This window comes from Streptomyces sp. NPDC091377 (genome assembly GCF_044757045.1).
Lineage (GTDB): Bacteria > Actinomycetota > Actinomycetes > Streptomycetales > Streptomycetaceae > Streptomyces.
Genome location: NZ_JBIVUE010000003.1, coordinates 320,551 through 376,765, shown reverse-complemented (window position 1 = coordinate 376,765; position 56,215 = coordinate 320,551). Strand labels below are relative to the sequence as shown.

Genomic DNA, 56,215 nt, shown 5'->3' with positions numbered 1-56,215 from the left:
ACCCGTGAGGAATGGCGGCTGCGGGGACCAGCGAACGCCGTCGGGCGGCGGGAAGGTCGGAAACGCTCATGACCGGCCGTACGACCGTCTACGGGGAGGGACGTACGAGCGGGTCCACCAGGAGCATCGCCATGGCTACGCTAGAAGTAACTACTCTATGAGGTCAAGGAAATGCAGGTAGTTACATCCCTAAGGATGAGGCTGGTCCGCAGAGGGAGAGACCGCAGAGGGCGAGTCCGGGCAGCACGGCGCCCAGGCGCCCAGGCGCCCAGGCGCCCACAAGAGGGTTACGCGGCGCCGGTGCCGGGTTCCGTCGCGGCCTTCGCGTCGCCGCCGGACCCGTCCGCAGTCACCGGCGCCGGAAGCACGAAGGCCAGGGCGAGCAGCGGGAGGAGCGCCAGGACCAGGACCCCTCCGGACAGCGCCAGCAGGTCGTAGCCGTACAGGGCGGTCATCACACCCGAGGCCATGCCCCCGGTGGCCCCCGCGGCGAGGACGCCGAGATCCATCAGCCCCTGTGCCGAGGCGCGGGTCGCGGCGGGCAGCGCGTCGGTGATCAGCGCCGTACCGCTGACGAATCCGAGGTTCCAGCCGACGCCCAGCAGGATGAGCGCAAGGGACAGCGCGAGGGTGGAGTGCGGCGGCACGAGGGACGCCGCCAGGCCCGCCGCGCAGAGCGTCAGGGCGGACAACGTCGCCGTGAACAGCCGGCCGACCCGGTCGGCGAGCACACCGGACAGCGGGGACGTCAGATACATCGCACCCAGGTGCAGTCCGATGACGAGCCCGGCCGTCCGGGTGCTGTGGCCGTGGTCCGCCATGTGGACCGGCGTCATCGTCATGATCGCGATCATCACCAGCTGACCGAGGACCATCACCGCCACCCCGATGAACACCCCCCGCCGGTCGGAGACACGGGCGTCGGGGCGCACTCCCCCGGCCGTCGTCGTAGGCCCGCCGGCCGCGTCCGCCGCCCGCGACAGCAGCAGCGGGTCGGGGCGCAGGAACAGCGCCAGGAACACCGCGGCCGACCCGAACGCGGCGAAGGCCAGCAGGAAGGGTCCCGCCAGCCGGGGTATGTCCCATGCCTGGGCCAGGTCACCTGTGACGTCGGCCAGTTGGGGACCGGCGATCGCACCCAGGGCGGTGGCGACCAGCACGGTGCTCACGGCGCGGGCGCGGCGCGCGGGAGCGGCCAGATCCGCGCCGGCGTACCGGGAGAGCATGATGGTGGCTCCGCCGGCGCCGTAGAGGAGCAGAGCGGGAAACAGTACGGGAACGCTGTCGAGCACCGTCGCCCAGACGACCCCGAGGCTGCCGAGCGCGCCGACGCCGTGGCCGAGGACGAGTCCCGGTCGGCGGCCCCAGCGCTGGCAGGCGCGGCCGATCACCACCGCGCCGATCGCGCCGCCGACCAGGAACAGCGCGCTGGGCACCCCGGCCAGCCCGGTCGAGCCCAGCATCTCCTCGGCGAGCAGGGCCCCGATGGTGATCCCGGCGGCCAGCGCCGTACCGCTGAGGATCTGGGCCACCACGAGGACGGTGAGGATCCGCCGCTGCGCGGGGTGGTCCGCCACGTCCGCCGTCACCGGTACTGCGGTCCCGCTGCTCATGAACTCACTCCTCGCGTTCCCCGCGGGCTCGATGCGGTCACCCGGCCGCCGGGACTACTCCGACTCCCTCGGCTGGAGTGCCGCGATGTCCGCCAGCGGCATGTCCATGTGTTCATGGAGGAATCGGACGATGGTCCAGTGGGGGAGCGCGCCCGCGTCGAACGGACCGAATTCCCGGCAGTACAGCGGAATCCAGCGCAGCGCCTCCTCGATCGAGCGCTCGCGGCCCGGCTCCTGCTGATAGTCCTCGTAGGCGATGCTGCGGTGATGGATGAAGAACCGGCCCGGCAGCCGTTCCTCGCACAACTCCCGGTATTCCCGGGTCTGGAGGATGAGGTAGTGCCAGATCTCATCGATGTGCTGTTCCACCGGCAGGAAGAGGCCACTGAGTGCCTCGCGGTGGGCCGAGATCAGGTAGAGGTATCGGAGGCATTCGGTGATCTGGCGCTCGACGTCGTCGCGTGTACCGCCGGTCTGCGCGACGAAGTACTCCACCACTTCGGTGTGCAGGGCGTCGCCGAGCAGATTCCGAAGGTCGGTGACAGATATCGGCTGCCGCGTCGTCCCGCGTGCGTTGATGTGCGTCGTCATGGTTCTCCCAGGCCGGGGCGGTCACATTCGGCGTTCCGTCGCGAGCCAGGCGTATTTGCCGGATTTCCCGATCGGGATGTGCGTGCGGTGTTCGGTCTCGCACCGGAGGCCGGTGAGTTCTCCGACGAGCTTCTCCAGCGCCGTGTTCTCGGCGCGCTCCAGCGGTCCGCCGTCGAACGTCGTGTACCGCAGCCGGACCGGACCGCCGTCGTCGCCGGGGGCGTGCAGCCGGGTGAGGAAGACCCGCGGCGACGCGTCCCGCACCCGGTCGTCGAGGTCGCCGTGGGAGACGAGGCCGTTCGGCGTGGGCAGGAGCTCCTTCTCCCGGCCGCAGAACCGGGTGACCTTCGCGGGGTCGGGTGATCCGTCCAGGGTGCGTACGCAGTCCCCGGAGCGGTAGCGGATCAGCGGCATGTACGGGTTGCGCACGCTGGTCACGATGAGGCTGTGGACAGGGCTTCCCTGGGCGACCGGGATCAGTTCGAGGCTCATCCGGTCGAGATAGGGGTGGTACCGCCCGTCGCGGTCGCTGTAGTAGAGGTAGCCGAGTTCGGTACTGCCGAACAGATCGACCACGGGGCAGCGCAGATGCCGCTCCAGATAGTGGCGGACGTTGGCCGGCGTGTACTCGTAGGCGGTGATGACGCTCGCGGGCTGCGGGAAGTCGTCCCACAGGTCCCACTCGACCGCCTTGCGCACCAGATGCGCCAGGTGGTAGCCGGAACAGTCGAGGTGGTACCGGCCCAGCGGATGGGCGTCCTGTTCCCGACGGATCTCCGCGATCATACGTTCGACATCGGGCCGTTCCCACAGGTCCGGGTCGAGCGCGAGGTTGAGATAGACCGTACGCCCGTCGAGCCGCCGGGCCTCCATGGACGGCGCGGGGGACGGGGTCGTGCCCCGCTTCTTCGCGTTCACCCGGGCCACGTGCTCGGTCGCCAGCACGGTGGTGAGTGAGACCCGGTGGCAGCCCTGGTGCCAGGTCTCCGCGATGTCGGGGTGCTCGCTCCACAGCGCGTAGTAGGACTTGAGCAGGAAGTACGGCGGCCGGATGATCTGCATGCGGGCGTGGTTGGTGCCGGTGGAGAGAACGAACTCCGCCGCACCGTCCTCCAATGCTCTGGCCAGTCGTGGAGTCATCCAGTTGTCCGGGAATCCTCGGGCTGTTTCCGGTTTCTCCAGAATGGGGAAAAAGCCGTTCTCGATCGACGTCCGATAAAGGGGAATGTCGCGGATCTGATCGACGATGTCCGGACTGGGCTGACCGTTCACGGTGACCTCAATGGACTCAAGGGTTCAATGCGCTCGGTAGGCTGTGAAGCGGGCGGATCGGGGGATGGACGAGCACCCCGATGGCCGGGCGGCAGCCGGAGACCACCACCCGACCTGGTGCTCCGGTCAGCCGCGGGTCAGGAGATACAGCCCGACTTCGGGGCCGCGCTGACACAGCCGGACTTCGGCGCGGCACTGACGCAGCCTGACGTGGCAGCACCCTGAGCCGAGTTGACGGAGCTCCACGCCCGCCAGTTGCTTTCCTGAGCCATCTTGGCGATGAGCTTTTCCATTTCCGACCTCCAGCGATCTCAGCGGCGGCGGTGGCCGCGCTTCCGATGACTGGAAGCTAGAAGGATCACCAGAGCAAGTCAATGGATCTTGAATGAGAGTACGCTCATCGAAAACGCATGGGGCGAAAGGCTCATATGCCCATGGGGCACCTGGTATCGCCACCCGACCGATCCATGCGCCCCCGCCTGAACCTGGCTCGATTCCGCCTGGGTCTGCACCCCCTCCGCCCGCAGCCGTGCCGGCCGTGCGGATCGCGGCGGGGGTCACGCGGGCAGCCGCCTCCCACATGACCACGCACGGGCTCGACCGCGCCGCGCCTGCACGACGTGGCGGCCGACATCCGGGGCGAAGGTCACAGCAGCATCGTCATCAGGCGGTCACACGTGGGAGGATCACAGGGGATGAGGTCGGCCAAGCCCTCTCGCCTGACCACGGCCGCCCTCTGCCCCGGCCGGCCAGCACACGGGCCTGCATCGGAGCCATGCGTACTTCTTCTATGTCGGCCACGAAGGGGATTCGACGCCCGGGGCGGGGGTCTCGGCGATCGATCCGGCGACGGGGGAACTCAAGGGCACCGTCGTCCTGCAGACCCGCACGAGGGCGCTGGCCGTGGTGCCCGGGGAGAGGGAGCTGTACGCCCTGGTTGATGACTCGCCGGAGATCCAGGTGATCGACCTGAGCACGTTCACGGGCGCGGCGACCATCGAGCTCGGTGTCAACGACGTCGCCGTCAACGCCGCGTCGCTGGCGATCTCCCCGGACGGCAAGCGCCTGTACATCGGCCACCATGAGGGGGTGAGCGAAGTCGACACCGTCACCCGCACCGTGACACGTACCCTCACCTCCGGCAGCGGGTTCACCCACTCGGGCCTGGCTGCTTCTCCCGACGGACGCTTCCTGTACAGCGCGACGGGCAACGACGTGGTCAGGTTCGCACTGTCCACCGGCGAATCGAAGAGCACCAGAGTCGGCGGTGTTCACGAGGTGCACGTTTCCCCGGACGGCAGCCGCGTCTACGTCCGGGAGGACAAGAGGCTTCGCCTGCTGGACGCCGATTCGTTCGACGTCCAGCACCAACGCAACGACCTCCACAGGAACGCGAAACTGGCCGTCCACCCCGACGGAACACGCCTGTTCCTCACCCAGGGACACACCATGAACGCCACGACACTGGAGTGGAGTGACGAATTCACTCACGCCAGCCGTGTGGAGGAAGAGCCAGTTCGGATCGCCCTGTCCCCGGACGGCACGCAGAGCTGCACCTCCTCAGCCCTGAAGGCCGTGGTCACCAAGACCGAAGGTGACGATGACCCACTGGTGACCGACCTGCCCGGCAACTCCTACGCCAGTGCGATCGCCGTCGCCACCCCCATCGGCTGAGTTTCATTCGGCCGGCGGGGCCTGTGCCGGGTGCGGTGCCGCGCGGTCTGCACGACCTTGCGGGAAGCGGGCTCTGCGGGGCCGTCGACGGGATCGGTCGGCTCACCCTCGGAGCACTGTGCGGCGATGAGGACGGCTGCGGCGAGGAAGCCGGGCGCGCACCGCCACGGCCGGGCGCTCCCCTCCTTGCGAGGGCATGCCGTCACCGAGCGGCTTCCTACAGCCGGCCGCCGGTCTGAGGGATTTCGGTGACCGGTTGGCGTACTGCGGCGGGCAGCCCGAGGCGTTCACGGGCGCGGTGGACGGCGATGAGCTGGCGGTCGCCTTCCGGTCCCCAGTCGAAGAGATCCCGGATCTGTTCGGGTGTGGCCAGGAGGCGGGCGTAGGAGTGGCCGGAAGCCGGGTCGCGGCGCTCGGGGCCGATGGATGTGATCCGCCCCGCCATGCGGAGCCGGGCCCGGGGCCCGGCGGACGGCTCGCTGTCATCGCGGAGGTGGCCGAGAACGGTCAGCTCGCCGGTCTCCGCATGGGCTTCCTCGCGCGCTTCCCGGCGCAGCGCTACTGCCGGGTCGCCGACGTCGCCGGGTGCGAGGGTTCCGCCGGGGAGGCAGGCGGATCCGGTGTCGCGGCCGATGAGGACGAGGGCGCGACCGTCCGGGGCGAACAGCCAGCCCCAGCACTGGGTGAGGGGGAGCCCGGCCGGTACGGGAGTGGTGTGCCAGGGCCAGCTCTGGGGTCTGCGGGCAGTGCGGAGGACTTCCAGCCGGTCCATGACGCTGGGGGCGGTCGGACGGCCGTCCTCCAGCAGGACGGTGCCCGTGCCGTTGATCCGGGCGCGGAGGGCGGCCAGGGCCCGGCGGGCGTTGCCCGGTTCCATGTACGTGGGCAGGTCGGCGGGTTCGGCCCAGTGGACGGCGGTGATCTCACGGTCGGGCAGTCTGATCTCCTGGATACGGTGGGCGTCCCAGGTGCCGCCGTCGTAGACGTGGATGATCTCGCCGGGGAAACGGATGTCCGGGTGGAATCCGGGGGTGGTCGCCGGGACCCAGTCGACGGCGAGTCCGTGGGTGAGCAGCTGCTCGATTCCGAGTTCCTCCCAAAGCTCGCGGCCCGCCGCCGTGGTGGGAGCCTCGCCGGCGTCGATCGCTCCGCCGGGCAGCAGGCATGCGTCCCTGTAGTCGACGGACTGCAGCAGGATCCTGCCGGAGGTGTCCGTGACCAGGACGGACACGCCTGCCCACAGCGCCGCGTCCGCACGCGACGCACTGTACTGCGCGTGCGACAACCGCGCGGACACGCAGGCCCGTTCTTCTGTTGACGCCATGGCCCTTCACTCCCCGGATCCGTCCATGGCCAATCCCGGCGGTGTCGTACCCACTCGGTGTGGCCCGGTGAGGCGGCACGCGTTCGGCTCCGGTACGGCGACCGGATCATCCGGGATCTGCCGTCACCGCGGACGTTTCCGTTGGCCCCGCATAGGCCAAGCCACGCCGCCCCAAGTGACCAGGTCGGCCGACCAGGCTCCAGCCGCTGAGTGGTGTCAGTGCTGGGCGGCAGACTGCGCGCATGGATCCATGGGCGGCCCCTTGATCGTCGTTCCGGAGTCCTCGGTGGACGTCTGGGGTGGATGCACGGAGGACGGCTCCGTCCTTGGTGATGCCGATGGCCCTCGAATGTTCGCCTTGGTGGCGCGCAGGTCGCGCGGGCGAGTGATCCAGGTGGCCCGGCGGCGATGTGGGTGCGCGACCGGCTGCATGCGCTACTGCCGCTACCGAGACCAGGAAAAGGTCCACATCCAGCACGTCCTGGCCGTCATCGCCATCAACATCGTTGCGGTCGCATGCCGTAGCTCGGCGGCCGGCCCCGATGACCGGCGGTCAGAGGGAGGGTTCGGGAGGTGCTGATTCCGGGGTGTGCCTGTTCCGCACGGAGGTGGGGTGGGTCCGTGAGAAGAGCGCCGCGACTCCGGTGATGCGCAGGATGCGCTCCAGGGACGGCGGCGGGTGGTCCAGGTGGAGCCGCACGAGCCGGGTGGTGGTCTTGCGGTGGATCATCAGCAGGGCGGAGAGGCCCATGGAGTCGCAGAATTCGAGTCCGGTGCAGTCCAGGCGCAGGTTCTGAAGGTGGGGGTGGCTGGTGAGGCACCGGTCGGCGTGTTGGACCAGTTCATCGCTGGTGGCGTAGTCGAGAGAGCCGGTGAGTCGGATGCATGCGGTTCCCGAGCCGGCTTCCACGGTGAGAGTGAAGGGAGAGTGGGGCAAGGGGGTCATGCGGTGGCTCCGGTGGGTGTTCCGACTGACGGGGGTGCGCTGTTCAAGGCGGACCGCGCCCGGTCGAGCAGTCGGGTGGATCGGGGAAAGTCCTTGAGTTCGGTGGCGAGGATGGTCAGGGCGGAATGCAGGGACCGGGCGGGGACGTGGCGTGCGGTGAGGATGCCGGCGGTCCATGTGATGAACGTGGTGAACAGGTCGTCGTCGTTGGTGTAGAGGGCCGCGGCCAGGAAGTCGACGATGTGTCCGATGTCCTCGGCGGTGCGTTCGCGCTGTGGAGCTGTGTAGGCGGCCACTGCGGGGAAGCCGGCTTCGAGCTGGGTGAGGACCTGTTTGACGAGCTGGCCCTGGGCGCGGGCGACGAGGGTGTACTCCTGGTCGGCGAGATGGGGCAGGTCGTCGATCTGTTGCCGCCCGGTGGCGAGGCTGGGCTGGGGGATGCCGTCGGCGAGTTGCTGCGCTGCGGCCCGCGCGTCCGGGGCCCAGGCGTTGGCTCCGAGCATGCGGGCGTAGCGGCCGTCGGGTCCGAAGGCCGCTCCACCGACGAGGACGGGGATTCCGATGGCCTGGCAGGCGCTGATCGCGGCGTGGGCGTCGGGAAGCCGGGTGGGCAGGGAGGAGGAGAGCGCGACGGCGTCCGCGCCGTGGTGATGGAGGTGGGCGATGAGGTGGGGCGTGGGCACCTGGGCGCCCAGGAAGTCGACCCGCCAGCCGCGCAGGGTGAGGACTTCGGCGAGGAGGCGGGCCGGCAGGACATGCCATTCCTGGTTCACGCAGGCCACGGTGACGCGGCCCAGCGCGGGCGGGGTACGGACCGCCGGGTGGTGAGCGAGGGAGGCGATGACGCGCTCGGTGATCGCGCTGGCGGCATGCTCCTGAGCGACGCTGAGCCGGTTGGCCGCCCACTCGACGCCGACCTTCGCCTGCACTCTGCCGAGGAGATCGAGCAGCAGGGTCTCCGCGTCCATGCCGTCTTCCAGGGCAGTGAGGACGATGTCGGTGGCACGGTGTTCATCACGGCTGGTCACCGCCGCCCACAGCCGGTCCCGGAGAACCTCCGTGCCTTCAGCGCCGTTGGGGTTGTTACCTTTCACGCTGTGTATCTGCCCCGAGTATGGCCGTTCACCGCACTCAGGTGGGTCGTGAGGGGGGCGCTGATCGCGATGGCCGCCATGTCGTCGTGTCCGCCGCCGCGCACCCACTGCGAGGCGAGCATCTGTATCCGTTCCACGACGGCTTCCCCAGGCATGCCGGCGCACTCCGACAGGGCTCGTTTCAAGCGTTCGTCGCCGAAGAGTTCGTCGCCGACCGGGCCGCCGCGGGCCTCGGTGAATCCGTCGGTGTAGAGCACGCACGTCTCGCCCGGTTGCAGAACCGTCTCGATCGAGGTGACCTCGATGGCCGGGAGCGCTCCGATGAGAGTGCCGTGGGTGGGGATCTCCTCGACGCTGCCGTCCATGCGGACCACCAGGGGGGCGGGGTGGCCGGCCGAGGTGAGGCGCAGCCGCACCTGGTTCTCGGTGCGCTGGACCGAGGCCATCACCAGTGTGGCGAACCGGGTGTGGTGGGAGGTCAGAAGGGCTCCGTTGAGGAGTTGCAGCATGCGTTCGTGGTCGTCGGCCATCGGCATCAGCGCCTGGAGGGTGTTGCGGATCTTGCCGGTCAGGACGGCTGCGTCCAGGCCCTTGCCGCACACGTCGCCGAGGACCACCAGTGACTCGTCGTCCGCGCTGCTGCCGGGGTGGGCATCGTAGAAGTCGCCGCCGACTCGTTCGTTAACTCCGGCGGCCCGGTAGCCGCCGGCGATGTCCACGCCGTTGAGCCGCTGGAGCCGAGGCGGGAGCAGGTCGCGCATGAGGGTTCGGGTGATGGCGCTCTGCTCGCTGTAGAGGCGGGAGGCGGACAGGGCGGCGCCGGCTCTGGCGGCGAACAGCCGGGCGAAGACCTCTTCGTTCTCGCGGAACTCCGCGTGGTCGATGGTGCGCAGCAGGATCAGTGCTCCGGCGGGCACGCCGTGGCCGGGCAGGGGGGTCACGACGACGGACTGGATCGTTCCGGCGAAGCCTTCAGGGACGATCCAGTCGGGCAGGGTCGCGGGGTCGATCCATCGTGAGGGCACGGGTGGGAAGCCCTGCAGCGCCTCGCTGAGACCCGGGAGCTGGGACGGATCGGCCGCGATCAGAGCGCGGGTGACGTCCTGGCCCTCGATGCTGAGCGCGAGAGACAGCTTGCCGCCGGACGGAGGGGCGACGACGACCGCCACATCGGCGAGGTGTTCGGCGGCGAGCCGAGCGGTGGCGGCCATGCATCTGTCGGTGTTCAGCGAGGCGAGCAGGACGTTTGACGCCTCCGCGAGGAACCTGGTGCGTTCACGCTCGGTGGCGAGTGCCTCTTCGGCGATCCGCCGGTCGGTGTCGTCGACCAGCCACCACACCACACTTCCGTCCTGGCGCAGGGTGGGATACGCCTCGTAGCTGTGGGTGGCGATCCGGCCGGCCACCGAGGGGAGGAGATCCTCAGTGTGCCGGCCGTCCCGGGCGGCCGGCCCCACGCCTACGGTCGTCTCCCGGTGGGCCCGGGCCAGCCATCCCGGTACTGCATCCGACATGCTCGCCCCGGGGGCCGCGCCGGCCAGGAGGAGAGCGGCGGCGGGATTCACCTCCAGGACGGTGCCGACGGCGTCGGCCACGATCGCGGGGCAGGGGGCCGAAGCCCATAGGCCGGACGTGGAGCCTTGCTCGGGTCCCGTGACGGAGACCACCTCGGAAGAGGCCATGAAGAGGGCCCGCCCGAGGCGAACCGCACCACCTTCCCACTGGAAGAAATTACTTCACCGAAGGCAAGCATCGCTCAGGCGTGTCCTCGATGGCAAGCCACCCCCACCCACCGCCCACCTGGGAAGGCACACCACACGCACCTCCCGCGGCGAACGTCCACAGCCTTCACGGAAAGGTCATACCGCCGGTGTTGGTGGACCGGTGTCCCGGTCCGGATCGGGACGTCCGTGCCAGTCCAGACACATCACCAGCGCGTCGTCCACCGCCGGGCCCGGGCCGCGGTGTCCGAGCAGCTCCCGCAGCATCGCTCTGGGCACCTGTGAGGCGGGCAGCAAGCGCGTGGCGCTGATCGAAGCAGCCAGCGCACGGAAGCTGTACTTCTCACCGCTCGGTGAGAGCGCGTCGTAGACGCCGTCGCTGATGAAAAGCAGGCGGTCGCCCGGTTCGACCTCGAAATGCTGAGAAACGTAGGTGGTGTCCTGGAACATACCCAGGGGCATCTGCGCCTCCAGCCCGATCGCCTCGACCGCTCCCCCGCGCATCCGCCAGATGCGCGGTGAGCCTGCGTCGATGATCTCCACGTCCCCGGTCGGAAGGTGAAACCGGAGCAGTAGCGCCGACAGATAGCGGCTTCCCTGGTGCTGCCCGTAGACGGCCTGATCGGCCAGATACGCCTGATCGCTCAGGTTCAGCCCGGCGCGGCGGGCGTTGCGCAGGGCGTTGATCGTGAGGTTGGTCAGCAGGGCGGCGTCAATGCCTTCGCCCATGCCGTTGTTGACGGTCAGGTACAGGTCATCGGCTGAGGACGACCAGTCGAAGCTGTCGCCGAAAACGGCGTACGCGGGCTCCAACTGGGCGCCGAGGCTGTACTCCGGCCTGGCACAGGAACGGCCGGGCAGCAGCTGCCACTGCATCTCGGCGGCCAGTGTCAGCCGTTCCGCACGGCGCGCCTTCAGGAACAGGTCGGTGTCCCGCTCCGCGACCACCACCTCGTGCGCCAGCGCGTCCGCACATTGCTGCAGTTCCTCCAGCACGTCCGCGGCCAGTCCCTTCTCCCCGGCTTCCAAGGTGACGCTCAGGACTCCCAGCCGGTCCCCCCGTACACTGACCGGCAGGTGCGCCGTGACCGTGGCGCCCGGGCCGTCGTAGACGCAGTACGCCTCCTGGGCGCCGAACGCGCGGCCCGGTGCGCTGTCGTGCACCCACAGCGGGGGCCGGGCGCGCGGCAGGACCCCGACAGGCTGCAGCGTGGTCGTGGCATAGTCGGCCATCAAGAGTTCCACCGCACGGGCATGATGGCGGCGCTCGATCAGGGAGCGGATCACGTCGAAGATCTCATGGGGCGCGGCCTCGCGCAGAGAGCGCTCGACCGCACTGGGTCTGTCCACCGGTACCGGTCCTTCTTTCCTTCACATATCGTCATCTGTGCGACTGTCCACATCGACCAGCCGGAACGGGCACAAGGCCCACACGGGAGTGTCACATGCACGAGACCCCCACCCCTGTGCACCAGCACGATTCCCGTGCCGTGCCCGAGGTCGGCCAGCTCCTGGAACTCCTGGAGATCGCCTGGGAGCGTGGCCGCGGCGCCCTCGGCACCGCGCCGCTCTCCGCCGCCCAGACCCGTGTGATGTACATCGTCGAACGCGAACCCGGCATCAATGCGAGTGCCCTGGGCCGTCGTCTTTCCGCAGCCGCACCGTCCGTCACTCGCCTCTGCGACCGTCTTCAGGCCGCCGGATTCCTGCGCCGGACCCCGCGCCCCCAGGACCGCCGCGAAATGCAGCTGGAACTCACCGACACCGGCATCGCTCACCTGAACACGATCAGGCACCGCCGGGAACAGGCCCTCCAGCAGGCCATGAGCCGCATGTCACCCGACGCTCAGCACGCCCTTGCCACTGGACTCAGCGCACTGTGCGCCGCAGTCGGCGAACCCACCCGGCCCCTCGGCCATGAGGAAACCGCCTGAGACCGCAAGCCTCGGCCGGTCAGTTGATCAGATGGGGACTCCACCGTCCGTCCACCTCGCCGACGACGGCCGTGCACGCCCCCTGGCGCTCCGCGGAACCGCAGGCCAGACGGGCGACGCCTCGGCCTTCGAGACCATCATGACCGTCATCCGTGTTCCGCGAAGCGGACCGGGAAGGCCGAGGACACGACCCGATGCCGTCCTCGCGGACCACGTCTACGACCCGGGGGACAACGACACGGAGCGCCACGGCCCCCGGCCACCGGCCCGCTCCTCGTCCCTTCTCCTCCGGAGAGGCGGCAGCGGAAGCCAGGGCGGACGCCCGCCCGCCTTCGATCGCAACACCTACAAACGCCGCCACGTGGTGGAACGGTGCTTCAGCGGGCTGAAGCAGTGGCGCCGCTTCGCCACCCACCCACAGCTCGACCAGTCCCGCTCGTCAGCGCACCCTTCCCCGGGGCTTCAACTGGCCCGGCGGCAGCGCCGGAGCCGGTAGCGGGTCTCCGTCGTAGCCCTTCACCTCACCGAAGCGCGTGCCTTCCATCCAGTCCCGTCGCGCCTGCTCGATCTCCTCCTGGGAGCGGCCGATCCAGTTCCAGAACATGACCAGTTCCTCGTCGAACGGCTCGCCGCCCAGAAGCATCAGGGCCGCGTCCGACTCGGCCCGCAGCGGGAGTTCGGTGCGCCCGCAGCCGAGGTAGAGCATCGAGCCGGGCAGGACGGGGACGCCGTCCACGTGGGCCTCTCCGGACATGGCGAGGACGGCGTACTCGAAGTCCGGTTCCAGCGGCAGCCGTACGTCCGCGCCGCGCGCGAGGGCGAGGTCCGCGCCCACGAGCGGGGTGTACGTGGTGCCGGGCGAGGTCGTGCCGTCGAGGTCGCCCAGGATGAGGGTGGCCTTCAGACCGGGCGCGGTGACGAGCGGCAGATCCGGGTGGTGCTCGAAGTGCGGGTCGGTGTGCCGGTGGCCGTCCGGCAGGGCGACCCACAGCTGAGCGCCGTGCAGGAAGCGGGCGTGCGACCTCGGGCTCTCCTCCGAGTGACTGATCGCCCGGCCCGAGGTCATGAGCCCCAGCTCACGCGGGCGGATGGTCTGGAGGCTGCCGGTCGAGTCCCGGTGCAGCACCTCGCCCTCGTGCAGCCAGCTCACCGTCTGCAGACCCATGTGCGGGTGCGGCGGCACCTGCATCCCGGGCTCGTCCGCGATGTCGTCCGGGCCGTAGTGATCGACGAAGCACCACGCCCCGACCATGCGCCGCCCCAGGTTGGGCAGCAGCCGGCGGACCTCGGTGGACTCACCGAGCCGCACCCGGCGAGGACTCAACAGTTCACGCACCGGCTCCGCGACGACGAAGCCACGGCCTCCGCACACGGCGGGTACCGGCTCGCGATCAAGATTGCTCATAGCGGACAACCTAGTGCGATGGACGACGTCACGTCATTCCGTCGGTACGCCCATGCCGGAAAGTACTAGCCATGTAGATAGTAGCCAAGTACATACTAGCCGCGCATATAGTAGCCATGTACATTATCTGTCATGGGTTCGACTTCCGAGCGCGCCACCCCGGGCTTCCTGGTCTGGCGGCTCTCCATGAAATGGCGGGTCGCCGTCGATCGCGCGGTGGCCCCGCTGGGCCTCACTCACGCCCAGTACTCCCTGGTCGCCTCGCTCCACGGCATCCAGCGCTCCGGCCACCGCCCCAGCCAGCGGCAACTCGCCGACCACACCGGCCTCGAACCGCTCTACGTGTCGAAGCTGGCCCGCGCCCTGGAGTCCGCCGGACTCCTCGAACGCACCCGCGACCCGAAGGACCCGCGCGCCGTCCGACTGGCCCTGACGGATCGGGGCAGCGAGGTCACCCGGCAGGCGATCACCGTCGTACAAGGACTGCTGCGGCAATTGCTGGAACCGCTCGGCGGGCTCGACAGCGACCGCACCCAGGACTTCATGCGGGATCTCACGGCCCTGCTCGACACACCACTCGATCCCTCCCTCGACCCGTCGAAGCCTTGACCGACCATCAGGAGCAGCCGTGACCGTCAGCGCCTCCCCCAACACCCCTGACACCGCCGCCGACCCGCCCGCCGCCGCGGGTCCCGTGGTCGACGGACGGGTCATAGGTCTCGCCCACTACGCCGGTCGGGCCGTCGCCGAGAGCGTGCTCGCCGGGTACGGGGCCGGCTTCCAGGAGTCGGTGACACTGCGCCTGACCGCGGTGGCGGACGGGCCGGTCGAGCGGGACAGCCTCGTCGCCGAGGTCGTAGACACGCTCAAGACGGCCGAGGCGGACGCGGTCGCCACCGTCGACGCGCTGATCGGCAAGGGACTGATCGCGACCGAGGGCACGCGTGTGCGGATCACCGACGCCGGACGGAAGCTGTACGCGGACACCAGCGCCGAGACCGGGGTGATCTCGGCCCGGATCTACGCCGGGATCCCCGCCGCCGACCTGGCCACCGCGGGCCGGGTCCTCGCCCTGGTCACCGAGCGGGCCAACGCCGAACTGGCCGCGCGCAAGGGGGCATGACGAGGCCCCTCAGCCGTCGAGCAGCCGCCACGCGGTGAGGGCGAGCCCCGCTCGCATCAGGCCCGTGGGCGCGGTGAGTTCGATGTCCAGGGCCTTGCCGATCCGTTCGAGGCGGCGGGCGACGCTGCTGTGGTGCAGGTGGAGGAGGTCGGCGGCGCCGCGCAGGGAGCCGGTGGCGCAGTAGGCGTCCAGCGTCTCCAGATCCAGCTCCGGCGAACTTGCGGCGAGGCGGGCGATCGCGGCCACGTCGGCGTTGTCGCGCGCGCTGTCTTGCGGAACCTGCGCGAGCAGCGCCCACGCCCCCAGTTCGGCGTAGGGGACGGTCGGGCGGTGCGGGGTGGTGAAGCGGAGAGCGGTCCGGGCTTGCCGCCAGGACCGCTCGGGGCTTTCGGGGGCGCCGATGCCCGCGCGTACCCCGGCCGGGATCCGGGTCTGGTCCACGGTGGTCGCCAGGATGACGCCCACGTCGGCGAGCGGTGCCGCCTTGACCGCGCGGGCCGGGCAGATCAGGGCGGCGACCCGGTCGAGCGGAAGCGGGGAGCGTACGGCGACGGCGCGGACCGGCAGGTCGGCCGCGAACCCCAGGAGCCGTAGGCCCGGTTCCGGGCCGCCTCGTCGCTGTCGGCACTGATCGCCGACTCGACCAGAGCGGGGTCGGCCATGGTGGTGCGCGCCGGGCCGTACCGTTCCACGACCGCGGCGGCAGCGATGGCGAGCCGGTCCAGGAGCACCGCGTCCAGCGGAGAGGGCGGGCCGGGGCGCTCCAGCCACACCGTGCCGATCTCCTCCGCGTCGAGGGTGACCGGCGCTGCGGCGGAGGCGGGGTGCGGCGGTGCGGACGCCTGCCTGCCGTCGGGCGCGGTGCGGATCACCCGCCCCGTGCCGTGCAGCCGGATCCCGACCACACAGGCGGCGAGGCCCGCCGAGGCCCGGGCGAGGGCCGGGAGGTCGACCCTCCTGCAGATCAACGTGTCGTAGAACGCGATGACGCGCAGCGCGCCTTGGGCGTGCGGGTCCAGGTGCGACAGCCGTTCGGCGAGGGCCTCCATGGCGCAAGGATGGGGGCGCCCCGTGCGCCGTTCTCCGCGTGATGCGATCCGCATACGCGACGATCGGCGGATGAACCCACGGGGGTCGACGGTGAGGATGGTCGTCATGGATCCCGAACTCGAAGCGTTCGTCCCCCTGCTGGTGAAAGCGGACCTGACCGATCCGGTCGCTGACCGCGAGAACTACGCCGAGCGTGCCGCCGCGGCGCCCGCGCCTGACACGACCGGCATGGAGATCGAAGACCGCACCGTGCCCGCCGACCCCGACGTGCCGGTGCGGATCTACCGTCCGAGCGGGGCGCGGGGCGCCGTCGTCTGGCTGCACGGCGGCGGATGGGTGATGGGGGATCTGGACTCCGATCAGCACTTCGCCGCCCGGATCGCGGCCGGTGCCGACACGGTGGTGATCTCGGTGGGTTACCGCCGGTCTCCCGAGCACCGGTTCCCGGCCGCCCTGGACGACACGTACGCCGTACTGACCTGGGCGGCCGAACACGCCGCCGAGCTGGGCGTCGACCCGGACGAGATCGCCGTCGGAGGACACAGCGCCGGCGCGGGGCTCGCGGCCGGGGTGGCGTTGCGGGCGCGTGATCAGCGGGGGCCCGCGATCCGCTTCCAGCTGCTCCATCAGCCTCTGCTCGACGACCGCCAGGAGACCTGGTCACAGCGGAACTTCACGGATACGCCGCTGTTCGATCGGGACATCATCACGGCGGTGTGGCGGCACTACCTCGGCTCCCGACCCGCCACACCGTACGCGGCCCCGGCCCGGGCCGAGGACCTGTCCGGGCTCCCCGCCGCCTATGTGGGCACCGCGGAGGCGGACCCGCTCCGCGACGAAGGCATCACCTATGCGCTACGGCTGCTGCAGGCGGGCGTCCCGGTCGAGCTGCACCAGTGGCCGGGCACCTTCCACGGATCGCTGGCGGTCCCGTCCGCGGACGTGTCGCAGCGGCAGTTGGCCGAACTCTGCGCGGCCCTGCGCCACGCCCTGTCCCGACCCCGGGGACAAGCCGCACACCGCTGACGCACCTCGCTGATGCACCTCTCTGACGCAAACCGCGGAGACGTACCGCTGACGCACACCGCGGAGACGTACCGCTGACGCACACCGCGGAGACGTACCGCTGACGCAGACCGCGGAGACGTACCGCTGACGCAGACCGCGGAGACGAACCGCTGAGACGAACCGCTGAGGCGTCCGTGAGGACAACCGTGGAGACGACCGCAGAATGGATGTGCCGGCATGACCGTTGCCCCGATCGATCTTTTCGCCTCCTTCGTCCGCCTGGACCGCACCGGCCAGGTGCGTGCCGAGCAACCCGTATTCGACCCCGAGTGGGCCGGTTGGCAGGTGATGACCTTCCATGGGGAGACCGACGCCGACGTCCACGCCGACCACTGGGAGGTCCACTCCGCCGCGGACGAGGTCGTGTCCTGCCTCAGCGGCGGGATACGGGTCCGCTTCCGCCCGGAGCGGCCGGACGGGCGGGAGGAGGAGGTCAAGCTCGCGGCGGGAACGGCGGTCATCGTCCCGCGCGGGCGATGGCACCGCATCACCCTGGACGGCCCCAGCGACATCATGTCCATCACCTTCCCGCGCGGCAGTCGCCTGGAGAAGCGGAGCGAAGCGTAGGGCCCTTCCGGGGCCGCCGAGCAGCACCTCCGGGGTCGTGGAATATTCAACCAACCTTCGTCGGTTGTGGAGGACAGCGAAGGAGGTCACCAGTGGACACGACGACCACGTACTACGACCGTGGTACTCCGGCGGAGCGCTGGGAGCGCGCCCTGAAGTACTTCGACGCCAAGGACTACGCCGGCTCGGCGCGCGTTCTCGGCAAGCTGGTCGAGGAGGTGCCCGAGCAGACCGGGCCCCGGCTGCTGCTGGCCCGTGCCTACTACCACTCCGCCCAGCTGCGGCGCGCCGAGGACGAGCTGCGGGTGATCGTGGAGCGCGACCCGGTCGAGCACTACGCCCGGCTGATGCTGGGCCGTGTGCTGGAGCGTCAGGGCCGCGCCGACGAGGCGGAGCCGCATCTGCGGCTGGCCTCCGCGCTCTCGGGCGAGTTCACGGAGCGCTGACCTGGGCACAGCCAGGCGCCCACGCACAGGACGGGCCCGGCCCCTCCCCCACCGGGAGGAGCCGGGCCCGTCGCCGTGCCGGCGGCGCCGAGGCCGGTACCGGCGGCGCGTCTTCCTACGCCCGCTACGACGCCTGTGCGCCTGACGTCCGCCGTTCCCGCCGGTGCGCGATCGCGCCCAGAACGATGTCCACGGCGATGAACGCGGCCAGCGGTATGCCGAGCAGCGGCACGTAGTAGCCGAGGGCGGCCACGGCGGCCATCAGAGGGACGAGGAGGTACGGCGGGACCTGGGCCCAGGCGCCGCGTGGGATCGGGCGGCCGAAGGCGGAGCCCTGTCCGCGCTGCCACCACATGCGGTAGCCGAGCACGATCAGGAGGACCAGGCTGAGCGCGAGCAGCATGAGCACGATCTGGTTGGCCAGGCCGAAGAGGGTTCCGGTGTGGAAGTCGATGCCCCAGCGGGTCAGTTTGGCCAGCGGCGGGTAGTCGGAGAAGCGCAGGACGTCGATGACCTGACCGGTGCCCGGGTCGATCGCCACCGAGTCCTGTTTCTCCGGCCAGCTCCGCTGGATCTGCTTGACGACATAGGCGGAGGAGGGATCGGCGGGCGGCACGATCTCGACCGGGTCGCCGAGGCCCTCGGAGCGGGCGGCGGAGAGCACCTTGTCCAAACCGACCCCGTGGTCGGCGTCGCCGCCCGCGGCGGCGCCGTGGCCGCCGTGGTCACCGCCGCCCGCCGCGGAGACCGAGGGCGTGGCCTGGCCCAGCGAGGTGCGCAGCTGGTCGATGTTGGCGCCGGCGTACTGCGACCAGGTCAGTCCGGTCGCGGAGAGGAAGACGAAACCGGCCGCGGCCCAGACGCCGACCGTGCCGTGGAGGCCGAGGACGCGGCGGCGCCCGCGGGTGCCGCGCACCTTGCGCAGGGCGCGGCGGCGCGAGAACCACAGCGCGACTCCGCCGAGGGCGATCACCCAGAGCCAGCTCGCGGCGAGTTCGCTGTAGAGCCGCCCGGTGTCGCCGAGGTGCAGATCGCGGTGGAACTCGTCGATCCAGGTCCGCAGCGGCAGCGCTCCGCTGGAGCCGTACTGTTCCAGCGCGCCGCGCACTTCGGCGGTGTACGGGTCCACGAAGACGGCGAGGCTGCGGGCCGGGTCGACGCCCTCGACCCCGGAGAGCAGCACCCGGGTGGTCGCGTCGGCCTCGGGGGACGGACGTACGGCGCTGATACCCCCTTCGGGGTACGCCTCTCGGGCGGCGGCGACCTGTTGGGAGATCGGCAGCTTGGTGTCGCCGACCGGGACGGTCATCTCATCGGCGTAGACGAACTTCTCGGCCTGGATCGAGCCGGCGTACAGAAAGCCCGTGAGGGCGGCCACGAGCAGGAACGGCGCGACGAGCAGGCCCGCGTAGAAGTGCAGGCGCAGGACGAGGGGCCGCAGCGGCGTCCAGACGCCGGGAGGCGTGGTCGAGGGCGCTGGGGAGGGCGCCTCGTCCGTGCGGGTCGGCGGAGCGGTGGTCATGGGGGTCCTCGGGGATCGGGCGGAAGGGACGCTGAGGGTCGGTGCAGTGGTCGGCCCGATGTCCGCTCCGGTTCCCGGGGATTTGAGTGACCCCCGTCACAGCCCCGGGTTCTGTCATGCTGGCTGAATGGTGCCTTCCGTCTCCCCCGAACACCTGCCGATCGCCGAGCGGGTCGAGGAACTCCTCGCCGCCGGTGGCCCGTTGCCGATCGTCGCGGCGGGCGATCCGGTGCTGCGTCGCCCCACCCGGCCGTACGACGGTGAACTGGGGCCGGCCCTGCTGTACCGGTTCGTCGACGCGCTGCGCGTCACCATGCGGGCCGCGCCCGGGGTGGGGCTCGCCGCGCCGCAGGTCGGTGTGGCGTTGCGGATCGCAGTGATCGAGGACCCCGCGCCGGTGCCGGAGGAGGTGGCGGTGGCGCGGGGGCGGGTGCCGCAGCCGTTCCGGGTGCTGGTGAATCCGTCGTACGACGGGGTGGGTCCGGCGGGGGCGGCGTTCTTCGAGGGGTGTCTGAGCGTGCCCGGCTGGCAGGCGGTGGTGGCACGCCACGCCGAGGTGCGGCTGACGGCGCAGGACGAACACGGGCGGGCCGTGGACGAGGTGTTCCGTGGCTGGCCCGCGCGGATCGTCCAGCACGAGACGGATCACCTCGACGGCATGCTCTACCTCGACCGCGCCGAGTCGCGCTCCCTGTCGTCCAACGAGGCGATGGCGGAACGCTGGTCCCAGCCGACGCCGCACCTGGCCGCCCGGGAACTGGGCTTCACCCTCCCGGAATGAGCACCGCCCGCCGAACCGGACACCGCCGACGGGGGTACGCCATCAGCCGTACGACATGTCAGCCGCCGGGGCCATCAGCCCCGGTACGCCTCCAGCCAGCGCCGTAGGGACACAACCCACCCGGGCGGCCAAGCCCTGGGCCTGGGCAGGGCCGCCCGGGTCCCCTCGGGCCCCCGAGGCACACGGCATTCGGCCCCATCGAGCAACGGCGAGGTAGTCGCCGTGCGGCCGGTCACCAGCTGTTCAGGCAGGGCCAGTTCAACCCAGACCCACTTGCCTCGCTCATGGGGCTCGACCCCGCGAGCAACGGACAGGGACGCAACCACGGCCATGCCGCGTCCGGACTCATCCTCCGGTCCGGCCACACGCCGGGCCGGGAGCGCGGTGGACTCGTCATGCACCTTGACGCGAATCCTCCTCGGGCCGGGAACCACGTCCATGTCAATCGTGACCATCTCCCCGGCACCATGCGCCACCGCGTTGGTCACCAACTCGGAGGTGACCGATGCAAGGTCGGAAAGAGTTTCCTCGTCCAGATCGACAATCCCGTTCGTGGCCAGATCACGCACCCTACCGCGGGCCTTCGGGACGGAATCGCCGGTTCGACTCAGCGAAAAGGAAGCAAGGCTGAGGTTATCCACGATGAGAGGCCCTTCAGGACTCAAGTCTGGCGGCGAGGGCCGCTCACATGGAGAGGGTCGCCATGACTGGACTACTGCTCTCACGGGCGGAGAATCACCGAAGAGAGTCTGCAACTGCCGACCGATCGACCGATTGCCGGTATCGTCGCCGTCCGAACCCTGGCGGCCGATCCAGCAAAGCGGCGATGACCTTTGAACTTGCCATACGCGACGAATTACCTGATGCTTTTCCGAGCCACGAGATCGCGGGAGGTGGTTTCCCACCACTCAAGCGGGGCACCTGTCCCGAGTTCACGCGGCGAAGTAAACCCTTCTCTTGCCCCGCCTCCGCGGGGGTGGCCCACTGCCCAGGCGAGCCCGGTTTCAGAGGAGCGCGTTGTCCCCGCTTCCGCGGGGGTTATCCAGGTGTATCACCCCGCATCCGGTCCCATTTGGCTATGCCACCGACCCAGTTTTAGAGCATCCCACGGGATCTCGCGAAATCACTTTGGCTACTTTTCGCCTTGATTCAACGGATCTGCCCATGGACCCAGCCCAAGCGCGGGGGGGCCATCACGGCCATCCGGGCAGGGAACGTGCCGCACTCGAAGAACTTAATCATGTCGGATACCTGACAGCCCATACCCTGTGATCTGCACTTACTCCGTTCGCATCACGCTTTCCCTGCTCCGCGAGCACATCCGCCCTCCTGTGCTACCGGGTTTTCCGGAACACCGAAATTGCACGGTGTTCCGGAAAACCCGAAAGCAGCTACCGGGCCCGCCTGGGCAGATTGCGACTGGTCGGCCCCCAGAGTTTTCCCGCTTCATGTCTGTCCGTAAAACGGCTACAGACGGCCCGAGGCGCGGCTGACACCGGCGCTGTCGATCACACTGGGCAAACGGCCTCGGTGGCCGGAGGATCGCCGACTTCCCCAGCAGCGAAGCCCGGTCCTCCGCGTACGGGCGACGGCCTTCTCCCTGTAGCGACGCACGCCGACGCAGCCGAGCCGGACGTTCATCGTGTCACCCCTGCCTGTACGCCTCCAGCAGGCGTAGCCAGACCTCGCTGACCGTCGGGTAGGACGGGACGGCGTGCCAGAGGCGGTCGATCGGGACCTCGGCGGCGACGGCGACGGTCGCCGAGTGGATGAGTTCGCCGACGCCGGGGCCGACGAAGGTGACGCCGAGGAGGATCTGGCGGTCCAGGTCGACCACCATGCGGGCGTGGCCCCGGTAGCCGTCGGCGTACAGGCCCGCTCCGGCCACGGACGCGAACTCGACGTCCACGGCGCGGACCTGACGGCCCGTCTCCTCGGCCTCGGCGAAGGAGAGTCCGACGGCGGCGGCCTCCGGGTCGGTGAAGACGACCTGGGGGACGGCGGCGTGGTCGGCGGTCGCGGCGTGCGCGCCCCAGCGGTCGGTCTCCAGGATCGGCACGCCCTGGGCGCGCGCGGCGATGGCGGCGCCCGCGATCCGGGCCTGGTACTTGCCCTGGTGGGTGAGGAGCGCGCGGTGGTTCACATCGCCGACCCCGTAGAGCCAGTCGGTGCCGGTGACGCGCAGGCTGTCGTCCACGGAGAGCCAGGAGCCGGGGGTCAGGCCGACCGTGTCGAGACCGATGTCGTCGGTGTGCGGGGCGCGTCCGGTGGCGAAGAGGATCTCGTCGGCCTCGATACGGTCGCCGCGGTCGGTGTCCACGACGACGGTGCCGTCCACCCGGGCCACGGCGGTGACGGAGGTCCCGGTGCGCAGGTCCACCCCCGCCTCGGTGAGCGCCTCGGCGATCAGCTCACCGGCGAACGGCTCCATGCGGGGCAGCAGCCCCTTGCCGCGCACCAGGACGGTGACCCGGGAGCCGAGGGCCCGCCAGGCGGTGGCCATCTCGGTGGCGACGACCCCGCCGCCCACCACCACGAGCCGGCCCGGCACGGACTGGGCGCTGGTGGCCTCCCGGCTGGTCCAGGGCCGGATGTCGGCGATGCCGGGCAGCGGGGGCAGCAGGGCGCGGGTGCCGGTGGCGACGGCGACCGCGTGCCGGGCGGCCAGGGTGGTCACCTCGCTGTCGGGGCCCGTGACGGTCACCCGGCGGGGACCGGCCAGTCGGCCCTGGCCGCGGTAGAGATCGGCACCGATGCCTTCCAGCCAGCCGACCTGGCCGTCGTCCTTCCAGTGCGAGGTGTAGTCGTCGCGGTGCGCGAGCACGGCGGGGGCGTCGAGGTCGCCCTGCACAAGGTGGCGCAGGCCGGGCACCCGGCGGGCGTCGGCGCGGGCGATGGCCGGGCGCAGCAGGGCCTTGCTGGGCATACAGGCCCAGTACGAGCACTCGCCGCCGACGAGTTCGCTCTCCACGATCGCCGTGGAGAGTCCGGCCGCGCGGGTGCGGTCGGCGACGTTCTCCCCCACGGGTCCGGCTCCGAGCACCACGACGTCGTACATCTTGGGATCCGTTTCCGTCATGAGGCCAGTTTGGTGGGTGGTGTGCGCCGTGGCCACACGGGTACGCGCGCGCAGGGGAGAGCCGATGGAATAGCCAGAGGTTCAGCGGTGTTCCCCGGACGTTTTCCCCGATATGAGGAAGCAGGGATTCAGGTCATGAGCAGCACTGTCGAACTGACCAAGGAGAACTTCGACCAGACGGTCAAGGAGAACGACTTCGTTCTGATCGACTTCTGGGCGTCGTGGTGCGGCCCGTGCCGCCAGTTCGCGCCGGTGTACGAGAGGGCCGCGGAGGACAACCCCGACCTGGTGTTCGGCAAGGTGGACACCGAGGCGCAGCCCGAGCTGGCGGCGGCCTTCGAGATCCGGTCGATCCCGACGCTGATGATCGTGCGTGACCAGGTCGCGGTGTTCGCCCAGCCGGGCGCGCTCCCGGAGGCCGCTCTGAAGGACGTCATCGGCCAGGCCCGGAACCTGGACATGGCCGAGGTCCGCAAGGCCGTCGAGGCGGAGCAGGCGAAGGCCCAGCAGAACGGGCAGTGACGGACAGGGACGACAGCCAGGGACGGCCAGGGACGGACGGGGACGACGAGCAGGGGCGACGAACAGGGACGGGCAGTCGGACAGCGGCCGGGGCCCAAGAGCCGAGGCCGCGCAGCCGAGGCCGCTGAGTTGACGCCGCTGAGCCGACGCCGTTGAGTCCTGGCCGCCCGGCCACGAGGTCGCCGTGCCGAGGGGGTGTCGGAGGGTCAGCTGGACTCGCGGTGCACCACCGTGGCTCCCAGCACTCGATGGGTCTCCGGCGCCGCCCCGGGGTCGCGCACCGCGCGGTCCACGAGTTCGGCGAGGCCCCGGCCGGACGGGAGTTTGATGTGGACCGTGCTGAGGCGGGGTCGTAGCAGCCGTCCCAGCATCAGATCGTCCGCCCCGATGAGGGCGGTGTCCTCGGGGACGCGGACGCCCTCGTCCTGGAGGGCGCGCATCAGGAGCATCGCGTACTCGTCGTTGTAGGCGAACACGGCGTCGAGGCCGAGCCCGCGCCAGCGGGCGGCGAGGCCGGCGGCGGCGTCCTCCTCGTAGGCGAGGGGCAGGGTGTGGACCTCGGCGTCCGTGCCGTGCAAGGCGCGGCGCACTCCGTCGAGTCGGGGGCCGGAGAAGGGTTCGAGACCGGGTTCTTCCGGTACGACGACCCCGATCCGGCGCCGGCCGCGCGCGAGGAGGTGGGTGCCGGCGGCGTGGCCCACCTCGTCGTGGTCCATGAGGAGCGCGTGGGCGCCTTCGACGGATTCGGCTCCGATGGTGACCACGGCACGGGCTCCGGCCCGTTTCAGGATCGCGACGCCTTCCGGGCCGAGGCCCGTTCCGGGCACCAGCACGGCCACCGGCCGCAGTTCGGCCCAGGCGCGGGCCGCGTCGTCGCCGGTGAGGCCGAGGGTGCCGTACTGGACGACGGTGTAGTCGAGGCGGCCGACGGCCCCTTGCAGGTCGTCGAGGAACTGTCCGTAGAGCGGGCCGACCGGGAAGGTGGGCGAGGGCATCAGCACGATCCGGCTGTGCCCGGCGCGCAGACTGCGGGCCGCCGCGTGCGGTACGTAGCCGAGTTCCTTGGCGGCCTCGTGGACCCGGCGGCGGGTGGGTTCGCTGATCCGGACGGCGCTGGTGTTGTTGAGTACGTACGAGACGGTGGCGCGCGAGACTCCGGCGAGGCGCGCCACATCGGCGCTCGTGGGCACGGAGCGAGGCGCGGGGTTGTTCGGTATCTGCACCATGACGTACGGCAGTTTGGCAGAGAGCGCGGGCCGGGTTTCGCGCGGGATCGGGTTGTTTTCCCTTGGACTTTTCGAGTTCGTAACCCGCGCTTCACCGGATGCGCTCATTTCAGCCATCCGCGAGGAGCGGGCCCATCCGCTCGGCGAGAGGGTCACCCGCACGTCGTAGCCGGGTGGCACGCGCATGCCCCCGACTGTGGGGACATGACAAATGAGCCGGATCGCTGACGACCGTCAGGACACGTCGGCGTGGATCACGCGCGTCACCAGATCGCACCACGCCGCCTCCAGCCGCTCCAGCGGCATCCCCGACCGACGGGTGAGGTGGTGGACCAGGCTGGGGGCGAGCTGGGCCATCAGCACATGGGCGAGGAGGTCGACGTCGGCACCGGGGACGGCCTCGCGCAGCAGGATGGCGACATGGCCGTGCAGCAGCCTGCGGGCCGGTACGGCGTAGCGGCGGTCGGGGGCGGGTTCGGCGGCGAGCTGGAGTTCCAGCTCGTCCGAGGTGCGGCGCAGCATGGCGATCCCGAACGCGCGCAACCGCTCCTCGGGCGGGGCGCCGGGGCCGAGCGGCGGAGGGCCGCCGAGGAACGCCGCCTGGAACTTCCGCTCGGAGTGGTCGAGGAGCGCGTTCAGCAGGCCCGTGCGGTCGCCGAAGCGGCGGAAGACGGTGCCTTTGCCGACCGAGGCCGCCGCCGCGACCGCCTCCATCGTGACTCCGGCGGCGCCGTGCTCCGCCACCAGCAGGGCGGCGGCCTCCAGGAGCCTGGCCCGGTTACGGGCCGCGTCCGCGCGCAGACAGGGTTCGTCGGCGGCGGTCCCGAGCTGGAGGAGTTCGGCGTCGTCGGCGTTCTCCGTGGTCGACCCGAGGGGCGGCAGGGTGGCGGACATGACGTCAGCGTAAAGCATGGGGAATGAAACTGGACCCCGGTCCGGTTAGGGTGCTAGAACATCAACCGGACCCCGGTCCGGATACCTGACAGCAGCGGTTCCCTCCGCTGTTCACCGCTTCACCCTGCCTTGCTTCGCTTTTCTTCACTTCTCTCCACTTCCGTCCGCTTTTCCCCGCACTGTCCCCCCTGTCGTTCCCCGCATTCCCCCAGGAGTTCCCATGTCCGTTCAGATCCTCGCGCTCGTCGGCAGCCTCCGCGCCGGCTCCCACAACCGGCAGCTCGCCGAGACCGCGGTGAAGCTCGCCCCGGCCGGCGCCGACATCCGCCTGTACGAGGGCCTCGCCGAGATCCCCTTCTACAACGAGGACCTCGACGTGGAGGGCGCCGTCCCGGCTCCCGCCGTCGACCTGCGGCGGGCCGCCGCCGCCTCGGACGCCCTGCTCTTCTTCACCCCGGAGTACAACGGCACCATCCCGGCCGTGCTCAAGAACGCCATCGACTGGATGTCGCGGCCGTTCGGCGCCGGTGCCGTCACGGACAAGCCGGTCGCCGTGCTCGGCACCGCGTTCGGCCAGTACGGCGGCGTATGGGCGCAGGACGAGGCCCGCAAGGCCGTGAGCATCGCCGGTGGGCGAGTGCTGGACGACATCAAGCTCTCCATCCCCGGCTCGGTCACCCGCTTCGCCGAACTGCACCCCGGCGACGACGCGGAGGTGGTCGCCCAGGTGACCCAGGTCCTGGAGCGGCTGCACGGCCACGTGGGCGCGACCGCCGGGGTGTGAGCCCCGCCCCCGCCTGACCCCCGCCCACCCGGGCAGCCGGGCACCCCGGGCACCCGAGCAGCCGGGCACCCGCACACCCACGCACGCACCCGCACACCCGAAGGGCCGGAGCCGACAGGTTCCGGCCCTTCCCGCGCGTCCCCCGTCACCGCTGGTTCCCGGAACACCCCGGCCGCCGAAGACGGGGGCGACAGCCGTTCCGGTGCGCCCCTTCTGACGTTACCGTTCGGTAGGCAACCTTCCCCGCCTCCGGAGGTGCCCCGCATGACATCCCACCCTTCGACGCCCTCCACGCCCTCCACGCCCCGGCACGACCGCATCCCCGGCCTCGTCGAGACCGCCCGCGCGCTCGCCGAGGGGGAGGTGACGTCCCGGGCGCTGGTCGAGCGGGCGCTGGCGCGGATCGAGGCGACGCAGGGCACGCTGAACGCCTTCCGGATCGTGCGGGGCGAGGCGGCGCTCGCCGAGGCGGACGCGGCCGACCGGGAGTTGGCCGCCGGGGTCCGCCGTCCGCTGCTCGGCGTGCCCGTCGCCGTGAAGGACGACATGGACGTGGCGGGCGAACCCACCGCCTTCGGCTGCCCCGGGACGTTCCCACCGGCCGCCGAGGACGGCGAGGCGGTGCGCCGGCTCCGGGCGTCGGGCGCGGTGATCGTCGGCAAGACCAACACCTGTGAACTGGGTCAATGGCCGTTCACCGAGGGGCCGGCGTTCGGCGCCACCCGCAATCCCTGGCACCACGGTCACACCCCGGGCGGATCGTCGGGCGGTTCGGCGGCGGCCGTCGCCGCCGGGCTGGTCCCGGCCGCGCTGGGCTCCGACGGCGCCGGGTCCGTCCGTATCCCCGCCGCCTGGACCGGCCTCGTCGGCATCAAGCCGCAGCGCGGCCGGATCTCCACCTGGCCGCACGGCGAGTCGTTCCAGGGCATCACCGTCAACGGCCCGCTCGCCCGTACGGTCGCGGACGCGGCCCTGCTGCTGGACGCGGCCGGCGGCAACCACGCGCACGACCCCCACCGGCCCGCCCCGGTGCGGGCCCTGGACGCGGTCGGCCGCGACCCCGGCCGGCTGCGGATCGCGCTCTCGCTGAAGCCGCCGTTCACCGCCGTCCCGACGCGGCTGCACGGCGAGATCCGGGCCCGGGTGGTCGAACTCGCCGAGCGGCTGGCCGGATGGGGGCACCGGGTGGAGGAGGCGGATCCGCCGTACGGGGCCATCGGGCTGACCTTCGTGCCGCGCGCGACCGTCGGGGTCGCCGAGCGGGTCCGCGAGGTCCCCTTCCCCGATCTGCTCGACCCGCGCACCCACGGGGCCGCCCGGCTCGGCCGGCTCCTGGCCGGGCCGCCGCTGCGGGCGGCGCGGCGCGCGGAGGCGGGGCTACGCCGTCGGGTCGGCGCGTTCTTCCACACGTACGACGTGGTCCTCGCGCCCACCACCGCCGCTCCCCCGCCCCGGATCGGGGCGCTGCACGCGCTGAGCGGACTGGCCACGGACCGCTCGATGATCGCCGCCTGCCCCTACGCGTGGCCGTGGAACGTGCTGGGCTGGCCCGGGGTGAACGTCCCGGCCGGTTCCGTGGCCGGTGGGCTGCCGGTCGGGGCGCAGTTGCTGGGCCCGGCCGGCAGCGAGCCGCTGCTGGTGGCGCTGGCCGCGCAGCTGGAGGCGGAACTGCGCTGGCACGAGCGGTGGCCCGGGGACCGGATCACCTCGGATTCCCCGGCCCCGTAGCGATGTTCGCCCCTTAGGCTGTGACCATGGACGATACGTCGATGGTCGGGCTCATGGGACGGGTCAGCGGCACGGTGGGTCCCGGCCTCGTCGGCGAGGTGATCCTCCGGGTGCGCGGCGGGGCCGAGCACTTCCTGGCCTACTCCGCGTCGGGGACGGAGCGCATCGAGCGCGGCACGGTGGTGATGGTGATGGAGTACCAGCCGCCCCGGACGGTGTATGTCTCGGCGGCGTACGGAGGCTGACCGCCACGGCGCGGGGAGGTGTCCTCGCACCGAACCCTTCACAGCGGTGTCCCGAACCGGCAACAGCCTCAACCTCCGCCTGTACAGGCCGCGTTGACCGCGCCCACACTCCGTTGCATCCGGTGCCCCGACCCAGGGCACCCGGCCCCAGGGGGGTGCTGTGCCGATGTCTGTCGGCTTGCTGGTGGGAGTGGCGTTCGCCGCCGTGCTCCTGCTCGTCATCGTCTTCAAACTCATGTGGCGGGTCGCCGAACCCAACGAGGCGCTCATCATCTCCGGCTCCAAACACTCGGTGGAGGGCCTGGAGGAAGGCATGGGCTTCCGGATCGTCACCGGGCGGGGCACGCTGGTGCTGCCCGGGGTGCAAGCGGTGCGCAAACTCTCCCTGGACCTCAACCAGACCGAACTGCATGTGGACTGCGTGACACACCAGGGCATTCCGCTGAAGGTGCGCGGGGTGGTCATCTTCAAGGTCGGTGACGACTTCGTGTCGATCGCCAACGCGGCCCGCCGTTTCCTGGACCAGCAGAAGCTCATGGCGGAGCGGGTGCACACGGTGTTCGCGGGTCATCTGCGGGCCATCGTGGGCGGGCTGACGGTCGAGGACATGATCCGCGACCGGGAGAAGCTGACCGGTCAGGCCCGTGCGGCCTGTGGCACGGAGATGGAGAAGCTGGGCCTGATCGTGGACTCCCTCCAGATCCATGAGATCGAGGACCCGACGGGGTACATCAAGAACCTGTCCGCGCCGCACACCGCGGCCGTGCAGCGCGACGCCCGGATCGCGCAGGCGGAGGCGGACCGGCTGGCGACCGAGGCCGAGCAGGCGGCGTTCGCGCGGATGGCGCAGGCCACCCGGGACAGCGAGATCCTCAAGGCCGGGTACCAGGCCGAGCAGGACACGGCCGCGGCGACCGCCCGGCAGGCGGGCCCGCTCGCGGAGGCCGGCGCACGTCAGGAAGTCGTGGTCCAGGAGACCCGGGTGGCCGAACTGGAGGCCAAGCGGCGTGAGCAGCAACTCCAGGCGGATGTGCGCAAGCCCGCCGACGCGCGGGCGTACGAGCAGCGCACCCTCGCCGAGGCCGAGCGGGACGCCATGATCTCGGTCGCGGAGGCGCGGGCGAAGGAGACCCGGGCCACCGGTGAGGCCGAGGCCGCCGCCGCGCAGGCCAAGGGGCTCGCGGAAGCCGAGGCCATGCGGGCCAAGGGGCTCGCGGAGGCCGAGGCGATCAAGGCGCGGGCCGCCGCGCTGGCCGAGAACCAGGAGGCCGTGGTCGCCCAGCAACTCGCCGAGAAGTGGCCGGAGATCGTGGAGGCGGGGGCGTCGGCTTTCGGCAATGTCGACAACATGGTGCTGCTCAACGGGGCCGACGGGATGGGCGAACTGTTCGCGAAGGCGCTCACCATGGGCGGTACGGGGCTGGGGCTGGCCCGTCAGCTGCTGACCACCGTGAACCCGGGCGGGGCGACGGCCCCGGCGCACAACGGGCAGCCCCTGAACGGCACTTCGCCGGCGGTGACGCTCGGCGAGAAGGTCTCCCTCGACGAAGGGTGATCCCCGACGACGGGTGATCCCCGACGACGGGTGATCCTCGGCGACGGGTGATCCTCGGCGGCCGGAAGGAAACACCCCCGTACACCGGCGGGCCGCCCCCGTGAACCCGCGAGGACGCCCCCGTACACCCGCGGGGGCGCCCCCATCTACCCGCGGGGGCACCCCGTAAGGTGCCCCCGTGACCGCGTACACCGACGAGAACGCTCCCGGCCGTCAGGGCCCCTCCGCGACCACCGAGGCCGATCCGCGCGAGGTCGGCCGGGTGCGGACCGAGTACGCGCCCGCGCACGACGGCGACCCGGATCCCGGGGAGATCGTGTGGACCTGGGTGCCGTACGAGGAGAACGACGGGCGGGGCAAGGACCGGCCGGTGCTGGTGGTCGCCCGTGAGACCCGGGGCACCCTGCTCGCCGTGCCGCTGTCCAGCAAGCGGCACGACCGTGAGCGGGACTGGGTGCCGATCGGGAGCGGGCCGTGGGACCGGTCGGGGCGGGAGTCATGGGTGGATGTGGACCGGGTGCTGCGGATCCATGACGAGGGGATGCGACGGGAAGCCTGCGCGCTGGACCGGACGCGGTTCGACCGGGTGCGGCGCAGGCTTCACGAGCGGTACGGGTGGACGTGAGGAGCGCGGTGACACGTGCGGTGCGGGGCGGTGGCGGGACGGCCGACCCCGGGCACGTTCACTCGAATGTCCGTCGGAAGGCGTCAAGGGTCGTCCGGTCCTGGGTGCGGTCCAGGACGGCGAAGACGACCTCCTCGAAGCGGCCCGCGCCCGGGCCGTCGGTCAGCAGGTCCCGGAAGGCCCCCGCGACCGCCGCCGGGTCGTTCTGGAACACCCCGCAGCCCCAGGCGCCCAGGACCAGTCTGCGGTAGCCGTACGACGCGGCCGTCTCCAGGACCCGGGCGGCGCGGGCGGCCAGGGCGGCGGGGATCTCGTCCGCCCGCTCCGGCGTCTGCCGGCGGATGACGCCCGCGTTGGGGGCGGCGGCGGTCAGGAATCCCACGGTGAACGGCGCGTCCAGCAGCCGGGCGGCCTCGTCGCGGAAGACGGGGACGGACGGGGAGTGGATCACGCGGTCCGTGTAGAACGGGTCGCGGTGGGTGCGGTGGTGGGCGTAGAAGTCCGGGGCCCGCAGCAGACAGGTGTAGAGGGCCGAGGCCCGGCACACGGCCTCTTCCTGGGCCTGGGCGCCGTTGAGGTAGCCGCCGCCGGGGTTGCGGGCGGAGGCGAAGTTCAGCACGGCCGTACCGGTGCCCAGGCGGCGGGCGGCGGTGAGGCTGCTCTCGCCGGTGACGCTGACGGAGGTGGTGACGGCGGGCGCGGGCGGCACGTCGACCGGGTCGGGGCCATGGACGCGGGTGCCGTCGGCGGCTGTCCCGATCTGTGCGGCCAGGGTGACGAACCGGTCGCTCGCCGTGCGGTATCCGCCCTCGGCGACGATCCGCTCCGTCTGCCGGGCGATCTCGCGCAGACGGGCGCTCATGGCGCCACCCCCGTGGACGCCATGACCCCGCCGTCGGCGGTCTCCCCCGTGCCGTGGTGCTCCCCCGTCGTGCTCACGCACTGATCCTGGGTGATGCTGGTGGGGCGGTGCAACGGAGTTTCCCGGGTCCCGGAGCGGTTACCGAGGGTCATATGGAGCGTGTACATCGAACGTCCCGATACGCACTCTTGTGCGACGCGGCGGAAAGGTCTTGGCTGGGACGGGTGTGTCGGTCCGGGCGCATCGGTCCCGGGGCGACGACATGGTGGAATCTCAGGAGGATCCCCACATGTCCGATTCGGTAAGTGACTGTACGGAAACCCGCACCGTTGTCACGGAGGCCGAGGTCGAGGCGCTGGTCCGCGGTATCTGCTTCAAGACCGGGCCACCTCGTACCGTAGGCGTGGAAGTGGAATGGCTCGTCCACGAGCCGCGCGAGCCGCGGCGCCCCGTGACAACCGAACGACTCGAAGCGGCCTATGCCGCACTGCGTACCGTGCCTCTGAGGTCGGCGCTCACCATCGAGCCCGGCGGCCAGCTGGAACTCAGCTCCCCGCCCGCCGCCTCCCTGATGGAGTGCATCGGTACCGTCTCCGCCGACCTGGCCGCCGTCCGCGCCGTGCTGCGCGAGGACGGTCTGGCGCTGCTGGGCGTCGGCAGCGACCCCTGGAACCCCCCGCGCCGGTTCCTGCAAGAGCGGCGCTACGACGCGATGGAGCGGTGTCTGGACCGTACCGGCCCGGCGGGCCGGGCCATGATGTGCACCTCGGCCTCGGTACAGGTCTGTCTGGACGCCGGGTACGAGGAGCCGGGGCCGCTCGGCCACGGGCGGCGCTGGTGGCTCGCGCATCAGCTGGGCGCGGTCCTGGTGGCCGCGTTCGCGCACTCCCCGCTGGCCGGCGGGGTGCCCACGGGCTGGCGCTCCACCCGGCAGCGGCTGTGGATGGAGATCGGCGCCGGCCGGGCGGGCGGTCCCCTGCCGGAGGGTGATCCGCGCGACGCCTGGGCGCGGCACGTGCTGGACTCGCCGGTGATGTGCGTACGCCGTGAGGCGGGTCCGTGGGAGGTGCCGGAGCGGCTGACGTTCCGTGAGTGGACCCGATCAGCCGCACCGCCCACCCGGGGCGACCTCGATTACCACATCAGCACCCTGTTCCCGCCGGTCCGGCCGCGCGGGCATCTGGAGCTGCGGATGATCGACGCGCAGCCCGGGGACGACGGGTGGCGGGTGCCGCTGGCGGTGGCGACGGCGCTGTTCGACGACCCGGCGGCGGCCGAGACCGCCTACCGGGCCGTGAAGCCGCTGGCCGAGCGGGCGCTGGCGCTGCCCGCGCCGCACAATCCGCTGTGGATCGCCGCCGCCCGCGAGGCCCTCGGCGACCCCGAGTTGCACGACGCGGCCCGGATCTGTTTCGCCGCGGCCGTGGAGGCCCTGCCGCGGCTGGGCGCCACCACCGAACTGACCGACGCGGTACGGGCGTACCAGGACCGCCATGTCGTGCCGGGCCGCACCCCGGCCGACGAACTGCTCGACCGGCTGCGCGGCGGCGAGCCGCACCCGTACGGGAAGGACCCACGCACATGACCGGCCCGCGTCCGACCGACCACGACATCGACGCCGAGGCGTTCCGTGAGCGGGCGCTGACCTCACTGGTCAGAGCACGGGAGCGCACCACACTGCTCACCACCTGCGTGGAGGAGCCGGATCTGACCGCGCAGCACTCCCCGTTGATGTCGCCGCTGGTGTGGGACCTGGCGCACATCGGCAACCAGGAGGAGCTGTGGCTGCTGCGGGCGGTCGCCGGGCAGGACGCCATCCGGCCCGAGATAGACAGTCTCTACGACGCCTTCGAGCATCCGCGTGCCGAGCGGCCGACGCTGCCGCTGCTCTCGCCCCACGAGGCCCGCAGCTACGCGGCCGAGGTCCGCGGGCGGGCCCTGGACGTCCTGGAGTCGGCGGCGTTCCGGGGCACCACCCGGCTCACCGACGCCGGTTTCGCCTTCGGGATGATCGCGCAGCACGAGCAGCAGCACGACGAGACCATGCTGATCACCCATCAGCTCCGCAAGGGCCCGCCCGCCCTGACCGCCCCCGACCCGGTGCCCGCGCCGCTGTTCACCGGCCCCGCCGAAGTGCTGGTCCCCGGCGGCCCGTTCACCATGGGCACCTCCGACGAGCCGTGGGCGCTGGACAACGAGGGGCCCGCGCACACCCGTGAGGTGGCCCCGTTCTTCATCGACACCACCCCGGTGACCAACGGCGCCTATCTGCGGTTCATCGAGGACGGCGGCTACGACGACCCGCGCTGGTGGACGGCGGACGGCTGGGCGCACGTCCGGCGCACCTCCCTGCGCGCCCCGCTGTTCTGGCGGCGCGACGGCGGGCAGTGGCTGCGCCGTCGTTTCGGCACGGTCGAGGCGGTGCCGCACGAGGAGCCGGTGCTGCACGTGTGCTGGTACGAGGCGGACGCGTACGCCCGTTGGGCGGGGCGGCGGCTGCCGACCGAGGCCGAGTGGGAGAAGGCGGCCCGCTTCGACCCGGCGACCGGCGGCTCCACCCGCTATCCGTGGGGCGACGCCGATCCGGGGCCCGAGCAGGCCAATCTGGGGCAGCGCCATCTGCGTCCGGCCCCGGCGGGAAGCTGTCCGGGGGGCGAGTCGCCGCTCGGGGTGCGGCAGCTGATCGGGGACGTGTGGGAGTGGACGGCGAGCGACTTCCTGCCGTACCCGGGGTTCCGGGCGTTCCCGTACAAGGAGTACTCGGAGGTGTTCTTCGGGCCGGAGCACAAGGTGCTGCGGGGCGGTTCGTTCGCGGTGGACGCGGTGGCCTGCCGGGGCACGTTCCGCAACTGGGACCTCCCGGTACGGCGGCAGATCTTCTCCGGGTTCCGCACCGCCCGTTCGGCGGCCCTCTGATGTGCCGTCAGCTGGCCTACGTGGGCCCGGCCCGGCCGCTGGGGGCGCTGCTGCTCGACCCGCCGCACAGTCTGTACCGGCAGTCGTGGGCGCCCCGGCGCCAGCGGTACGGGACGGTCAACGCCGACGGTTTCGGGGTGGGCTGGTACGCGCAGGGCGATCCGGTGCCGGCCCGCTACCGCCGCGCGGGGCCCGTCTGGGGGGATCAGTCCTTCGCGGATCTCGCCCGGGTCGTACGGACCACGGCGCTGGTCGCCGCCGTGCGCGACGCGACGGTGGCGGGCGCGGACGGGGAGGCCGCGGCGGCGCCGTTCGCCGCCGACCGCCTGCTGTTCAGCCACAACGGCGCGGTCGCGGGCTGGCCCGACGCGCTCGCGCCGCTCGCCCGCGCGCTGCCGCCGGTCGCGCTGCTGTCGCTGGAGGCCCGCACCGACTCGGCGTTCGTGTGGGCGCTGGTGCTGCACCGGCTGCGCGCCGGGGACGATCCGGGCCGGGCGCTGGCCGGGGCCGTCCGCGCGGTGGCCGGGGCCGCTCCGGCGTCCCGGCTGAACCTGCTGCTCGGCGACGGCGCCTCGACCGCCGCGACGGCCTGGGGCGACAGCCTGTGGTACCTGTCCCGGCCCGACGGCGGCACGGTCGTGGCCTCCGAGCCCTACGACGACGATCCGCGCTGGCGTGAGGTCCCCGACCGCACCCTGCTCACCACGCACGGCACCGAGGTGCGGCTCACCCCGATCCCGGCACCGGACGCCGGTCCGCTCCCGGGCGCCGAGGCCGCACCCGCACCCCGTACGGAGTCACCCCGCAAGGAGTCCCCCACGTGAGCCCGTTCGCCCTGACCCGAATCCTGCCCGAGGACGCGACGGGCGCCGCCCTGCGCGCGGACGTCCTGCACGGTCTGACGGGCACCCCCAAGACCCTGCCGCCGAAGTGGTTCTACGACGCGCGCGGCAGCGCGTTGTTCGAGCAGATCACCGAACTGCCCGAGTACTACCCGACCCGTGCCGAGCGGGAGATCCTGATCACCCGGTCCGGTGAGATCGCGCGGGCGGCCGGCGCCCGTACCCTCGTCGAACTGGGCTCCGGCTCCTCGGACAAGACCCGGCATCTGCTGGACGCGCTGACCGATCTGCGGCTGTACGTGCCGGTCGACGTCAGCGAGAGCGCCCTGACCTTGGCGGGCCGGGCACTGGTCGCCGAACGGCCCGCGCTGGCGGTGCACGCGCTGATCGCCGACTTCACCGCCCCGCTGACGCTGCCGCGGTCGCCGGGGCCCCGGTTGCTGGCGTTCCTGGGCGGCACGATCGGCAATCTGCTGCCCGCCGAGCGGGCGGAGTTCTATGCGGCGGTCCGCGCGCTCCTCTCCCCCGGTGACGCCCTGCTCCTCGGGACCGACCTGGTGAAGGACGAGGGGGTGCTGGTCCGGGCGTACGACGACGCGGCCGGGGTGACGGCCGCGTTCAACAAGAACGTCCTGACCGTCGTCGACCGGGAACTCGGCGCCGACTTCGATCCCGGCGCCTTCGACCATGTCGCCCTGTGGGACGCCGACAACGAGTGGATCGAGATGCGGCTGCGTTCCCGCAGGGCGCAGACCGTGAAGGTGCCGGCGCTGGATCTCGCCGTGCACTTCGCCGCGGGCGAGGAGTTGCGTACGGAGGTGTCGGCGAAGTTCCGCGAGGAGGGAGTGCGTACCGAACTGGCGGCAGCGGGGCTGGAGTTGACGCACTGGTGGACCGACACGGAGGGGCGTTTCGCGCTCTCCCTGAGTGTCGTGGGGTGAGCCGAGGACCGAGCAGACGTGAGCGCGGCGCGCCCGGCCCGCCGGGAGGCGGGTGAGCGCGCCGCGGTCGGTCAGCTCAGCGACAGCGCCTCGGTGATCTTGTCGGACGCCTTCTTGGCCTCGGTGGCCGGGTCGGCGCCGGTGAGGACCTTGGTCATGTAGTCCTTGATCGGGTTGTCCGCCTCGACCCTCGCCCACTCGGGGGAGATGGGGGTGGCCCGGCCCTGTACGGCGCCCTCCGCCATGGCCGCGGCGCCCTCGTCGCCCGAGAGGGCGCCGGCGAGCTTGGCCTTGTTGGGCACGTAGTTCATGGTGCGGGCGAGTTCCTGGTTCCACTTGGCGCCCGCCAGCGCCTCGATCACCGCGATGGCCCCGTCCGACTCGTCGGTGTGACGGGGGATGATGAGGTCGGAGCCGCCGGTGAGGACCGCGCCGGGCTTGTCGGCGGTCTTGCCGGGCACCGGGAAGAAGCCGAGCTGGTCCTTGAGTTCCGGGTTCGCCTTCAGGATCGCCTGGGCGTTGCCGGGCACGGCGATGATCTGGGCGACCCGCCCCTTGGCGAACACATCGGTGAGCGGCGGGTTCTGCTCGTCGGCGTCGACCGGGCCGTCGCCGAGGCCCTGCATCTGCTCGTAGAACTCCATGCCGGCGAGGGCCTCGGCGCTGTCCAGGGAGCCCTCCCAGACGGCGCCGTTCAGGGTGGCCAGCTCCCCGTCCTCGTCCCAGATGAACCCGGCCAGGGTGTACCAGTCCTGACCCGCCAGGTAGATGCCCTGGTTGCCTTCGGTGTTCAGCTTTTCGGTGGCGGTGAGCCACTCGTCGCGGTTCTTGGGAAGCTTGTCGATGCCGGCTTCCTCGAAGAGGTCCTTGCGGTAGATGACGACGCGGTTGGCCGCGTACCAGGGGATGCCGTACTGGTGGGAGCGGAGCTGTCCCGGCTCGGAGAGACCCGGCAGCCACTCCTTGCTGCCCCAGTCACGCACCGACTCCAGCGTCAGGTCGAGCAGCCGGCCGCCCTCGACGTACTGCGGGACCTGGGTGTTGCCGACCTCGATGACGTCGGGGGCGCCCTCTTCCTTGCCGTCGGCCTCCAGCGCGCCCTCGACCTTCGGGCCGATGCCGGTCCACTGCTGGATCTTGATGTCGAGCTTGAGGTCGGAGTGCTCGCTCTCGAACTCCTCGGTGAAGCGGTCCAGGAAGTCCTGGGACGCGCTGTCCTTCATCAGCCACACGGTCACGGTGCGGCGTTCGCCGTCGGAGCCGGGCAGCAGACCGCAGCCGCTCACGAGGGATGCGGATACGCACACGAGGGCCAGTAGGCGACGTCTCACGGGGGTCGATCCTGTTCTTTGTGACGCACAGGGGAGGAAAAGACCCGACGTGGGGGATGAGCGTGGGCTCGTACGGGTGTGGCTGGATTGTGGTATGGACCAAAGCCGAGGTCAAGGGGCATTTGGGTATCCGGTCCCATGTTGTTGTGAAGTCTCGCGCTCCGCCCCAGCTTGGGGCACGGTGGAGTGACGCGTGACACACCCGTCACGGCGTTCACAGCGCCGAGAGGAGCATCGCCATGTCGGACCACACCTACCGGGTCACCGAGATCGTGGGCAGTTCGCACGAGGGCGTGGACCAGGCCGTCCGCAACGGCGTCGCCCGTGCCGGGCGGACCCTGCGCAATCTCGACTGGTTCGAGGTGACGCAGATCAGGGGGCAGATCGAGGACGACCGGGTCGAGCACTGGCAGGTCGGTCTGAAGGTGGGTTTCCGGCTGGAGGACGCGGACTGAGCGGGCGTCACCCGCCCGGCGGGACCGGGGGCCGGCCGGGGCGGGGACGGGCGCTCCGGGCCCTGCGTCAGGTCCGGCCCTCCCGCTCCTGCGCCGTGCGCAACGCGGCGGAGGGGGTGGCCCAGCGCGCCCGGACGACCCGGAATCCGGCCCGTTCGGCGGCGTCGCAGACGAGTTCGTCGTCGTCCACGAGCATCCGCACCTCACGCGTACGGCCCAGTCGGCGCAGGATCTGCAGCTTGGTGACCCGGGCGGGCCGCCGGTCGTCGTCGCGCCGCATGTGCAGCCGCCCCTCGGGCAGTCCGTGCGCGCTCAGCCAGGCGAGCGAGTCCCGGCGACAGCGCTCCGGACGGCCGGTCAGATAGACGACCTCGCACTCCTCGGCACTCGCCGCGGCCAGCGCCACGCCCTCGGCGAGGGGCGGGTCCTGCGGCGCGGCGGCGAAGAACCCCTCCCAGTCACGCGGCCGGGCCTCCAGGAAGCGCTGGCGGTGTGCCGTGTCGGCGAGGGTGCCGTCGAGGTCGAACACGGCGAGGGGGCGGCGGCTGTCGGGTGTCACGCCGGACAGCGTAGACCGCGGGCGGGGCCGCCGGGAATGTCGGGGCCTCGTGGGCGTTGGACCTGAGGTGACCTCCGACCTGGCCCGTGTCCCGTTCTCCGTCCTCGACCGCTCCCGCACCCGCGAGGGCCGCCCGGACGCGGAGGCGCTGCGGGACACGGTGGCGTTCGCGCGGGAGGCGGAGCGCCTCGGCTACCACCGGATCTGGGTCTCCGAGCACCACGGGGTGCCCGGCGTCGCCGGTTCCGCGCCGACCGTGCTGGCCGCCGCCGTGGCCGCCGCGACCGAGCGGATCCGGGTGGGCACCGGCGGGGTCATGCTGCCGAACCATCAGCCGCTGGTGGTGGCCGAGCAGTTCGGGGTGCTGGAGTCGCTGTTCCCCGGCCGGATCGACATGGGGCTCGGCCGTTCGGTCGGCTTCACCGACGGGGTGCGCCGAGCGCTGGGCCGGGACAAGGAGGTCGCGGAGGACTTCGAGGGACAGCTCGGGGAGTTGCTCGGCTGGTTCCGCGGCACCTCGCCGACCGGGGTGCGGGCCCGCCCGTCGCAGGGCCTGACCGTGCCGCCGTTCGTGCTGGCGATGGGCGAGGGCGCGGCGATCGCCGCCCGCGCGGGCCTGCCCCTGGTGATCGGTGATCTGCGGGACCGGGAGAAGATGCGGCGCGGGGTGGAGCGCTACCGTGCCGACTTCCGTCCGTCCGCGTGGGCGCGGGAGCCGTACGTCGTCGTCTCGGGGACGGTGGCGGTGGCCGCGACCTGGCAGGAGGCGCGGCGGCTGCTGGTCCCGGAGGCGTGGTCGATGGCGTACGCGCGCACGCACGGCACGTTCCCGCCGCTGCCGCCCGCCGAGCGGGTCGAGGCGCTGCGGATGACGGAGCGCGAGCGCGGCTTCTACGAGTCCGGGCTGACCGGCCGGCTCGCGGGCACCGAGGAGCAGGTGGCCCACGAGTTGGAGGGCGTCCTGAAGGAGACGGCCGCGGACGAGGTGCTGGTGACGACCAGTACGTACGACCGGGCCGCGCTGCTGGACTCGTACCGGCGGCTGGCACGGATCACCGGCCGGCGGTCGTAGGGCCGGCGGCGGTCACAGGGCGGCGGGCTGTTCGGCCCGGATGTCGAGGGCGCCGTCGACGGCGTCCACCCGGGCCCGGTCCCCGGCCGTGAGCTGACCGGAGAGCAGCAGGTCGGCGAGGCGGTCGTCCACCTCGCGCTGGATGGTGCGGCGCAGCGGGCGGGCGCCGAAGTCGGGCTGGTGGCCGAGGTTGGCGAGCAGGTCGGCCGCCGCGTCGGTGATCTCCAGGGTGACGTCCTGGGCGTGCAGCCGCCGTCTGGTGTGCTCCAGGAGCAGGTCCACGATCTGGCGGAGCTGGGTGCGGTCCAGGCCCCGGAAGAGGATGATCTCGTCGATGCGGTTGAGGAACTCGGGCCGGAAGTAGTCGTTCAGGACCGGCAGCACCTGTTCGCGCATGATGTCGTAGTCCTCGACCCCGGCGGCCAGGATCCGGTCGGCGCCGATGTTCGACGTCATGATGACGACGGTGTTCTTGAAGTCGACCGTGCGGCCCTGGGAGTCGGTGAGCCGGCCGTCGTCCAGGAGCTGGAGCAGGATGTTGAAGACATCCGGATGGGCCTTCTCCACCTCGTCGAGGAGCACCACGGAGTACGGCTGTCTGCGCACCGCCTCGGTGAGCTGTCCGGCCTCGTCGTGGCCGATGTATCCGGGCGGGGCGCCGACCAGCCGGGAGACGGTGTGCCGCTCCTGGAACTCGCTCATGTCGAGCCGGATCATGCGGTGTTCGTCGCCGAAGAGGGCGGCGGCGAGCGCGCGGGCCAGTTCCGTCTTGCCGACGCCGGTGGGGCCGAGGAAGAGGAAGCTGCCGACGGGGCGGTCCGGGTCGCTCATCCCGGCGCGGGCGCGGCGTACCGAGCGGGCCACGGCGGTGATCGCCTCGTCCTGGCCGACGACCCGTTCGTGGAGGTGGTCCTCCAGCCCCATCAGCCGTTCCCGTTCCTCCTCGGTGAGCTGGGAGACGGGGATGCCGGTGGAGCGGGCGACGACCTCGGCGATGTCGTCGGCGGTGACCTTGGGGGTGCTCTCCTCGGCGGCGCCCGTGTCGGCGAGCTGTGCCTCGGCCTCCTTGATGCGGTCGCGCACCTCCTTGGCGCGTTCGTACTCCTCGTCGGCGACGGCCTGGTCCTTCTCGCGGTTGAGGGCGGCGAGCCGGTCCTCGATGTCGCGGGTGTCGGCGAGGGGGGTCTTGGCGCGCAGCCGGACCCGGGCGGCGGCCTGGTCCATCAGGTCGATCGCCTTGTCCGGCAGGAAGCGGGAGGTGATGTACCGGTCGGACAGTTCGGCCGCCGCGACCACCGCCTCGTCGGTGATACGGACCTGGTGGTGGGCCTCGTAGCGGTCGCGCAGTCCGCGCAGGATCTCGATGGTGTCGTCCACGGTGGGCTCGCCCACCAGGAGGGGCGCGAAGCGGCGCTCCAGGGCGGCGTCCTTCTCGATGTGCTTGCGGTACTCGTCGACGGTGGTGGCGCCGATGAGGTGGAGTTCGCCGCGGGCGAGGGCCGGTTTGAGCATGTTGCCGGCGTCCATGGCGCCCTCGCCGCCGCTGCCCGCGCCGACGACGGTGTGCATCTCGTCCAGGAAGAGGATCAGTTCCTCGCCGTGTTCGCGGACCTCCTCCAGGAGCTTCTTCAGCCGCTCCTCGAACTCGCCCCGATACTTGGTGCCGGCCACCATGCCGGGCAGATCGAGGGAGACCAGCCGTTTGCCGGACAGGGTGCGCGGCACGTCCCCGGCGACGATGCGCTGGGCGATGCCCTCCACGATGGCGGTCTTGCCGACGCCCGGGTCGCCGATCAGGACCGGGTTGTTCTTGCTGCGCCGGGAGAGCACCTCGATGGTCTGCTCGACCTCGTCGTCGCGGCCGATGACCGGGTCGAGCCGTCCGGCGCGGGCGTCCTCGGTGAGGTCGCGGCCGAACTCGTCGATGGTGGGGGTGCTGCTGGGCCGCTGCCGCTCGGGGGTGTGCTCCCCCGCCGGTGTCCGGCCGCCCTCCCAGCCGCTGTCGGCGAGGGCCTGTCCGGCGGCCGACTCGGGGTTGGCGGCGAGGGCGCGCAGCAGGTGTTCGGGGCCGATGTAGGAGACCCCGTCCGAGCGGGAGATGCGGTAGGCGTCGAGCAGGGCGCGTTTGGCGGCCGGGGTGAGGGTGGCGGGCTCGGTCCGCGCGGCGCCGGTGTCCTGGGCGCCGAGCCGGGCCCTGATCCGGTCGGGGTCGGTGCCCGCCTCGCTCAGCAGCCGCCGGGTGGAGTCCTGCTCGGTGGCGGCGGCCAGCAGATGCCGGGCGTCGAGATCCTCGCTGCCCTCCACGGCGGCGATGTCCCGGGCCCGCGCCACCAGCTCACGGGCCCGTTCCGACAGCAGACTGCCGATGTCGACGCTCTGCTGTCTGCGGGCCGGCGCCGCGCCCGTCCCGCCGAAGAAGCGGGACATCAGTTCGTCGAACTCCTCGAAGGGACTGCGGCCGAATCCGAAACCGGGAGTACTCATGATCGACGGGCCCTCCGTACGTCGCCGGGCTTCCCCGCCTTCCAACGTCGCACAGGGCGCCGGGCGCCGCACCCGCGCGGGTTACCGTGGGTGACATGCGCGACCCGTCCCTCACCCCCCGTCACGATCCGTCTCCCGCGGCCGGAGCCCCGCCCCATGATCCGTGCGTCCGGGTCCGGGGCGCCCGTGAGCACAATCTGCGGGGCGTGGACGTGGACGTCCCGCGCGACGTGGTGGCGGTGTTCACCGGGGTGTCCGGCTCGGGCAAGTCGTCGCTGGCGTTCGGCACGATCTACGCGGAGGCGCAGCGCCGCTACTTCGAGTCGGTGGCGCCGTACGCGCGGCGGCTGATCCACCAGGTCGGCGCCCCGGAGGTCGGCGAGATCACCGGGCTGCCGCCCGCGGTCTCGCTGGAGCAGCGCCGCTCGGCGCCCACCTCGCGCTCCTCGGTCGGCACGGTCACCCAGCTGTCCAACTCGCTGCGGATGCTGTACTCCCGTGCGGGCGACTATCCGCCGGGCGCCGCGCGGCTGGATTCCGACGCGTTCTCCCCCAACACCGCCGCCGGGGCGTGCCCGCACTGCCACGGTCTGGGCCGGGTGCACCGTACGACCGAGGAACTGCTGGTGCCCGACCCGGCGCTGTCGGTCCGTGAGGGCGCGATCGCCGCGTGGCCGGGCGCCTGGCAGGGCAAGAACCTGCGCGACATCCTCGACGCCCTCGGCCACGACGTGGACCGGCCCTGGCGGGAGCTGCCCGCGAAGGAGCGGGAGTGGATCCTGTTCACGGACGAGCAGCCGGTGGTCACGGTCCACCCGGTGCGCGACGCGGACCGGATCCAACGCCCTTACCAGGGTACGTACATGAGCGCGCGGCGCTATGTCCTCAAGACCTTCGCGGACTCGAAGAGCACGACGCTGCGGGCGAAGGCGGAGCGGTTCCTGACCACCTCGCCGTGTCCGGTCTGCGGGGGCGGCGGGCTGCGCCCCGAGGCCCTCGCGGTGACCGTCGCGGGCCGTACGATCGCCGAGCTGGCGGCGCTGCCGCTGGACGGTCTGGCCGCCGCGCTGCACGGGACCTCGCCCGCGGCCCGGGTCCTCACGGACGATCTGAAGGCCCGTATCGGCCCGGTCACCGAGCTGGGTCTCGGCTATCTCAGCCTGGACCGGCCCACCCCCACCCTGTCGGCCGGGGAACTCCAGCGGCTGCGGCTGGCGACCCAGCTCCGCTCGGGGCTGTTCGGGGTGGTGTACGTCCTGGACGAGCCGTCGGCCGGGCTGCACCCGGCGGACACCGAGGCCCTGCGGGGTGTGCTGGCCCGGCTGAAGGCGGCGGGGAACTCGGTGTTCGTGGTGGAGCACCAACTGGACGTGGTGCGCGGCGCGGACTGGGTCGTGGACGTCGGGCCGGGCGCGGGTGAGCACGGCGGGCGGGTGCTGTACAGCGGTCCGGTGCCGGGGCTGGCCGCCGTCCCCGGGTCGGCCACGGCCCGCCATCTCTTCGACCGCTCCCCCGCGCCCGTACGACCGCCCCGCGCGGGGCACGGGCAGGTCGCTGTGGGCCCGGTCACCCGGCACAATCTGCGCGGGGTGACGGCCCGGTTCCCGCTGGGCGCGCTCACGGCGGTCACCGGGGTCTCCGGGTCGGGCAAGTCCACGCTGGTCGGGGAGATCACCGGGGAACTGCCGGGTGTGGGCCGGGTGGTCGCCGTGGACCAGCGTCCGATCGGCCGCACCCCGCGCTCCAACCTCGCCACCTACACGGGTCTGTTCGACGGGGTGCGCAAGGTGTTCGCGGCCACCGGCGAGGCGCGCTCGCGGGGGTACGGGGCCGGGCGGTTCTCCTTCAATGTGGCGGGCGGGCGGTGCGAGACCTGTCAGGGCGAGGGGTTCGTCAGTGTCGAGCTGCTGTTCCTGCCGAGCACCTACGCGCCCTGCCCGGACTGCGGGGGCGCGCGCTACAACCCCGAGACGCTCGACGTGACGTACCGGGGGCGGGACATCGCCCAGGTGCTGGACCTGACGGTGGAGGCGGCGGCGGAGTTCTTCGCCGACCTCCCGGCGGTGGCGCGGAGTCTCGGCACGCTGCTGGACGTGGGGCTCGGCTATCTGCGGCTCGGCCAGCCCGCCACCGAGCTGTCCGGCGGCGAGGCGCAGCGCATCAAGCTGGCGAGCGAACTGCAGCGCGGGCGGCGCGGGCACACCCTGTATCTGCTGGACGAGCCGACGACCGGGCTGCATCCCGCCGATGTGGAGGTGCTGATGCGTCAGTTGCACGGGCTGGTCGACGCCGGGCACACCGTGGTGGTCGTGGAGCACGACATGACGGTCGTCGCGGGCGCGGACTGGGTGATCGATCTGGGGCCGGGCGGTGGGGACGCGGGCGGGCGGATCGTGGCGGCCGGGGTTCCGGCGGAGGTGGCGCGGGCGGCGGGGAGCCGGACGGCGGGGTATCTGGCGCGGGTGCTCCGGGGCGGCGAGTGAGCCGCTGAACCTGCGGGGCGTCAGGGCGTCCGGCCCCGGAGGAGTGGTGCCCGCGTCGGTCGGGGCGCGGGGACCTGGTGGGGCGGGTGGCTCGCCCGGGGGGCGGGCGCGGTGGGGTGCGCCGCGTGGGCGAGGGCGCGGCGGTCGGGGTGGGTGCCGGGCGGTATGGGGGGCCGTACCGCCACCTCGGCGACGAGGTCGCGGGTGCGGACCACCCGCCAGACGGAGGTGAGCAGGGAGTCCTCGCCGATGTAGGCGGGGGCGGCGCTGGGCGGGCCGTCGGTGTGGCGGTAGCGCAGGTGGACCGGCTGGACGGGGACGCGGGCGTCGAGGGCGGCCTGGAACGCGGCGCGGCGGAACGGGCCCTGCGCCCGGCCGCACCAGGTGCTGCCCTCGGGGAAGACCCCGACGGCGGCGCCCCGGCGCAGCGCTTCGGCGAGGGCGCCGACGGTGTGGGGCAGGGTGCTGAGCCGGTCGCGGTCGATGAAGAGGGTGCCGCCGCGGGCGGCGAGGGCGCCCGCGACCGGCCAGTGCCGGATGTCGGACTTGGCGAGCATCCGGGCGGGCCGTACGGCGGCGAGGAGCGGGATGTCGAGCCAGGAGACGTGGTTGGCGACGAGCAGCAGACCACCGGTGGGCGCGGCGGCGGCGCCGGTGAGGGTGAGGCGGACTCCGGCGGCCCGGACCAGGGTGCGGCACCACCGGCGGATCACGCCGGGCGGGATGCGGCGGCCCGCGGGCAGGACGAGGGCCGCCGCCAGGACCAGGGTGAGCACCGCGGTCAGGCGCAGGGCGGCGTGCGGGACGGACACCGGGCGGTCGGCGGGGCCGATGCACGCCGCCGGGGTGCACGGCGCGCTCGGCACCCAGTCGCTCATCGGGCGGGGACGAGGGAGAGGAAGTGCTTGAGGTAGCGGGGGTCGACCCGGCTCATGGACAGCAGGACGTAGAGGTCGGCGACGCCGAAGTCCGGGTCGTGGGCGGGCGGTCCGCAGACCCGGGCGCCGAGGCGGAGGTAGCCGCGCAGCAGCGGGGGCGGTTCGGTGCGTCCGGTGGGGCGGGTGATCCCGTCGGGGTTCCAGGGCAGCAGCGGAGTGACCCGGTACGGCTCGGGGGCCAGGCCGCGGGCCTGGACGCGGTCCCAGGTGGCGGCGGCGAGGGCGCCGCCGTCGGCGAGCGGGATCGAGCAGCAGCCGGCCAGCCACTCATGGCCGCGGTCGACCATGTAGCGGGCGATGCCGGCCCAGATGAAGCCGATGACGGCGCCGTCGCGGTGGTCGGGGTGGACGCAGGAGCGGCCGACCTCGACGAGACGGTGGCGGATCGGGGCGAGGGCGGTGAGGTCGAACTCGCCCTCGGAGTAGAGGCGTCCGGCGATCGCGGCGCGGTCGGGCGGCAGCAGCCGGTAGGTGCCGACGACCTCGCCGCCGAGGGTGTCGCGGACGAGGAGGTGGTCGCAGTGGGCGTCGAAGTCGTCCCCGTCGAGGCCGGGCCGGGGGCCGGTGAGCAGGGCGCCCAGTTCTTCGGCGAAGACGTCGTGCCGCAGCTTCTGGGCGGCGCGCACGTCGGCCTCGTCGCGGGCGAGGGTGACGGTGTACCGGGTGGGTGCCGCCGGTCGGGGCGGGCGGGTGAGGGTGGTGCCGCCGGGCATGGCTCTCTCCAGGGTCACGGGCCGAAGGGACGGTGCGTCGGGCTGCGGCCGGTGCCGTGGACCCGGCCGACACAGTTCTTCCGACGCCGGCTGTCCGGCGCGTGACCCGTGAGGGGAGAGCGGGTGTGAGCTTGCTGAATGGCTGGGGCCTGTCCGTCTACCGGACCCCGCGTCGCCGGGATGATCCGGGCGACCGGCCCTGGGGCGGGTCGGCCCGGGGTGCCTGGCGGGACCGGGAAGAGCACCTGTCCCGGTCCCACCCGTCCGCACCCTGTCGGCGAACGTCTCGTCGGCGGCGGCCACCGGGGCCGCGCCGGTCGTGCGGCGGTCGCGGGCTCAGCGCTTGGCCGCCTTGCGGGTGGCGCGCAGCCACTCCTTGTTCATGCTGGTGATGGAGACCAGCGGGATGCCCTTCGGGCAGGCGGTGGCGCATTCACCGGCGAGGGTGCAGCCGCCGAAGCCCTCGTCGTCCATCTGGGCCACCATGTCCAGCACCCGGGTCCCCCGCTCGGGGGCGCCCTGCGGCAGCACGTTGAGGTGGTTGACCTTGGCGGAGGTGAACAGCATGGCGGCGCCGTTCGGGCAGGCGGCGACGCAGGCGCCGCAGCCGATGCACTCGGCGTGCTCGAAGGCGAAGTCGGCGTCCGGTTTGGGCACCGGGGTGGCGTGGGCCTCGGGGGCGGCGCCGGTGGGGGCGGTGATGTAGCCGCCGGCCTGGATGATCCGGTCGAAGGCGGAGCGGTCGACCACGAGGTCCTTGACGACCGGGAAGGCCGCGGCCCGCCAGGGCTCGACGTCGATGGTGTCGCCGTCCTGGAAGGAGCGCATGTGGAGCTGGCAGGTGGTGGTGCGCTCGGGTCCGTGGGCGTCGCCGTTGATCACCAGGCTGCACGCGCCGCAGATGCCCTCGCGGCAGTCGTGGTCGAAGGCGACCGGGTCCTCGCCGTCGAGGATGAGTTCCTCGTTGAGGGTGTCGAGCATCTCCAGGAAGGACATGTCCGGGGAGATGCCGTCCACCTCGTACGTGGACATCGCTCCGTCGGCGCCGGCGTTCTTCTGCCGCCAGACGCGCAGGGTGAGCTTCATGCGTAGCTCCGCTGAGTGGGGTGGACGTACTCGAAGACCAGGTCTTCCTTGTGCAGCACCGGGGCGGCGCCGGTCTCGGTGAACTCCCAGGCCGCCGCGTAGGAGAAGGCGTCGTCGTCGCGGGCGGCCTCGCCGTCGGGGGTCTGGGATTCCTCGCGGAAGTGGCCGCCGCAGGACTCGGCGCGGTGGAGCGCGTCGAGGCACATCAGCTCGGCCAGTTCCAGGTAGTCGACGATCCGGTTGGCCTTCTCCAGCGACTGGTTGAACTCCTCGCCGGTGCCGGGGACCTTGATGCGCCGCCAGAACTCCTCACGGATCTGCGGGATGCGTTCCAGGGCCTTGCGCAGTCCGGTGTCGGTGCGGGCCATCCCGCAGAACTCCCACATGAGTTCGCCGAGTTCGCGGTGGAAGGAGTCGGGGGTGCGGTCGCCGTCGACGGAGAGCAGCAGGTTGAGCCGGTCCTCGGTGTCGGCGAGCACCTCCTGGACGGCGGGGTGCTCCGGGGTGACGGCCTCGCTGTGCGGGTTGCGGGCGAGATAGTCGTTGATGGTCGCCGGGAGCACGAAGTAGCCGTCGGCCAGGCCCTGCATCAGGGCGGAGGCGCCGAGCCGGTTGGCGCCGTGGTCGGAGAAGTTGGCCTCGCCGATGGCGAACAGACCGGGGACGGTGGTCTGGAGGTCGTAGTCGACCCAGAGTCCGCCCATCGTGTAGTGCACGGCCGGGTAGATCCGCATGGGGACCTCGTACGGGTCCTCGTCGGTGATCCGCTGGTACATGTCGAAGAGGTTGCCGTACTTGGCCTCGACGGCCTTGCGGCCCATACGCCTGATGGCGTCGGCGAAGTCCAGGTAGACGCCCTGGCCGCCGGGGCCGACACCGCGGCCCTCGTCGCAGACGTTCTTGGCGGCCCGGGAGGCGATGTCGCGCGGGACGAGGTTGCCGAAGGAGGGGTAGATGCGCTCCAGGTAGTAGTCGCGCTCGTCCTCGGGGATCTGGGCGGCGGGGCGGGTGTCGCCGTGGGCCTTGGGGACCCAGATCCGGCCGTCGTTGCGCAGCGACTCGCTCATCAGGGTCAGCTTGGACTGGTGATCGCCGGTGCGCGGGATGCAGGTGGGGTGGATCTGGGTGAAGCAGGGGTTGCCGAAGTAGGCGCCGCGCCGGTGGGCCCGCCACACGGCGGTGGCGTTGGAGTTCATGGCGTTGGTCGACAGGTAGAAGACGTTGCCGTAGCCGCCGGAGGCGAGGACGACGGCGTCCGCGAAGTAGGTGTCGATCGTGCCGGTGATCAGGTCCCGGGCGACGATGCCGCGGGCCCGTCCGTCCACGACGATCAGGTCGAGCATCTCGGTACGGGGGTGCATCTCGACGTTGCCCGCGGCGATCTGCCGGCTGAGTGCCTGGTAGGCGCCGAGGAGGAGTTGCTGGCCCGTCTGGCCGCGGGCGTAGAAGGTGCGGGAGACCTGGACGCCGCCGAAGGAGCGGGTGTCGAGGAGTCCGCCGTACTCGCGGGCGAAGGGCACGCCCTGGGCGACGCACTGGTCGATGATCTCGACGGAGATCTGGGCGAGGCGGTGGACGTTGGACTCGCGGGCGCGGAAGTCGCCGCCCTTGACGGTGTCGTAGAACAGCCGGTGGATGGAGTCGCCGTCGTTGCGGTAGTTCTTCGCGGCGTTGATGCCGCCCTGGGCGGCGATGGAATGGGCGCGGCGCGGGGAGTCCTGGTAGCAGAACTGGACGACGTGGTAGCCCTGTTCGGCGAGGGTGGCCCCGGCGGCGCCGCCCGCGAGTCCGGTGCCGACGACGATCACCGTGTGCTTGCGGCGGTTGGCGGGGTTGACCAGCTTGGCCTCGAAGCGGCGGGTGTCCCAGCGCTCGTGGACGGGCCCGGAGGGCGCCTTGCGGTCGGCGACCGGTTCGCCGGTCGGGTAGTCGGTGTAGGTCATGTCAGCTCACCACTCCGGTCATGACGCCCACGGGCACGGCGAGGAAGCCGAGGGTGAGCAGCAGCGCGAGAACATTGGCGGTGGTCTTCAGGGCGCGGTCGCGGGTGCGGCTGCCCGCGCCGAGGGTCTGGGCGGCGCTCCAGAAGCCGTGCCGGATGTGCAGGCCGACGGCGAGCACCGCGACGATGTAGATCGTGTTGCCGTACCAGGTGGAGAAGGTGTCCACCACGTTCTGGTACGGGCGGCCCTGCTCGAAGCCCGGGTGCACGGTGCCGGTGGTCAGGTCCAGGATGTGCCAGACGATGAACAGGGCGAGGATGACGCCGCCCCAGCGCATCGTGCGGGTGGCGTAGGAGGCCCGCGGCTTCTTGTGGACGTACTTGCTGGGCCGCGCCTTGATGTCCCGGCGGCTGAGCTGGTACGCGGAGACGGCGTGGGCGACGACCGCGACGACGAGGACCACCCGGACCAGCCAGAGGGCCCACTCGTGGTGCAAGAACGGTTCGCCGAGGGTGCGCAGCCAGTGGGCGTACGCGTTGAACTCGACGGCGCCGAAGAAGATCTTGAGGTTGCCCAGCATGTGGACGACCAGGTACATCAGCATGATCAGGCCGCTGACGGCCATCACGGTCTTCTTGCCGACGGAGCTGTCCCAGATGGTGCGTGCCATGGACGACCGTCGGTCCGTCCGCGTTGCCAGAGCCATGTCATGCACGCTAGGGCCGAAGGACCCCATCGGTCCAAGACATGGAGCGGCTTGATTCGATAGGACGAGCCTATAGTGGCTGTATGCAGTTCCAGCAGCTCCAGTACTTCGTGGCCGTCGCCGAGACCCGGCACTTCACCCGGGCCGCCGAGCTGGTCCATGTCGCCCAGCCCTCGCTGTCCCAGCAGATCAAGGCGCTGGAGCGGGAGCTGGGCGCCGATCTGTTCCTGCGGGCGCGCGGCAACATCACCCTGACCGACGCGGGCGAGGCGCTGCTGCCGCTGGCCCGGCGGATCCTCGCCGACACCGACACGGCCCGCCACGAGGTGCAGGAACTGGTGCAGCTACGGCGCGGGCGGGTGCGGCTGGGGGCGACGCCGAGCCTGTGCACCGGGCTGCTGCCGGATGTGCTGCGCGCGTTCCACGACCGCTATCCCGGGATCCAGCTGATGATCGAGGAAGGCGGCTCGCACGATCTCGTACGACTCCTCGCGCGCGGCGCGCTGGATCTGGCGCTGGTGGTGCTGCCGCTGCCCACGGCCTCGCCCGCGCTGACCACGGTCGAGTTGCTCCGGGAGGATCTGGTGGTGGTCTCGGCGCCGGACGCGCCCCGGCCCGGCGGGGACCGGCGCGGGGTCCGCATCGCGGATCTGGAGGGCGAGCGTCTGGTGATGTTCCGGCACGGGTACGACCTGCGGGAACTGACCGTCGCCGCGTGCCGCTCCGCGGGGTTCGAGCCGGACTTCGCGGTGGAGGGCGGGGAGATGGACGCGGTGCTGGGGTTCGTGCGGGCCGGGCTGGGGGTGGCCGTGGTGCCGCGGATGGTGGCGGCGCGGTCGGGGCGGGGGCTGCGGGTGACTCCGCTTGCGCGGCCCGGGCTTCATCGGGTGATCGCGTTGGCGCATCGCAGTGACGTGGCGCCGCCGCGGGCTGCGCGGGAGTTGCAGCGGATGCTTTTGGAGCGGTGAGGGGGTTCGGCGGGGCCGGGGTGAAAGTGGGGTGGGGTGGGGTGGGGTGGGTGCGTCTGCCGGGGGGGTGGGGGCAGAGTGCGGGGTGCGGGTTGTGGGGGGCTGGTCGCGCAGTTCCCCGCGCCCCTTGGGGGGTGGGGGCGGGGGGCGATTTGGGAGTGCGGGTGGGTTTTGCTAGGTGCGCGGTTCCCCGCGCCCCTTGGGGGCGCGGGGTCAGCCGGTGGCGTCTGCCAGGGCCAGGTCGTGTAGGCGGTCGGGGGGGCCGGGTCTTGCGTAGTACCAGCCCTGGGCCGTGTCGCAGCCCAGTATGCGGAGCTGTTCGGCCTGGGCGCCGGTCTCCACGCCCTCCACGGTGACGGCCAGGTCGAGGCTGTGGGCGAGGGAGACGATGCCCTCCACGATCTTCAGATCCACCGGGTCCGCCGGGAACTGCTGCATGCCCTGGGTGAAGGAGCGGTCCAGCTTGAGGATGCTCACCGGCAGGCGGCGCAGGTTGGCGAGGTTGGAGTAACCGGTGCCGAAGTCGTCCAGGGCGATGTCGACCCCCATCTCCGCCAGCCGCCGCAGCGGCTTGAGGAGGTCGTCGTCGGCGCCGATCAGCGCGGACTCGGTGACCTCCAGGCAGAGCGCGTCCGGCGTGACCCCCGTCGCCTCCAGGATGTCCACGGTGTCCTGGACCAGACCGGGGTGGGTCAGCTGGCACGGGGAGAGGTTGACGTTGATCCGCAGCGGGACCGGCGACGACCCCGCGTACCGCTGCCGCCACTCGTACGCCTGGCGCACCGACTGCTCCAGGACCCAGCGGCCCAGCGGGACGATCAGACCGGTGTGCTCGGCGAGCGGGATGAAACGGTCCGGGCCGAGGACGCCGTGCTGCGGATGCAGCCAGCGCACCAGCGCCTCGGCGCCGCGCACACTGCCGTCGCCGAGGTGGACCAGCGGCTGGTACTCGATGAAGAACTCACCGCGCTCCAGGGCGGCGGGCAGCGCCGTCGTCAGCCCGTGCCGGGTGATGGCACGGGCGTCGGCCTCCGCGTCGGCCAGCTCGAAGCGGTTGCCGCCCGCCGACTTCGCCCGGTACATCGTGATGTCGGCGCTGCGCAGCACCTCGGCCGCGCTGCGCTCCCCCGCCGGTCCCTCCACGACGCCGATGCTGCCGCGCACGGTCAGCTCCCGGCCCTCGATCCGGACCGGGGCGAGCAGCGCGTTCATGATCCGACCGGCCAGTTCGTCCACCTCGCGGTGGGTGTCGCGGCCGGTGGTCAGCGCCACGAACTCGTCGCCGCCGAGCCGCGCCACCATCTCGCCCGGCGCGGTGGCGCAGGACTGGAGCCGGTCGGCGATCTCCACGAGCAGCCGGTCCCCGGCCGCGTGGCCGAGGCTGTCGTTGATGGTCTTGAAGCCGTCCAGGTCGAGGTAGCAGAGCCCGAACCGCTGGCCCTCGCCCGCGCCCAGCGCCTTCTCCAGCCGTTCGAAGAAGAGGGTGCGGTTGGGCAGACCGGTGAGCGCGTCGTGGGTGGCCTCGTAGCGCAGCCGCAGGTTCAGCAGCCGACGCTCGGTGGTGTCCTCCATCAGCGCGAGCTGGTACTGCGGGACGCCGTCGGGGTCGCGCAGCAGGGAGACGGTGAGGTTGGTCCACAGGACTGTTCCGTCAGGGCGGTAGAACGCCTTCTCGACGTGGTAGTGCTCACGTTCGCCGCCCACCAGCTCGTCGTACAGGCGCCACACCTGCGGGGCGTCCTCGGCGTGGGTCCAGTCCTTGACGTTGCGACTGCGCAGGTTCTGTTCGTTGCCGCCGAACATCCGCAGCAGCGCCCCGTTGGCCTCCAGGATGTTGCCGTCGAGGTCGGCGATGCCGATCCCTATGGCGGCGCCCTCGAAGACCGCGCGGAAGCGGGCCTCGCTGGCGTGCAGCGCCTGGGCGACCACGCCCTGGGCGCGCAGCGCGGCCTGGGCGATGGACTCCTGCTCGGCGAGGGTGCGGGCGCGCAGCGCCTGCGCGAACCCGGCGGCCATGGCGTGCTGGATCCGCGAGGAGCGGGCCCGCAGATCGTCCGCGGGACTGTCGTCGCCGCAGTAGAGCACCAGGTAGGCGTCGACACAGTCGAGGGTGCGGCTGAGCGCCTCCGGGTCGGTGCAGTGCGCGTCGATCAGCGCGGCCCCGATCTCCCGGGCCTCGACGGCGTCGAACGCGCGGGCGCGCAGGGCCTGGCTGAGCCGGCGGGCCAGCGGCACCAGCTGCTGTTCGAACTCGGGCCGGGTCAGCGACGTGGGGGACACCGGGAACACCGCCCGGCTCCAGATCGTCGCGAACCGGCGCAGACGGTCCTCCGGGCCGTCCGGTTCCGCGCTCACGCCGTACGCCCCACGCCGGCGAATCCGGCGAAGGCGTAGGGATCCTCGTCCTCCGGCGCGGTGTCCGGGCGCCAGGAGGCCGTCGGCACCAGTCCGGGTTCCACCATGTCGTACCCCTCGAAGAACCGCGCGATCTCGTCGCGCGAGCGCATGATCAGCGGGTTGCGAATGTCCTTGTATACGTCCACGACTGCCCCGGCCCGCTCCATCGGCACGGGGATTCCCTCGTACGAGGCATGCGTGAGGACGAGCAGGCTGCCCGGAGCCAGCGCGTCGCGCAGCCGTGCCACCGCCTCGTACGGGCGGTCGTCGTCCTCCACGAAGTGCAGGACCGCCACGAGCAGCAGGGCCACCGGGCGGTCCAGGTCGATCAGCCGCTCGACCTCGGGGCTGCGCAGGATCTCCAGCGGCTTGCGCAGATCGGCGGCGACCACGTCCGTGGCATCGTTGCCGTCGAGCACGGCGTGGCTGTGCGCGACGGCCACCGGGTCGTGGTCGACGTAGACCACATGGGCGCCGGGGCACGCCTCCTGGGCCACCTCGTGGACATTGCCGAAGGTCGGGATGCCGGAGCCGATGTCGAGGAACTGGGTGATGCCCTCGGCCGCGGCGAGGCGGACCGCGCGGCGCATGAACGCCCGGTTCGACTGCATGATCTTCGGGAGCCCCGGCATGAACTCCATCGCCTTGCGGGCCGCCTCCCGGTCGACCTCGAAGTTGTGCGAACCGCCCAGGTAGTAGTCGTAGATACGTGAAACGCTCGGGACCGAGATGTCGATGCTCCGTGGGGCCCAGACGGGACGCTCCATGTACCTCTCCAGGCGTTGGCGATCCGGTGTTCGAGCTGAGGCTACTGATCGCCCGCCAAAGGAGCGAGCCCAAACGGAAATTGACCATCCGTTCCCGGTCACTGCCTCCGGCACGTGCCGTTTCGAGGCCGCGCAGTGGCCTCACGAAAAGTATCCGAAGCATTCCGCTGCGTACCGGAACGAGGTGTGTTTCAGGGAGACTTCCGGGGAAACGCACCGCTTGGGCAGCGTGGTGGGGCGGGCGGTGTGGCACGTCCCACACGGGGATGCGGCCCGCCGCGGGGAGAACCACGCGCGGACGAACGCAGTCCATCTCCCCTTCGAACGCGGGGAGATGGACTGCGCGGGGCGAGGGACAGTGGCGGGCGTCAGCCCTTGGCGGGGGCGCCGACCGCCTTGCCGTCGGGGGCCACCGCGTACCAGGTGCCGCCGACGCCCTGGCCGTTGGTGTCGCCGGGGGCCTTGTCGCCGGCGAAGGTGTAGATGGGCCAGCAGTCGACCGTCTGCTGCTTGGCGCCGTCGGATCGGATGAAGCTCATCAGCCCCTTCTTCTCCACCCCCTGGGTGTCGTTCGCGCCGACCGGGGCGACGACGGGCCACTTCTCCAGGCAGTCCCCCTCGCAGGTCGACACCGGCTCGGGCCACGCCTCGTCCTTCATGAAGCGGTAGACCGTCATCCCGTTCTTGTCCACGACGATCTCGCCGAGCTTCGCGTCCTTACGGGTGGACAGTCCCGGCAGCTCGGCCCGCTTGGCCTTCTTGCCGTCCGGGGCCAGCGCGAACCAGGTGCCGTTCACGCCCTGCCCCTTCAGCTCACCGGCGGCGGTGTCCTTGGCGAAGCGGTAGGCGGGCCAGCCGGCGACGGTGAGCTGCTTGGTGCCGTCGGGGCGGGTGAGTTCGCCGAGGAGTTCGGCGTCGACGCCCTGGCCCGCCGCGGCGTCGTCCGCCGGGACGGGCGGCCAGGCGGTGGCGCAGTCGCCCTCGCAGTTGGTCTTGGGCGGTTCGGCGGTGTCCTGGTCGAAGCGGTAGAGGGCACGGCCGTCGGCGTCGGTGAGCACCTGCCCCAGCTGCGCGTTCTCCTTGACCGCCAGCTGTCCCGCCGGGCTGTTGGGGACCCCCGCCTGCTGATCGGTCCCGGCCCCGGCGTCGGCGTCCGCGCTGGGGCTGCCGTAGCCGGGGGCGGCGGCCGTGGCCCCCACGTTCTGGCTGCCCGACCCTCCGCCACCCTCCTGACCGCACGCCGTCGCCATCACCAGCACGGCCACGGTGCCCGCCACGAGTGAGGCGCTCCGCCAGGTGTCCATCGTCAACTCCCCATAGTCCCACCGCTGTCGCAGCGCCCTGCTGCGCCGCCGCACAACCAGGGGTACGCGGGGACGGGCCGCCCCTACTCAACCCTGGGGGGAATTTCTTTCCGCAACGGGTGAATGGTGCGGCGGAGGGGGGTGGGGGGAGCCCCCCGGGGGGGGTTGGGGGGGGGTGGGGGGAGCCCCCGGGGGGCGGAGGCTCCGGGGGGCGGAGGCTCCCGGGGGCGGAGGCTCCCGGGGGCGGAGGCTCCCGGGGGCGGAGGCTCCCGGGGGCGGAGGCTCCCGGGGGCGGAGGCTCCCGGGGGGGCGCAGGCCCGGTGGCGGAGGGGGTGGAGGCGGGAGGCCCGGGGGCGCAGGCCCGGGGAGGCGGGAGGCCCGGGGGCGCAGGCCCGGGGAGGCAGGAGGCCCGGGGGGCGGGAGGCCCGGGGGGGCAGGCCCGAGGGGCGGTGCCTGGGGGGCGTGTCAGGGGGCAGCAGCCCCGGTGGGAGGGAGCCCGGGGAGGCGGGAGCCCCGGTGGAGCACAGGCCCGGGGAAGAACAGGCCCCGGGGGGACGCAAGCTAAGCGGGGGCGGTTCCTGGTGGGCGGAGGCCCGGTGGGACGGGAGCCCCGGTGAGGCCGGAGGGCGGCGGGACGGAGGCCCGGGGAGGCGGAAGGC

Annotated in this window: 50 protein-coding genes; 22 read left to right on the top strand and 28 right to left on the bottom strand. The window is 71.9% G+C overall.

The genetic code is table 11. The annotated features are described in order from the left end of the window. Positions 1 to 287: 287 nt before the first annotated feature. The 3 genes from ACIQNG_RS09395 to ACIQNG_RS09385 are packed head-to-tail and all read right to left on the bottom strand — an operon-like array spanning position 288 to position 3,476. The gene (locus tag ACIQNG_RS09395) at positions 288 to 1,613 is read right to left on the bottom strand and encodes an MFS transporter (RefSeq protein ID WP_401483557.1); all 1,326 of its coding nucleotides are present in this window, start codon (positions 1,611 to 1,613) and stop codon (positions 288 to 290) included. A 54-nt stretch (positions 1,614 to 1,667) separates the two neighbouring features. Further along, entirely contained in the window at positions 1,668 to 2,204 is a 537-nt protein-coding gene (locus tag ACIQNG_RS09390) for a hypothetical protein (protein WP_401483555.1), read from the bottom strand. A gap of 21 nt (positions 2,205 to 2,225) precedes the next feature. Beyond that, a complete protein-coding gene (locus tag ACIQNG_RS09385; protein WP_401483553.1) occupies positions 2,226 to 3,476 on the bottom strand; it encodes a hypothetical protein in 1,251 nt (416 codons plus the stop codon). Between the two features lie 960 nt (positions 3,477 to 4,436). Between ACIQNG_RS09385 and ACIQNG_RS09380 the strand changes: the two genes are divergently transcribed. Then, a complete protein-coding gene (locus ACIQNG_RS09380) occupies positions 4,437 to 5,150 on the top strand; it encodes a WD40 repeat domain-containing protein (protein WP_401483551.1) in 714 nt (237 codons plus the stop codon). A 217-nt stretch (positions 5,151 to 5,367) separates the two neighbouring features. Here ACIQNG_RS09380 and ACIQNG_RS09375 read toward each other — a convergent pair whose 3' ends face one another. The 5 genes from ACIQNG_RS09375 to ACIQNG_RS09355 all read right to left on the bottom strand — a co-directional run bounded on the left by ACIQNG_RS09375 (position 5,368) and on the right by ACIQNG_RS09355 (position 11,585). Next, on the bottom strand, positions 5,368 to 6,474 hold the full coding sequence (locus ACIQNG_RS09375) for an NUDIX domain-containing protein (protein ID WP_401483549.1): 1,107 nt from the start codon (positions 6,472 to 6,474) through the stop codon (positions 5,368 to 5,370). Between the two features lie 553 nt (positions 6,475 to 7,027). Beyond that, a complete protein-coding gene (locus ACIQNG_RS09370) occupies positions 7,028 to 7,384 on the bottom strand; it encodes an STAS domain-containing protein (RefSeq protein ID WP_401483547.1) in 357 nt (118 codons plus the stop codon). A 32-nt stretch (positions 7,385 to 7,416) separates the two neighbouring features. Beyond that, positions 7,417 to 8,514, bottom strand: coding sequence for a B12-binding domain-containing protein (locus ACIQNG_RS09365; RefSeq protein ID WP_401483545.1), 1,098 nt, complete (start codon positions 8,512 to 8,514; stop codon positions 7,417 to 7,419). Continuing rightward, complete coding sequence (locus ACIQNG_RS09360) at positions 8,511 to 10,196, bottom strand: PP2C family protein-serine/threonine phosphatase (RefSeq protein ID WP_401483543.1); 1,686 nt, start codon at positions 10,194 to 10,196, stop codon at positions 8,511 to 8,513. The genes ACIQNG_RS09365 and ACIQNG_RS09360 overlap by 4 nt, the downstream gene beginning before the upstream one ends. 177 nt (positions 10,197 to 10,373) lie before the next feature. Beyond that, positions 10,374 to 11,585, bottom strand: a complete 1,212-nt coding sequence (locus ACIQNG_RS09355; protein WP_401483541.1) for a PP2C family protein-serine/threonine phosphatase — start codon at positions 11,583 to 11,585, stop codon at positions 10,374 to 10,376. A 95-nt stretch (positions 11,586 to 11,680) separates the two neighbouring features. Here ACIQNG_RS09355 and ACIQNG_RS09350 point away from each other — a divergent pair, with 95 nt between their 5' ends. Further along, entirely contained in the window at positions 11,681 to 12,169 is a 489-nt protein-coding gene (locus tag ACIQNG_RS09350; protein ID WP_401483539.1) for a MarR family winged helix-turn-helix transcriptional regulator, read from the top strand. A gap of 439 nt (positions 12,170 to 12,608) precedes the next feature. Here ACIQNG_RS09350 and ACIQNG_RS09345 read toward each other — a convergent pair whose 3' ends face one another. Beyond that, entirely contained in the window at positions 12,609 to 13,574 is a 966-nt protein-coding gene (locus ACIQNG_RS09345; protein ID WP_401483537.1) for a pirin family protein, read from the bottom strand. Positions 13,575 to 13,706: 132 nt separating this feature from the next. Between ACIQNG_RS09345 and ACIQNG_RS09340 the strand changes: the two genes are divergently transcribed. Together ACIQNG_RS09340 and ACIQNG_RS09335 are read left to right on the top strand one after the other, a co-directional pair. Next, a complete protein-coding gene (locus ACIQNG_RS09340; protein WP_401431521.1) occupies positions 13,707 to 14,183 on the top strand; it encodes a MarR family winged helix-turn-helix transcriptional regulator in 477 nt (158 codons plus the stop codon). Between the two features lie 19 nt (positions 14,184 to 14,202). After that, positions 14,203 to 14,697 (top strand): MarR family transcriptional regulator, encoded by a 495-nt coding sequence (locus tag ACIQNG_RS09335; RefSeq protein ID WP_401483535.1) that lies wholly within the window; start codon positions 14,203 to 14,205, stop codon positions 14,695 to 14,697. Between the two features lie 9 nt (positions 14,698 to 14,706). Here ACIQNG_RS09335 and ACIQNG_RS09330 read toward each other — a convergent pair whose 3' ends face one another. Both ACIQNG_RS09330 and ACIQNG_RS09325 read right to left on the bottom strand, forming a co-directional pair. After that, the gene (locus tag ACIQNG_RS09330) at positions 14,707 to 15,162 is read right to left on the bottom strand and encodes a helix-turn-helix domain-containing protein (RefSeq protein WP_401483533.1); all 456 of its coding nucleotides are present in this window, start codon (positions 15,160 to 15,162) and stop codon (positions 14,707 to 14,709) included. A 41-nt stretch (positions 15,163 to 15,203) separates the two neighbouring features. Next, a complete protein-coding gene (locus tag ACIQNG_RS09325) occupies positions 15,204 to 15,746 on the bottom strand; it encodes a hypothetical protein (RefSeq protein ID WP_401483531.1) in 543 nt (180 codons plus the stop codon). A gap of 106 nt (positions 15,747 to 15,852) precedes the next feature. Here ACIQNG_RS09325 and ACIQNG_RS09320 point away from each other — a divergent pair, with 106 nt between their 5' ends. From ACIQNG_RS09320 to ACIQNG_RS09310, 3 genes are all read left to right on the top strand, one after another. Further along, complete coding sequence (locus ACIQNG_RS09320; RefSeq protein WP_401483529.1) at positions 15,853 to 16,773, top strand: alpha/beta hydrolase; 921 nt, start codon at positions 15,853 to 15,855, stop codon at positions 16,771 to 16,773. A gap of 219 nt (positions 16,774 to 16,992) precedes the next feature. Further along, a complete protein-coding gene (locus ACIQNG_RS09315; protein WP_401483527.1) occupies positions 16,993 to 17,382 on the top strand; it encodes a cupin domain-containing protein in 390 nt (129 codons plus the stop codon). A 92-nt stretch (positions 17,383 to 17,474) separates the two neighbouring features. Next, the gene (locus ACIQNG_RS09310; protein WP_401483525.1) at positions 17,475 to 17,828 is read left to right on the top strand and encodes a tetratricopeptide repeat protein; all 354 of its coding nucleotides are present in this window, start codon (positions 17,475 to 17,477) and stop codon (positions 17,826 to 17,828) included. Between the two features lie 124 nt (positions 17,829 to 17,952). Here ACIQNG_RS09310 and ACIQNG_RS09305 read toward each other — a convergent pair whose 3' ends face one another. Next, a complete protein-coding gene (locus tag ACIQNG_RS09305; protein WP_401483522.1) occupies positions 17,953 to 19,350 on the bottom strand; it encodes a PepSY-associated TM helix domain-containing protein in 1,398 nt (465 codons plus the stop codon). A gap of 127 nt (positions 19,351 to 19,477) precedes the next feature. Between ACIQNG_RS09305 and ACIQNG_RS09300 the strand changes: the two genes are divergently transcribed. Further along, the gene (locus ACIQNG_RS09300; RefSeq protein WP_401483520.1) at positions 19,478 to 20,131 is read left to right on the top strand and encodes a peptide deformylase; all 654 of its coding nucleotides are present in this window, start codon (positions 19,478 to 19,480) and stop codon (positions 20,129 to 20,131) included. Between the two features lie 74 nt (positions 20,132 to 20,205). Here ACIQNG_RS09300 and ACIQNG_RS09295 read toward each other — a convergent pair whose 3' ends face one another. After that, the gene (locus tag ACIQNG_RS09295) at positions 20,206 to 20,772 is read right to left on the bottom strand and encodes an ATP-binding protein (protein WP_401483517.1); all 567 of its coding nucleotides are present in this window, start codon (positions 20,770 to 20,772) and stop codon (positions 20,206 to 20,208) included. A 1,004-nt stretch (positions 20,773 to 21,776) separates the two neighbouring features. Continuing rightward, positions 21,777 to 23,210 carry a dihydrolipoyl dehydrogenase family protein gene (locus tag ACIQNG_RS09290; RefSeq protein ID WP_401483515.1) on the bottom strand — a complete coding sequence of 478 codons (1,434 nt, stop codon included), beginning with the start codon at positions 23,208 to 23,210 and terminating at the stop codon, positions 21,777 to 21,779. 135 nt (positions 23,211 to 23,345) lie between these two features. Here ACIQNG_RS09290 and trxA point away from each other — a divergent pair, with 135 nt between their 5' ends. Next, entirely contained in the window at positions 23,346 to 23,732 is a 387-nt protein-coding gene (gene trxA / locus ACIQNG_RS09285; RefSeq protein WP_401431498.1) for a thioredoxin, read from the top strand. Between the two features lie 206 nt (positions 23,733 to 23,938). On the opposite strand, the gene ACIQNG_RS09280 is transcribed toward trxA, so the two are convergent. Continuing rightward, on the bottom strand, positions 23,939 to 24,958 hold the full coding sequence (locus tag ACIQNG_RS09280) for a LacI family DNA-binding transcriptional regulator (RefSeq protein ID WP_401431496.1): 1,020 nt from the start codon (positions 24,956 to 24,958) through the stop codon (positions 23,939 to 23,941). Between the two features lie 234 nt (positions 24,959 to 25,192). Continuing rightward, the gene (locus ACIQNG_RS09275) at positions 25,193 to 25,852 is read right to left on the bottom strand and encodes a TetR/AcrR family transcriptional regulator (protein ID WP_401483512.1); all 660 of its coding nucleotides are present in this window, start codon (positions 25,850 to 25,852) and stop codon (positions 25,193 to 25,195) included. 220 nt (positions 25,853 to 26,072) lie between these two features. On the opposite strand from ACIQNG_RS09275, the gene ACIQNG_RS09270 reads away from it, so the two are divergent. The 5 genes from ACIQNG_RS09270 to ACIQNG_RS09250 all read left to right on the top strand — a co-directional run bounded on the left by ACIQNG_RS09270 (position 26,073) and on the right by ACIQNG_RS09250 (position 30,789). Continuing rightward, a complete protein-coding gene (locus ACIQNG_RS09270; protein ID WP_401483510.1) occupies positions 26,073 to 26,636 on the top strand; it encodes an NADPH-dependent FMN reductase in 564 nt (187 codons plus the stop codon). Positions 26,637 to 26,900: 264 nt separating this feature from the next. Then, positions 26,901 to 28,364, top strand: a complete 1,464-nt coding sequence (locus tag ACIQNG_RS09265; protein WP_401483508.1) for an amidase — start codon at positions 26,901 to 26,903, stop codon at positions 28,362 to 28,364. Positions 28,365 to 28,390: 26 nt separating this feature from the next. Further along, positions 28,391 to 28,609 carry a hypothetical protein gene (locus ACIQNG_RS09260; RefSeq protein ID WP_401431485.1) on the top strand — a complete coding sequence of 73 codons (219 nt, stop codon included), beginning with the start codon at positions 28,391 to 28,393 and terminating at the stop codon, positions 28,607 to 28,609. A 166-nt stretch (positions 28,610 to 28,775) separates the two neighbouring features. Next, positions 28,776 to 30,164: a flotillin family protein gene (locus ACIQNG_RS09255; RefSeq protein WP_401483506.1), complete on the top strand. Its 1,389-nt coding sequence runs from the start codon at positions 28,776 to 28,778 to the stop codon at positions 30,162 to 30,164. Between the two features lie 178 nt (positions 30,165 to 30,342). Continuing rightward, positions 30,343 to 30,789, top strand: a complete 447-nt coding sequence (locus ACIQNG_RS09250) for a type II toxin-antitoxin system PemK/MazF family toxin (protein ID WP_401431480.1) — start codon at positions 30,343 to 30,345, stop codon at positions 30,787 to 30,789. A gap of 58 nt (positions 30,790 to 30,847) precedes the next feature. On the opposite strand, the gene ACIQNG_RS09245 is transcribed toward ACIQNG_RS09250, so the two are convergent. Then, the gene (locus ACIQNG_RS09245) at positions 30,848 to 31,651 is read right to left on the bottom strand and encodes a TIGR02452 family protein (protein ID WP_401483504.1); all 804 of its coding nucleotides are present in this window, start codon (positions 31,649 to 31,651) and stop codon (positions 30,848 to 30,850) included. 289 nt (positions 31,652 to 31,940) lie between these two features. Here ACIQNG_RS09245 and egtA point away from each other — a divergent pair, with 289 nt between their 5' ends. From egtA to egtD, 4 genes are read left to right on the top strand one after another with little or no spacing between them, the layout of a single operon-like run. Further along, entirely contained in the window at positions 31,941 to 33,236 is a 1,296-nt protein-coding gene (gene egtA / locus ACIQNG_RS09240; protein ID WP_401483502.1) for an ergothioneine biosynthesis glutamate--cysteine ligase EgtA, read from the top strand. Beyond that, the gene (egtB, locus tag ACIQNG_RS09235) at positions 33,233 to 34,567 is read left to right on the top strand and encodes an ergothioneine biosynthesis protein EgtB (protein WP_401483500.1); all 1,335 of its coding nucleotides are present in this window, start codon (positions 33,233 to 33,235) and stop codon (positions 34,565 to 34,567) included. Before egtA ends, egtB begins: the two co-directional genes overlap by 4 nt. Then, on the top strand, positions 34,567 to 35,391 hold the full coding sequence (gene egtC, locus ACIQNG_RS09230) for an ergothioneine biosynthesis protein EgtC (protein ID WP_401483498.1): 825 nt from the start codon (positions 34,567 to 34,569) through the stop codon (positions 35,389 to 35,391). The genes egtB and egtC overlap by 1 nt, the downstream gene beginning before the upstream one ends. After that, entirely contained in the window at positions 35,388 to 36,350 is a 963-nt protein-coding gene (egtD, locus tag ACIQNG_RS09225; protein WP_401483496.1) for an L-histidine N(alpha)-methyltransferase, read from the top strand. The genes egtC and egtD overlap by 4 nt, the downstream gene beginning before the upstream one ends. Positions 36,351 to 36,421: 71 nt before the next feature. On the opposite strand, the gene ACIQNG_RS09220 is transcribed toward egtD, so the two are convergent. After that, positions 36,422 to 37,681 (bottom strand): extracellular solute-binding protein, encoded by a 1,260-nt coding sequence (locus tag ACIQNG_RS09220; protein ID WP_401483494.1) that lies wholly within the window; start codon positions 37,679 to 37,681, stop codon positions 36,422 to 36,424. 239 nt (positions 37,682 to 37,920) lie between these two features. On the opposite strand from ACIQNG_RS09220, the gene ACIQNG_RS09215 reads away from it, so the two are divergent. Continuing rightward, on the top strand, positions 37,921 to 38,136 hold the full coding sequence (locus ACIQNG_RS09215) for a dodecin (RefSeq protein WP_401431466.1): 216 nt from the start codon (positions 37,921 to 37,923) through the stop codon (positions 38,134 to 38,136). 67 nt (positions 38,137 to 38,203) lie between these two features. On the opposite strand, the gene ACIQNG_RS09210 is transcribed toward ACIQNG_RS09215, so the two are convergent. Then, on the bottom strand, positions 38,204 to 38,695 hold the full coding sequence (locus tag ACIQNG_RS09210; RefSeq protein WP_401431465.1) for a hypothetical protein: 492 nt from the start codon (positions 38,693 to 38,695) through the stop codon (positions 38,204 to 38,206). Positions 38,696 to 38,762: 67 nt separating this feature from the next. Between ACIQNG_RS09210 and ACIQNG_RS09205 the strand changes: the two genes are divergently transcribed. Then, complete coding sequence (locus tag ACIQNG_RS09205; RefSeq protein WP_401483492.1) at positions 38,763 to 39,767, top strand: LLM class flavin-dependent oxidoreductase; 1,005 nt, start codon at positions 38,763 to 38,765, stop codon at positions 39,765 to 39,767. 12 nt (positions 39,768 to 39,779) lie between these two features. On the opposite strand, the gene ACIQNG_RS09200 is transcribed toward ACIQNG_RS09205, so the two are convergent. Next, positions 39,780 to 42,251: an ATP-dependent Clp protease ATP-binding subunit gene (locus ACIQNG_RS09200; protein WP_401431459.1), complete on the bottom strand. Its 2,472-nt coding sequence runs from the start codon at positions 42,249 to 42,251 to the stop codon at positions 39,780 to 39,782. A gap of 95 nt (positions 42,252 to 42,346) precedes the next feature. On the opposite strand from ACIQNG_RS09200, the gene ACIQNG_RS09195 reads away from it, so the two are divergent. Continuing rightward, complete coding sequence (locus ACIQNG_RS09195) at positions 42,347 to 44,734, top strand: ABC transporter (protein ID WP_401483490.1); 2,388 nt, start codon at positions 42,347 to 42,349, stop codon at positions 44,732 to 44,734. A 20-nt stretch (positions 44,735 to 44,754) separates the two neighbouring features. Here the strand turns inward: ACIQNG_RS09195 and ACIQNG_RS09190 are convergent, their stop codons facing one another. From ACIQNG_RS09190 to ACIQNG_RS09170, 5 genes are all read right to left on the bottom strand, one after another. After that, positions 44,755 to 45,612 carry a lysophospholipid acyltransferase family protein gene (locus tag ACIQNG_RS09190; RefSeq protein ID WP_401483489.1) on the bottom strand — a complete coding sequence of 286 codons (858 nt, stop codon included), beginning with the start codon at positions 45,610 to 45,612 and terminating at the stop codon, positions 44,755 to 44,757. Beyond that, positions 45,609 to 46,385 (bottom strand): GNAT family N-acetyltransferase, encoded by a 777-nt coding sequence (locus ACIQNG_RS09185; protein ID WP_401483872.1) that lies wholly within the window; start codon positions 46,383 to 46,385, stop codon positions 45,609 to 45,611. The genes ACIQNG_RS09190 and ACIQNG_RS09185 overlap by 4 nt, the downstream gene beginning before the upstream one ends. A 336-nt stretch (positions 46,386 to 46,721) precedes the next feature. Next, on the bottom strand, positions 46,722 to 47,471 hold the full coding sequence (locus ACIQNG_RS09180) for a succinate dehydrogenase/fumarate reductase iron-sulfur subunit (protein WP_401483487.1): 750 nt from the start codon (positions 47,469 to 47,471) through the stop codon (positions 46,722 to 46,724). Then, on the bottom strand, positions 47,468 to 49,414 hold the full coding sequence (locus tag ACIQNG_RS09175) for a fumarate reductase/succinate dehydrogenase flavoprotein subunit (RefSeq protein ID WP_401431446.1): 1,947 nt from the start codon (positions 49,412 to 49,414) through the stop codon (positions 47,468 to 47,470). Before ACIQNG_RS09175 ends, ACIQNG_RS09180 begins: the two co-directional genes overlap by 4 nt. Position 49,415: 1 nt before the next feature. Beyond that, entirely contained in the window at positions 49,416 to 50,084 is a 669-nt protein-coding gene (locus ACIQNG_RS09170) for a succinate dehydrogenase (RefSeq protein WP_401432097.1), read from the bottom strand. Positions 50,085 to 50,203: 119 nt separating this feature from the next. On the opposite strand from ACIQNG_RS09170, the gene ACIQNG_RS09165 reads away from it, so the two are divergent. Then, entirely contained in the window at positions 50,204 to 51,088 is an 885-nt protein-coding gene (locus tag ACIQNG_RS09165) for a LysR family transcriptional regulator (RefSeq protein ID WP_401431444.1), read from the top strand. Positions 51,089 to 51,301: 213 nt separating this feature from the next. On the opposite strand, the gene ACIQNG_RS09160 is transcribed toward ACIQNG_RS09165, so the two are convergent. The 3 genes from ACIQNG_RS09160 to ACIQNG_RS09150 all read right to left on the bottom strand — a co-directional run bounded on the left by ACIQNG_RS09160 (position 51,302) and on the right by ACIQNG_RS09150 (position 55,556). Next, complete coding sequence (locus ACIQNG_RS09160) at positions 51,302 to 53,443, bottom strand: putative bifunctional diguanylate cyclase/phosphodiesterase (RefSeq protein WP_401431442.1); 2,142 nt, start codon at positions 53,441 to 53,443, stop codon at positions 51,302 to 51,304. Further along, a complete protein-coding gene (locus ACIQNG_RS09155; protein ID WP_401483485.1) occupies positions 53,440 to 54,252 on the bottom strand; it encodes an SAM-dependent methyltransferase in 813 nt (270 codons plus the stop codon). Before ACIQNG_RS09155 ends, ACIQNG_RS09160 begins: the two co-directional genes overlap by 4 nt. Before the next feature lie 368 nt (positions 54,253 to 54,620). Further along, positions 54,621 to 55,556 (bottom strand): SCO0930 family lipoprotein, encoded by a 936-nt coding sequence (locus tag ACIQNG_RS09150; protein WP_401483483.1) that lies wholly within the window; start codon positions 55,554 to 55,556, stop codon positions 54,621 to 54,623. Between the last annotated feature and the right edge of the window lie 659 nt (positions 55,557 to 56,215).

Coding starts and splice junctions, on each gene's coding strand:
- ACIQNG_RS09165 (WP_401431444.1), top strand. CDS start 50,204: ATGCAGTTCCAGCAGCTCCAGTACTTCGTGGCCGTCGCCGAGACCCGG.
- ACIQNG_RS09305 (WP_401483522.1), bottom strand. CDS start 19,350: ATGACCACCGCTCCGCCGACCCGCACGGACGAGGCGCCCTCCCCAGCG.
- ACIQNG_RS09300 (WP_401483520.1), top strand. CDS start 19,478: ATGGTGCCTTCCGTCTCCCCCGAACACCTGCCGATCGCCGAGCGGGTC.
- ACIQNG_RS09315 (WP_401483527.1), top strand. CDS start 16,993: ATGACCGTTGCCCCGATCGATCTTTTCGCCTCCTTCGTCCGCCTGGAC.
- ACIQNG_RS09280 (WP_401431496.1), bottom strand. CDS start 24,958: ATGGTGCAGATACCGAACAACCCCGCGCCTCGCTCCGTGCCCACGAGC.
- ACIQNG_RS09395 (WP_401483557.1), bottom strand. CDS start 1,613: ATGAGCAGCGGGACCGCAGTACCGGTGACGGCGGACGTGGCGGACCAC.
- ACIQNG_RS09170 (WP_401432097.1), bottom strand. CDS start 50,084: ATGGCACGCACCATCTGGGACAGCTCCGTCGGCAAGAAGACCGTGATG.
- ACIQNG_RS09195 (WP_401483490.1), top strand. CDS start 42,347: ATGCGCGACCCGTCCCTCACCCCCCGTCACGATCCGTCTCCCGCGGCC.
- ACIQNG_RS09340 (WP_401431521.1), top strand. CDS start 13,707: ATGGGTTCGACTTCCGAGCGCGCCACCCCGGGCTTCCTGGTCTGGCGG.
- egtC (WP_401483498.1), top strand. CDS start 34,567: ATGTGCCGTCAGCTGGCCTACGTGGGCCCGGCCCGGCCGCTGGGGGCG.
- ACIQNG_RS09185 (WP_401483872.1), bottom strand. CDS start 46,385: ATGCCCGGCGGCACCACCCTCACCCGCCCGCCCCGACCGGCGGCACCC.
- ACIQNG_RS09180 (WP_401483487.1), bottom strand. CDS start 47,471: ATGAAGCTCACCCTGCGCGTCTGGCGGCAGAAGAACGCCGGCGCCGAC.
- ACIQNG_RS09260 (WP_401431485.1), top strand. CDS start 28,391: ATGGACGATACGTCGATGGTCGGGCTCATGGGACGGGTCAGCGGCACG.
- ACIQNG_RS09175 (WP_401431446.1), bottom strand. CDS start 49,414: ATGACCTACACCGACTACCCGACCGGCGAACCGGTCGCCGACCGCAAG.
- ACIQNG_RS09270 (WP_401483510.1), top strand. CDS start 26,073: ATGTCCGTTCAGATCCTCGCGCTCGTCGGCAGCCTCCGCGCCGGCTCC.
- ACIQNG_RS09275 (WP_401483512.1), bottom strand. CDS start 25,852: ATGTCCGCCACCCTGCCGCCCCTCGGGTCGACCACGGAGAACGCCGAC.
- ACIQNG_RS09390 (WP_401483555.1), bottom strand. CDS start 2,204: ATGACGACGCACATCAACGCACGCGGGACGACGCGGCAGCCGATATCT.
- ACIQNG_RS09360 (WP_401483543.1), bottom strand. CDS start 10,196: ATGGCCTCTTCCGAGGTGGTCTCCGTCACGGGACCCGAGCAAGGCTCC.
- trxA (WP_401431498.1), top strand. CDS start 23,346: ATGAGCAGCACTGTCGAACTGACCAAGGAGAACTTCGACCAGACGGTC.
- ACIQNG_RS09215 (WP_401431466.1), top strand. CDS start 37,921: ATGTCGGACCACACCTACCGGGTCACCGAGATCGTGGGCAGTTCGCAC.
- ACIQNG_RS09255 (WP_401483506.1), top strand. CDS start 28,776: ATGTCTGTCGGCTTGCTGGTGGGAGTGGCGTTCGCCGCCGTGCTCCTG.
- ACIQNG_RS09150 (WP_401483483.1), bottom strand. CDS start 55,556: ATGGACACCTGGCGGAGCGCCTCACTCGTGGCGGGCACCGTGGCCGTG.
- ACIQNG_RS09345 (WP_401483537.1), bottom strand. CDS start 13,574: ATGAGCAATCTTGATCGCGAGCCGGTACCCGCCGTGTGCGGAGGCCGT.
- ACIQNG_RS09200 (WP_401431459.1), bottom strand. CDS start 42,251: ATGAGTACTCCCGGTTTCGGATTCGGCCGCAGTCCCTTCGAGGAGTTC.
- ACIQNG_RS09375 (WP_401483549.1), bottom strand. CDS start 6,474: ATGGCGTCAACAGAAGAACGGGCCTGCGTGTCCGCGCGGTTGTCGCAC.
- ACIQNG_RS09290 (WP_401483515.1), bottom strand. CDS start 23,210: ATGACGGAAACGGATCCCAAGATGTACGACGTCGTGGTGCTCGGAGCC.
- ACIQNG_RS09320 (WP_401483529.1), top strand. CDS start 15,853: ATGGATCCCGAACTCGAAGCGTTCGTCCCCCTGCTGGTGAAAGCGGAC.
- ACIQNG_RS09190 (WP_401483489.1), bottom strand. CDS start 45,612: ATGAGCGACTGGGTGCCGAGCGCGCCGTGCACCCCGGCGGCGTGCATC.
- ACIQNG_RS09265 (WP_401483508.1), top strand. CDS start 26,901: ATGACATCCCACCCTTCGACGCCCTCCACGCCCTCCACGCCCCGGCAC.
- egtB (WP_401483500.1), top strand. CDS start 33,233: ATGACCGGCCCGCGTCCGACCGACCACGACATCGACGCCGAGGCGTTC.
- ACIQNG_RS09155 (WP_401483485.1), bottom strand. CDS start 54,252: ATGGAGCGTCCCGTCTGGGCCCCACGGAGCATCGACATCTCGGTCCCG.
- ACIQNG_RS09350 (WP_401483539.1), top strand. CDS start 11,681: ATGCACGAGACCCCCACCCCTGTGCACCAGCACGATTCCCGTGCCGTG.
- ACIQNG_RS09245 (WP_401483504.1), bottom strand. CDS start 31,651: ATGAGCGCCCGTCTGCGCGAGATCGCCCGGCAGACGGAGCGGATCGTC.
- egtA (WP_401483502.1), top strand. CDS start 31,941: ATGTCCGATTCGGTAAGTGACTGTACGGAAACCCGCACCGTTGTCACG.
- ACIQNG_RS09325 (WP_401483531.1), bottom strand. CDS start 15,746: ATGGAGGCCCTCGCCGAACGGCTGTCGCACCTGGACCCGCACGCCCAA.